This is a genomic window from Streptomyces sp. SAS_281, assembly GCF_052542855.1.
Genome location: NZ_JBMNDO010000009.1, coordinates 1 through 55,977, shown reverse-complemented (window position 1 = coordinate 55,977; position 55,977 = coordinate 1). Strand labels below are relative to the sequence as shown.

The following is a 55,977-nucleotide window of genomic DNA, read 5'->3' as shown; positions in this document are numbered from 1 at the left end:
AAGGTGCGTGGGGCGGGGCATGTGTCGGCCGGGGTCGCCCAGATCGCCGACCGCACCGAGGACGCCGTCGAGACGCTGGTGAAGGCGATGCCGGGCTGGCTGCGCCAGGGGCTGGACGCGCATGTGACGGTGGACGGCCGGCACCGCGTGATGCGGGACCCCGTCGGGTACGCGGAACTGCTGTGCGGCCTTCATCCCGTGGGCACGCCGGAGCTCGCGGCCGAGCGCCTCGCCGTCACCGCCGAGCGCACGGGCATCACCCGCTTCGCGCTCCTGGTGGAGGGTTCCGGAGATCTCGTCGCCACGGAGGAGAACGTAGCGCGGCTGGGCACGGAGGTACGGCCACTCCTCGAATGACCCCCGCGCACGGCCGAAGGGGTGTACGGCGGCGTGCGCACGGAGCCGCCGCCCCGGACCAGTTGCACCTCCCGCGGCCCGGAACGGCGGCTGAAGCGTTCAGCAGTCCCGTAGTTCGGGCGACTGGTTGAGCAACTGGCCCCTCACCGAGGTGAACTTGGCCAGTCGGTCGTCGACCGAGGCGTCCAGCGGGAACACCGCGACGCGGTGGCAGTTCTGGAATGCGAGACGCACCCCGAAGTGCCGCTGCAGCGCTCCGCGTATCGCATCACTCGCGAGCGCGCGCAGCAGCTGACCACGTGCCTGCTCATTGGGCGGCGGCGTCTGGTTGTCGGCGAACTCCCCACCGTCGACCTTCAGCTGAGCCACCAACGAGCTGATCATCTCCCATGCGTAGGGCAGGGAGGTCCGGACGCAGTCGACGAAGTCGGCTTCGTCGACCTCGCCTCGCTCGGCCTGTTCCAACAGAGCCGGTGAGACGTCGAGCGACATGGGTTCTCCTCTCGCGGCCCCAGCGGATTACCGGAGCCTTACGGGCAGGGAAGAAGGCCGACGACGACGCAGCGTGCACGCACGGCGACCTCCCGCTTCCACGGTAAGGGCGCAGTCCAGGCCGCACCAGGAGATTGGGAACACAACCGGCCAATAACGAAGGGGTTCAAAGAGGGGCAAGACAGAAAGCGTCAACTCCGGAAGGGACGGGAGTGACGCATGGGTGAATCGCGCCGGGCCCTCGTTGTCGAGTAGCGTTGCCGACCATGCGTCTCGTCATCGCCCGCTGCTCCGTGGATTACGCGGGCCGGCTCACGGCCCACCTGCCCTCCGCTCCCCGCCTCATCCTGGTGAAGGCGGACGGGAGCGTGTCGATTCACGCCGACGACAGGGCGTACAAACCGCTCAACTGGATGTCGCCGCCCTGCACTCTGAAGGAGGGCAGCGGCGACACCGAGGGCGTCTGGACCGTGGTGAACAAGGCGGGCGAAAAACTGATCATCACTATGGAGGAAATCCTCCACGACTCAAGCCATGAACTGGGCGTCGATCCGGGGCTGATCAAGGACGGCGTCGAGGCGCACCTCCAGGAACTGCTCGCGGACCGCATCGAGACCCTGGGCGAGGGCTACACGCTGATCCGCCGCGAGTACTTCACGGCCATCGGCCCGGTCGACATCCTGTGCCGCGACGCGGACGGGCAGACGGTGGCCGTCGAGCTGAAGCGGCGCGGCGACATCGACGGCGTCGAGCAGCTGACGCGTTACCTGGAACTCCTCAACCGCGACCCGCACCTGGCCCCGGTCAAGGGCATCTTCGCCGCCCAGGAGATCAAGCCGCAGGCCCGCGTCCTGGCCACGGACCGCGGCATCGGCTGCGTGGTCCTGGACTACGACGCGATGCGCGGCATCGAGGACGACAAGCTGCGCTTGTTCTGAGCGGTGGGCGGGCTCCTCAAGCCCGTCCGGCGGTTGAGGACGGAACCCTCGGGCCGGGGAGCGGCGCCGTCGCGGACTACGCCCCCGACGGGCTGTCGCTCGCCTGCTCCGGCGTATCCGGCTTCGTGGGCGGCTCTTCCGGGTCCGGTTCCTCCGGGGTCGGGGAGTCCGTCCCGGTCTCCGTCGGCGTAGGAGTGGTGGCCGTCTTCGTGGGCGTCGGCGAGGCCGACGTGGGCTTCGGCGACGACTCCGTCGCGCGGGGCGACGACGGCGACCCCGGGGACGACGGCGTGTCCGGCGCCGAGGACGTCGCCGAGGGCGATACCCCGTCGGCCGGCGCCGTCCCGCTCCCCGTGGGCCCGGGCGTCACCGACGCCGACGCCGACGCCGACGAGGACGCGGACCCCGAAGGCGCCCCGCTCGTGGACGGCCCGTCCGCCGGCTCCCCGGTCTCCACATCCGCGTCGTAGACGCCGTCGTCGTCCGGCACCTCCTGCTCGGTCGACGTACCGGCCCCGCCCTGCGGGTCGCTGCTCGACGTCAGGCCGAGCGTCACCACGGTGCCGAGGACTCCGGCCAGCAGCACCCCGGCCCCGGCGGCGACCAGGTTGCGCCGGGCCCCGCCGATGAGGGCCAGCGGCCCGCCCCTCGCCGCACCCTTGCCGCCGCCCGCCGCAGGCGCGAGCACCGTCACCGGCTCCTGCCGGGGCACCACGGCGGTGTCGGCGAACGCGCTCGTCATCGAGACCGGGACGACGGTGGGCACCCCCAGCGGCGGCGACGCGGCGAACGCCCCGTCCTCCGCCGCCACCGGCCCGCCCCCGGCCCGGTCCTCGACCAGGGCGAGGGCACGCCGCCCGGACACCGCGCCGCTCTTGTCGGCGAGCGCCCCGCGCATGCTGATGGCGGTCTCCAGCTCGGCCCTGGCCCGGTCGGGGTGACCGGTGCAGAGCGCGAGGACGCCCAACTCGTGGTGGAAGTACGCCTCTTCCGCGACCTCACCGGCGAGCCGGCCGGCCTCCTGGCCGATCCGCAGGGCCCGCTCCCAGGCCCCCCAGTGCAGCCCGGCCGCGAAGGCGGGCGCCGCGCTGCGGGCGAGGAGCACGGCGGTGCTCGTCCCTCCGGCCCCCTCCCCCGGCACCAGCCGGCCCATCGCGGCGATGATCGCGTCGGCCTCGGCGGTCGCCCGCTCGGGGGTGACCGAGGGGTGCCCGGTCCACCAGGCGTAGTGCTGGGCGGCGGTGCGGGCCCGCTCGGCGGCGCCGTCCTCGTAGCCGGCGGCCGTCAGCTGGGCCAGGACCCCGGCGGCCAGCCGGTAACGGGAGCCGGACGGGGAGAGCAGCCCGCAGCCGGCCAGCTCGCCGAGGGCGGCGTCGGCATGGGTGTCCCCGACGAGCGCGGGCAGATGGGCCTGGTGCGGCACCTCACCGCCGAGGGCCACCGCGAACCGCAGCGTGTCACGGGCGGCGTCGCTCAGCCGGGAGGCGAGCAGGGCCGCGGGCGCCGCGCCCTCGCCGAGGCTGGGCAGCGGCACATCGGACTCCCCGGCCGCCTCGGGCGCGGGCGGCGCGTCGGCGGGCCGGTTCTCCAGATAGCCGTACTCGTCGTACACGCCGGCGTCGGTGCGCAGCTGGTCGCGCTGGCGCAGCAGCGCACCGGCCTGGACGAAGCGCAGGGGCAGGCCCTCGGACTCGAACCAGAGGTCTCCGGCCCAGTTGGCCTCCTCCTCGGTGAGCTGCCGTTCGACCACCCGGCCCATCAGGTCCGCGGAGGTGGCGCGGTCGAGGCCGGTGAGGAAGACCTCTTCGAGGGCGGAGTCGGCGTGGGGCGCGGGGGCCTCGGGCGTCGCGGCGAGCAGGAAGGCGCACTCGGGGGTCGCGTCGAGCAGTTCGTCCAGGGCGGCGCCGCCGAGCTCCAGGTCGTCCAGGACGACGACGGCGCCGGTGGAGCGCAGCGTCTCCAGCAGGAGCGCCCGGTCCGGCCGGTGCAGGGGGGCGTCGTGGACGGCGTCGAAGAGCGCGTACAGCAGGTCGGTGGTGGTGCGCTTGTGGCCGCTGAGTCGGACGACCCCGTCGGGCGCGAAGTCCGCGCAGTCGGCGGCGACGGCGTCGAGCAGGGCGGTACGGCCGGAACCCGCCGGTCCGGTGAGCCGGACGGAGCGGCCGCGGGCGAGGAGGCGGGTCAGCCGTTCGCGTTCCTCGTCGCGCCGCAGCAGCGGCAGCCGGGGGACGGGCGGGCCGGGCGGCACGGGGGGCGCCGCGGCGCGGGCGCGGGCGGTGCGCTCCGCGGGGGTGCGGCGCACGGGGGCGGCGGGCCGCTCACCGGGCGGGCACGGCTCGACCTCGCTGCCGTCGACGGGGTTGACGGTGAGCGTCAGGTCGCCGGCGACCAGGGTGACCATCCGGGCCTGCTGCGGTGTTTGCTGACCGAAATCCGGGGTCAGCGGATCGCGCGAAGGGCGGCGCCGGCCGGCCTCCTCGGAGAAGTCCCTGCTGTCATCGCCGAACTCTTCCGGCCCCCGGTGTATCGGGTCCATCGCCAAAGCCCCCAAGACGCGTCGAGCGCGGTTGTCCCTCCCGGCCTCGCACGTCCAGATGCCGCCCACGGTCCGGTGTCCGCCGGGTCGGGTCCGTCAATCGGCAGACGGCCGAACCCTAAACCTTCGCACAGTATCCACGACCATCCGGGGTGGCGCGCCGCCCCGAGATCACGGTCTCGTGAGGATTGTGTGCCTTCTCGCCGTACGGTCACCGAGGGGGCACGGGGTGTCCCCGTACGCCCTTCAGACGCGGGGCAGGGACTCCGCCGCGATCCCGCCCTCGATGGCGAGGATGCGGTGCAGCCGGGTGGCCACCAGCAGGCGTTGCATCTGCGGAGGCACGCCGCGCAGCACGAGGCGCCGTCCGGCGCGCCCGGCCCTGCGGTGTGCGCCCATGATGACGCCCAGCCCGGTGGCGTCCCACGAATCCAGCTCGGTCAGGTCGAGCACCAGATCGCCGACGCCGTCGTCCAGGGCCGAGTGCAGGACCGTACGGGCGTCCGCCGCGCTTCGGACGTCGAGGCGGCCCCCGACGACCAGCTCGGCGTGGTCGCCCCTGATGTGCATATGCGCTCCCCTGGAATGCTCCGTGGCCCGGTCCGTCTGTCCGAAACTGTCTCTGCCCCAACTGACTGTGCCAGCGACAGGGTAGTTGCCGTCTGTAAGCGAACCGATACCGAATTCACTCCGCAGAGTGATGCGGGACGGCCGCGAACGCTGATGGATCCGGTGGGTCCGGACGGCGTTCCCCCGAACGGCACCCGGCCAGGCTGACAGCGAATCAGCCGGACCGGACCGAAAATGATCAGTAGGTGTAGAAGCCCTGCCCGCTCTTGCGCCCGATGTCACCTGCATCGACCATCCGGCGCATCAGCTCCGGGGCGGCGAACTTCTCGTCCTGCGACTCGGTGTAGATGTTGTTCGTGGCGTGCAGCAGGATGTCGACGCCGGTGAGGTCCGCGGTCGCGAGCGGACCCATCGCGTGGCCGAAACCGAGCTTGCACGCGACATCGATGTCCTCGGCCGTGGCGACGCCCGACTCGTACAGCTTGGCGGCCTCGACCACGAGCGCCGAGATCAGCCGGGTGGTGACGAAGCCGGCCACGTCGCGGTTGACGACGATGCAGGTCTTGCCGACGGACTCGGCGAACTCGCGCGCGGCGGCGAGGGTTTCGTCGCTGGTCTTGTAGCCGCGTACGAGTTCGCAGAGCTGCATCATCGGAACCGGCGAGAAGAAGTGGACGCCGACCACGCGCTCCGGGCGCTCCGTCACGGCCGCGATCTTGGTGATCGGGATGGCGGAGGTGTTGGAGGCGAGCACGGTGTCGTCCCGGACGATCTTGTCGAGCGACCGGAAGATCTCGTGCTTCACCTCCAGCTTCTCGAAGACGGCCTCGACCACGATGTCCGCGTCGGCGACGGCGTCGAGGTCGGTGGTCGTGGTGATCCGGCCGAGCGCGGCCTCGGCGTCGGCGGCGTCCAGCCTGCCCTTGGAGACGAACCTGTCGAAGGAGCCCTTGATGCCGTCGCGGCCTCGGGTCAGGGCCTCGTCGGTGACGTCGCGCAGCACCACGTCCCAGCCGGCCTGCGCGGAGACCTGCGCGATGCCGGACCCCATGAGTCCGGCTCCGATGACGGCGAGCTTCCTGGCCACGTTGGCACCCCTCTGTACATGTTGTCGCTGGTTCTGGTCCATGCCCTTCGGCGGAGGTTAGTACCCGGGGCGGGCGCTGGGGCCGCGAAGAGATGCGCGTCACGTCTCAAATGACGGACATCACACCGGGGGGCGTCATTCGGCGGCGCGCCGGGCGTAGTTGAGCACCCTTTCGCCCAGCAGGTCCTCGATGTCGTCCAGCAGGACGAGCGCGTCCCGGGACACCTCGGCGGGCTTGCCGCCCGCCACCATCTCCTGCCCGATGTACGCCATGAGCGTGCTGTGGACCCAGGAGAGCTGACCGGCCACCAGGACCGGCGTGCGGTCCCCCGCCCCGGCGGCGCTCTCCTCCAGGAGGGTGGCCTCCAGGTGCCGCGCGGCCTCCTGCTGGATGTGCCAGAGGCGGGCCTTGAGGCTGTCGGCCTCCTCGATGACCCCCATGAAGCGCGCGTACCCCTCCATCAGACCGACGGTGGGCGACACGCTCTCGACCTGGACGCGCAGCTCCCGCAGCACGGCGTCGGCGGCGGACTCGCCCCTGTCGCGGCCCCTGACGTACCGCGAGAGGCGCTCCACGACCCCCGCGCTCCGGTCCAGGAACAGGTCCTCCTTGGCGGGAAAGTAGTTGTACACGGTGTTGACCGAGACGTCGGCGGCGTGGGCGATCTCGGCGATCGTCACCGCGTCGAAGCCCCGCTCCAGGAACAGGCCGGTGGCCACGTCCGAGAGGTGCTGCCTGGTCTGCCGCTTCTTGCGCTCCCTGAGTCCCTCAGCCATGGGTCCATCGTAGATCGCCTGGGGTTCCTTTAAATTTGGAGTCATTGCATTTTTGCAGTGACTCTGTTTTCGTGGGGCGCATGACCATCATCAGTACGTCCGGGCTCGCCCGGACCTTCACGGGCACGTCCGGCCCCGTCGAGGCCGTCCGCTGCCTCGACCTGACCGTCGCGGCCGGCGAGATCGTCGGCCTGCTCGGCCCCAACGGCGCAGGCAAGACGACCACCCTGCGCATGCTCACCACGCTGCTCGCCCCCACCGGCGGCGCGGCCACCGTCGCCGGCCGCGACCTGGTCGCCGACCCGGCGGGTGTACGCGCGCAGTGCGGTTACGTCGCCCAGTCGGGCGGGGTCGACCCGCACACCACCGTGCGGGAGGAGCTGGTCACCCAGGGCCGGATGTACCGGCTCGGCAAGGCGGCGGCGGTCGCCCGGGCCGTCGAACTCGCCGGGGAACTGGGCCTGTCGGACCTGCTCGACCGGCGGACCACGACCCTCTCCGGCGGCCAGCGCCGCCGCCTGGACATCGCCATGGGGCTCACCCACCGTCCGGCCGTGCTCTTCCTGGACGAGCCGACCACCGGGCTCGACCCGGGCAGCCGCGCCGACCTCTGGGACCTGGTGCGCCGCCTGCGCGACGCGCACGGCACCACCGTGGTGCTCACCACGCACTACCTGGACGAGGCGGACGCGCTGGCCGACCGGCTCGTCGTCGTCGACGGCGGCCTGGTGGCGGCGGAGGGCACCCCGGCCGCCCTCAGGACCCGGTACGCGGGTTCGCCCGACGCCACGCTCCAGGACGCCTTCCTGGCCCTCACCGGACGCACCCCCGCCGCCGACACCGCTCCCCTCGCGGTCTGATCCCCTCAGGAACGCCATGCTGCTGCACGACACCGCGCTGATCTTCGGGCGTTACGCCCGCCAGACCCTGCGCTCCAGGTTCCAGATCCTCTTCGGCATCCTGATGCCCCTGCTCTACCTGCTCTTCTTCGGCCCGCTGCTCACCGGGCTGCCGCTCGGCGGGGACACCGATTCCTGGCAGATCCTGGTGCCCGGCCTGCTGCTCCAGCTCGGCCTGTTCGGCGCCTCGTTCGCCGGATTCGGCCTCATCATCGACAAGTCGACCGGGGTGGTCGAGCGGATGCGGGTGACCCCGGTGAGCCGGGCGGCGCTGCTGCTGGGGCGGGTGCTGCGGGACGCGCTGCTGTTCGTGTTCCAGGCGGTGCTGCTGGTGCTCGTCGCCGTACTGATGGGGCTGCGGGCACCGCTGGCCGGGGTGCTGATCGGCTTCGCCTTCGTCGGCCTGCTGACCGTCTCACTGGCCTCGCTCTCGTACGCGCTCGCGATGCGGGTCTCGACGCCGCAGGAGTTCGGGCCCGTCGTCAACTCGCTCACCATGCCCGCCATGCTGCTGTCCGGCCTGATGCTGCCGATGACACTCGGCCCGAAGTGGCTGGACGTCCTCTCGCACTTCACGCCGTTCCGCTACCTGGTGGACGCGGTACGGGACGCGTACGCGGGCTCGTACGCCACCGCGCACATGCTGTACGGGGTCCTGGTCGCCCTGGGCTTCGCGGCGTCGGCCGTGACGGTGGGCACAGGTGTCTTCCGGAAGGCCGGGGCCTAACTAGGCTGGCCGCATGGTCAATCTGACGCGCATCTACACCCGTACCGGCGACACCGGCACCACCGCCCTCGGCGACATGAGCCGCACCGCCAAGACCGATATGCGGATCTCCGCCTACGCCGACGCCAACGAGGCCAACGCGGTCATCGGCACCGCGATCGCCCTCGGGCAGCTGGACGCGGACGTCGTGAAGGTCCTCGTCCGCGTCCAGAACGACCTGTTCGACGTGGGCGCGGACCTGTCCACGCCGGTGGTCGAGGACCCGAAGTACCCGCCGCTGCGGGTGGAGCAGTCGTACGTCGACAAGCTGGAGGCCGACTGCGACCACTACCTGGAGCAGGTGGAGAAGCTCCGCAGCTTCATCCTTCCGGGCGGCACGCCGGGCGCCGCGCTGCTCCACCAGGCGTGCACCGTGGTCCGCCGCGCCGAGCGCTCCACCTGGGCCGCGATGGAGGTGCACGGCGAGGTGATGAACGCGCTGACGGCGACCTACCTCAACCGCCTCTCGGACCTGCTGTTCATCCTGGCCCGGGTGGCGAACAAGGAGGTCGGCGACGTGCTGTGGGTGCCGGGCGGAGAGCGCTGAGCGACGCGGCTCAGCGTACGGCCGGGTCCTTGCGGGGCTCCTTCTTCGGGAACAGCGTGTAGCTCGCCGCGATCACCAGGTTGATCCCGATCACCAGCAGCATCGTCCGCTGCCAGGACCGCAGCGAGCTCACGTCCCCGTCACCGCCCACGTACCGGACGGCCGCCTGGAGCAGGGCCAGCGCGGTGGCGGCGGCCACGGTCCAGCGGGCGGCGGTCTTCCACTCGTACACCGCCCGCGCCTTCCCGTACTTCGGCGGCTTCACCGGCGGCGGGCCACCGGCGAACCGGTGGGCGACGCGGGCGTCGGCCCACTTGATGGTCGAGTGCCCGAGGCCGACCGTGAAGCCGATGTACACCGCGGCGAGCCCGTGCTTCCAGTCCGGCTCGGCGCCGTTCTTCAGGTCCACGGCGGTCACCGCGAGCAGGACGAGTTCCAGCACCGGCTCGCACAGCAGCACCGCGGCGCCCAGGCGCGGCCTGCGCGCCCCGTAGCGCAGCGCCAGGCCGGCGGCCAGCAGCACCCAGAAGGCGATCTCGCAGGCGACGATCAATGTGACGATCACGGGTCCGCTCCTTTTCGCTCCCTTCCAGCCTGGCCGCCGCGCGGGCCAGGATCGTCGGCCCAGGTGACGAAACCCGACTGCATACTTCGATGTAGTGCCGACTTCCTCCCTGCCCCGCCCGCACCGCGACGACGTGCTCATCGCGGCCCTCGGGCTGCTCGGCGGGCTGGTCCTCTGGCTGCTCGACCTCTACATGCGGACCGGTGACGTCCTTGGGGACACGCGCCTCCCGCTGGTCCCGCTCGTCGTGATGTCGGCGGCGGAGCTGCTGCGCAGGGCCTCGCCGCGCACCGCTCTGGGCGTCGGCACCGTCGCACTCCTCGCGGACCAGTGCACCCACGGCAATCTGGCCACCGTGGCGATGTACACCGACGTCATGTACGCCGCGGTGCTCTACGGAAGCCCGACGGCCGCCCGCCGCATCCCGGTGGCCACCTTCCTGGTCTCCCTCGTCGTCACCATCGGCTCGCTCGCCTGGTTCCGCAGCCCCGAGGCCCTGCTCACCGGCATCGTCACCGCCCTCGTCGTCTTCGTGCCCGCCCTCACCGGGGTCAGCGTCCGCAACCACCGGGACGCCGCCGAGGCAGCCCGGCTGCGCGCCGACCAGACCGCCCTGCTCGCCGAGATGGACCGCACCCAGGCGGTCACCGCCGAGCGGGCCCGGATGGCGCGCGAGCTGCACGACCTGGTCGCCAACCACCTGTCCGCGATCGCGATCCACTCCACCGCCGCGCTCTCCATCGGCGACCCGGAGACCTCCCGCACCGCCCTCGGGGTGATCCGGGAGAACAGCGTCGAGGGTCTGGCCGAAATGCGCCGCCTGATCGGGCTCCTGCGGACCGGGGCGGCCGATCCGGAGCCGAGCAGTTCGCCGACGCTCGGCTCGCTGGACGCGCTGATCGAGCAGCACCGGGCCGCCGCTGCGGACGGCGGGCTGACCTGCGTCCTGGAGGACACCAGGACGGGCTCCGAGCCCCTGCCGGCGCCCGTCGAGCTCGCCGCGTACCGCATCGTGCAGGAGTCCCTCACCAACGCGCTCAAGCACGCGGCGCCGGGCCGGGTCGCGGTGCGGCTCGGGCAGGCGGGGCGGCGGCTGACGGTGGAGGTGGACAGCGTGCTCGGCGGCGGGCCGGGGCCGCGCGCGCCGGGGTCGGGGGCCGGTCTGGTGGGGATGCGGGAACGGGCGGCGCTGCTCGGCGGGGAGTTCGCGGCGGGGCCGGAGGACGGGATCTGGCGGGTACGGGCGGAGCTGCCCGTGGACGAGGGAGAAGTGGGTTCATGACGATCCGAGTACTGGTCGCGGAGGACCAGACGGCGGTACGGGCGGGTCTGGTGCTCATCCTGGGCAGCGCGCCGGACATCGAGGTCGTCGGGGAGGCCGGGGACGGCGAGGAGGCGGTGCGGCTGGCCCGGGAGCTGCGGCCGGACCTGGTGCTGATGGACGTGCAGATGCCGCGTCTGGACGGCGTTTCGGCCACCCGCCAGGTGACCGGCGAGGGGCTGGCGGACGTGCTGGTGCTGACCACGTTCGACCTGGACGCGTACGTGTTCGGGGCGCTGCGGGCGGGGGCCTCCGGGTTCCTGCTGAAGGACACCGAGGCGGCGGGGCTTCTCGACGCGGTGCGCACGGTGGCGCGCGGCGAGGGGCTGATCGCACCGGCCGTGACGCGGCGGCTGATCGCGGAGTTCGCGGGGGCCACCGCCGTACGGGCCGTGGAGGCCCCGGACGCCTCGGTGCTGGAGGCGCTGACCCGGCGGGAGCGCGAGGTGCTCGGGTGCCTCGGCGAGGGGTTGTCGAACGCGGAGATCGCCGACCGGCTCTCCATGGCCGAGGCGACGGCGAAGACGCACGTCAGCCGGTTGCTGGGGAAGCTGGGGCTGCGCAGCCGAGTCCAGGCGGCCGTGCTGGCACAGGAGTTGGGCGTCTGAGGTTTATTCGCGGACGGCCGTGATCTTTGGTCTGGACCTCTTGACGATTGGTCCAGACCTTCTTAATCTCACCGAACACACACTGCGGTGAACCTGCCATGACAAAAGCGGGTTCAGGGCGGCGCAGGGTTGCAGTTCACGGACCACCCCGTATGTCCGGACCTCACCCGAGGAGCACCGTTGAGCACTGAGACCCCCCGCCGGACCCGATTCAGACTCGGGTCCGGTCGAGCCACCAGAACCAGAGCCGTCGCGGGCCTTTCCGCGCTGCTCCTTCCCCTCGCCGCCATGGTCGGCTTGGCCTCCCCCGCCGAGGCGGCGACCTCCGCCACGGCCACGTACCTCAAGAAGTCCGACTGGGGCACCGGATTCGAGGGCCAGTGGACGGTGAAGAACACCGGCACCACCTCCCTCAGCTCCTGGACCATCGAGTGGGACTTCCCCAGCGGCACGGCGGTCGGCTCCGCCTGGGACGCCACCGTCACCCACACGGGCAACCACTGGACCGCCAAGAACGTCGGCTGGAACGGCACCGTCGCACCCGGCGCCAGCGTCTCCTTCGGCTTCAACGGCACCGGCTCCGGGGGCGGCGCCGCCGCCAACTGCACGCTGAACGGCGCCTCCTGCGACGGCGGCCCCACGGTTCCCGGCGACAACGCCCCCTCGGCGCCGGGCACCCCCACGGCGAGCGGCATCACCGACACCTCGGTGAAGCTCAGCTGGACCGCGGCCACCGACGACAAGGGCGTCAAGAACTACGACGTCCTGCGGGACGGCGCGGTCGTCGCCACGGTCACCGGCACCACGTACACGAACACCGGCCTCACCGCGGGCACGGACTACTCGTACAGCGTGCGGGCGCGGGACACGGCCGACCAGACCGGTCCGGTCAGCGGCGCGGTCAAGGTCCACACCACCGGCGGCGGTGACGACGGCGGCAACGAGACCGGCGACAAGGTCAACCTCGGCTACTTCGCCGAGTGGGGTGTCTACGGACGCAACTACCACGTCAAGAACCTGGACACGTCCGGTTCGGCCGCGAAGATCACGCACATCAACTACGCCTTCGGCAACGTCCAGGGCGGCAAGTGCACCATCGGCGACTCCTACGCCGACTACGACAAGGCGTACACCGCCGACCAGTCCGTCGACGGCGTCGCCGACACCTGGGACCAGCCGCTGCGCGGCAGCTTCAACCAGCTGCGCAAGCTGAAGGCGAAGTACCCCCACATCAAGGTGCTGTGGTCCTTCGGCGGCTGGACCTGGTCCGGCGGCTTCGGCCAGGCGGCCCAGAACCCGGCCGCGTTCGCCGACTCCTGCTACAGCCTGATCGAGGACCCGCGCTGGGCCGATGTCTTCGACGGCATCGACATCGACTGGGAGTACCCCAACGCCTGCGGCCTGACCTGTGACACCAGCGGCCCGGACGCGCTGAAGAAGCTCACCTCGGCGCTGCGCACCAAGTTCGGCAAGGACTACCTGGTCACCGCCGCCATCACGGCGGACGGCTCCCAGGGCGGCAAGATCGACCTGGCGGACTACGCCGGCGCCGCGCAGTCCCTCAACTGGTACAACGTGATGACGTACGACTTCTTCGGCGCCTGGGACGCGAAGGGCCCGACCGCCCCGCACTCCCCGCTGAACTCGTACTCCGGCATCCCGATCGCCGGCTTCAACTCCGCCGACGCCATCGCCAAGCTGAAGACCCAGGGCGTACCCGCGTCCAAGCTGCTGCTCGGCATCGGCTTCTACGGCCGCGGCTGGACCGGCGTCACCCAGGACGCGCCCGGCGGCACCGCCACCGGCGCCGCCCCGGGCACGTACGAGGCGGGCATCGAGGACTACAAGGTCCTCAAGAACACCTGCCCGACGACCGGCACGATTGCCGGCACCGCGTACGCCCACTGCGGCACCAACTGGTGGAGCTACGACACCCCGGCCACCATCAAGTCCAAGATGGCCTGGGCGAAGAGCCAGGGCCTGGGAGGCGCGTTCTTCTGGGAGTTCAGCGGGGACACCAGCAACGGTGAACTCGTGAGCGCGATGAACACCGGCCTCAAGTAACCCGAGGCCCGGCCCCCGAAAGACGCCGGGGAGACAGGTCCGCCCCCTGTCTCCCCGGTTTTCGCATGCGGTACGCGGCTCAGGCCACGTTGACCCGCTGGCCGGGCGGGGCCGCCTCCAGCCAGGCGAGGAAGCCGGTCAGCGCGTCCTCGCTCATCGCCAGCTCCAGGCGGATGCCCCGGTGGAGGCAGCCGAGCACGATCGCGTCGGAGAGCAGCGCCAGCTCCTCCTCGCCCTCCGGCATCCGGCGGGCCACGACCTCGATCGCGGAGCGCTCAAGGACCCGGCGCGGACGCGGCGAGTAGCTGAAGACCCGGAACCAGTTCACCTTGTCGCCGCTGTACCGGGCGACGCCGTACACCCAGCCCTTGCCCGACAGGTCCGGTTCCTCGGATACGTTCCACCGGAGGCTGCAGTCGAAGGTCCCGCCGGAGCGCTGAATCAGCCGCCGGCGCAGACCGAAGACGAAGAGCCCCAGCGCGACCAGTGCGACGACCAGTCCGCCCACCCACAGCGCGAGGTACATCTCCACCGACCTCCTCGCGTCGTCGAGTGAACGGATTACCGTCCGTACGTCATCTGCATCCGCATCGCCTCAGCCGCGACACGGTCCGGAGGGGTCTCCGGCACGGGCCGCGGCTGAGGGTAAAGCCATGTCGTGAGGTGGCTAGGGTGCCGCCACCGCACGCAGTCGTACTTCGGCGCGCCGCTCGGAAGCGCCGTCCGTGTCCGACTTCGCCCGCTCGAGCGCACGCTCGGCGCGCTCGACGTCGATCTCGTCGGCAAGCTCCGCGATCTCCGCGAGAAGCGACAGCTTGTCGTCGGCGAACGAGATGAAACCGCCGTGCACGGCGGCGACAACGGTCGCGCCCTCGCTCGTACGGATCGTCACCGGGCCCGATTCCAGCACACCCAGAAGCGGCTGGTGACCGGGCATGACGCCGATGTCGCCGGACGTGGTGCGCGCGACGACCAGGGTGGCCTCGCCGGACCAGACACTGCGGTCCGCGGCGACCAACTCGACGTGCAGCTCAGCAGCCAAGGGTGGCTCCTCGGGTCACCACCCGGCGGTCGTGCCGGGTGTTGGGTCAATTCTACGGGGCGTGGTGAGGGGGACGGGACGCACCCGCCCCCCTCGGTGAGCCGGGGGCTCAGGAGACGCCGAGCTCCTTGGCGTTGGCCTTCAGGTCCTCGATGCCACCGCACATGAAGAACGCCTGCTCGGGGAAGTGGTCGTACTCACCGTCGCAGATCGAGTTGAACGCGGCGATCGACTCGTCGAGCGGAACGTCCGAACCGTCCACGCCGGTGAACTGCTTGGCGACGTGGGTGTTCTGCGACAGGAAGCGCTCGACGCGACGGGCACGGTGGACAACGAGCTTGTCCTCCTCGCCCAGCTCGTCGATACCGAGGATCGCGATGATGTCCTGGAGGTCCTTGTACTTCTGGAGGATCCCCTTGACGCGCATGGCGGCCTCGTAGTGGTCCGCGGCGATGTACCGCGGGTCCAGGATCCGGGACGTGGAGTCCAGCGGGTCCACGGCCGGGTAGATGCCCTTCTCGGAGATCGGACGGGAGAGAACCGTCGTCGCGTCGAGGTGGGCGAAGGTGGTCGCCGGCGCCGGGTCGGTCAGGTCGTCCGCGGGGACGTAGATCGCCTGCATCGAGGTGATCGAGTGACCGCGGGTCGACGTGATGCGCTCCTGGAGCAGACCCATCTCGTCGGCCAGGTTCGGCTGGTAACCCACCGCGGACGGCATACGGCCGAGCAGCGTGGACACCTCGGAGCCGGCCTGGGTGTACCGGAAGATGTTGTCGATGAAGAAGAGCACGTCCTGCTTCTGCACATCGCGGAAGTACTCCGCCATGGTCAGACCGGCCAGGGCGACGCGGAGACGGGTCCCCGGCGGCTCGTCCATCTGGCCGAAGACGAGCGCCGTCTTGTCGATGACGCCGGAGTCGGCCATCTCCTCGATGAGGTCGTTGCCCTCACGGGTGCGCTCACCGACGCCCGCGAACACCGACACACCGTCGTGGTTGTTGGCGACGCGGTAGATCATCTCCTGGATCAGCACGGTCTTGCCGACACCGGCACCACCGAACAGACCGATCTTTCCACCCTTGACGTACGGGGTGAGGAGGTCGATGACCTTGACGCCGGTCTCGAACATCTCGGTCTTGGACTCGAGCTGGTCGAAGTTGGGCGCCTTGCGGTGGATCGGCCAGCGCTCGGTGACCTCGGCCTCGGCCTCGGGCTTGTTCAGGATCTGGCCAAGGGTGTTGAACACCTTGCCCTTGGTGATGTCGCCGACGGGGACCGTGATGCCGGTGCCCGTGTCGGTGACCGGGGCCTGGCGGACCAGACCGTCGGTCGGCTGCATCGAGATCGCGCGGATCACGCCGTCACCGAGGTGCTGGGCGACCTCGAGCGTCAGCGTCTTGAGCTTGCCGTCCTCGGCCGGGTCGGCCACCTCGACGGTCAGCGCGTTGTAGATCTCCGGCATCGCGTCGACGGGGAACTCCACGTCGACGACCGGGCCGATGACCCGGGCGACGCGGCCCGTGGCAACGGCCGTCTCAACTGTGGTCGTCATTACTTGTCACTCCCCGCGGTCGCGTCGGCCAGCGCACTGGCACCACCGACGATCTCGCTGATTTCCTGGGTGATTTCGGCCTGGCGGGCCGCGTTGGCAAGCCGGGAAAGCGTCTTGATGAGCTCACCGGCGTTGTCGGTGGCCGACTTCATCGCGCGGCGGCGGGCGGCGTGCTCGGAAGCAGCGGCCTGCAGCAGCGCGTTGTAGATACGGCTCTCGACGTACCGCGGAAGCAGGGCGTCGAGGACGTCCTCCGCCGACGGCTCGAAGTCGAAGAGCGGCAGGATCTCGCCCTTGCCGGTCTCCTGCTCCGTGGCACCGAGACTGAGCGGCAGCATCCGGTCGTCGACCGGGTTCTGCGTCATCATCGACACGAACTCCGTGAAGACGATGTGCAGCTCGTCGACGCCGCCCTCGGCGGTCTCCTTGGACACCGCCTCGATGAGCGGGGCAGCCGCCCGCTTGGCATCCGCGTACGTGGGGCTGTCGGTGAAGCCGGTCCACGAGTCCGCGATCTTGCGCTCGCGGAACCCGTAGTAGGCGACACCCTTGCGGCCGATCACGTACGTGTCGACCTCCTTGCCCTCACCGCGCAGCCGCTCGGTCAGCTTCTCCGCGGCCTTGATGGCGTTGGAGGAGTAACCGCCGGCCAGACCGCGGTCGCTCGTGATGAGCAGGATCGCGGCCCGGGCCGGGGACTCGGCCTCGGTGGTCAGCGGGTGCTTGGTGGTGGAGCCGGTCGCCACCGCGGTCACCGCGCGGGTGAGCTCGGTCGCGTACGGCGTCGACGCCGCCACCTGGCGCTGCGCCTTGACGATGCGCGAGGCGGCGATCATCTCCATCGCCTTGGTGATCTTCTTCGTGGCGGTGACGGAGCGGATGCGGCGCTTGTAAACGCGAAGCTGAGCGCCCATCGATCAGCCCTCGCCCAGGAGCTTGCCGTCCGAGGTCTCGAACTGCTGCTTGAACGCGGCGACGGCGTCGGCGATCGCCTCAAGCGTGTCGTTGGACATCTTGGCGCCCTCGCGGATGCTGGTCAGGAGGTCCTTGCGCTCGCGGCGCAGGTACTCCAGCAGCTCCGTCTCGAAGCGGCGGATGTCCTCGACCGGGACGTCGTCCATCTTGCCGTTGGTGCCGGCCCAGACGGAGACGACCTGCTCCTCGACCGGGAACGGGGCGTACTGCGGCTGCTTCAGCAGCTCGACCATGCGCTTACCGCGCTCCAGCGACGCCTTGGAGGCCGCGTCCAGGTCGGAACCGAAGGCGGCGAACGCCTCCAGCTCGCGGTACTGGGCGAGGTCCACGCGGAGCCGGCCGGACACCTGGCGCATGGCCTTGTGCTGGGCGGAGCCACCGACGCGGGAGACCGAGATACCGACGTTCAGGGCCGGACGCTGGCCGGCGTTGAACAGGTCGGACTCCAGGAAGCACTGGCCGTCGGTGATGGAGATGACGTTGGTCGGGATGAACGCCGACACGTCGTTCGCCTTCGTCTCGACGATCGGGAGACCCGTCATCGAACCGGCACCCATGTCGTCGGAGAGCTTGGCGCAGCGCTCCAGCAGACGCGAGTGGAGGTAGAAGACGTCGCCGGGGTACGCCTCACGGCCCGGCGGACGGCGCAGCAGCAGGGAGACGGCACGGTAGGCGTCGGCCTGCTTCGAGAGGTCGTCGAAGATGATCAGGACGTGCTTGCCCTGGTACATCCAGTGCTGGCCGATGGCCGAGCCGGTGTACGGCGCGAGGTACTTGAAGCCGGCCGGGTCGGACGCCGGGGCGGCGACGATGGTCGTGTACTCCAGCGCACCGGCCTCTTCGAGGGCGCCGCGCACGGAGGCGATCGTCGAGCCCTTCTGACCGATGGCGACGTAGATGCAGCGCACCTGCTTGTTCACGTCGCCCGAGCGCCAGTTGTCGCGCTGGTTGATGATCGTGTCGACGGCCAGCGCGGTCTTACCCGTCTGACGGTCGCCGATGATCAGCTGACGCTGGCCGCGGCCGATCGGCACCATGGCGTCGACGGCCTTGTAGCCGGTCTGCATCGGCTCGTGCACCGACTTGCGGACCATGACGCCAGGGGCCTGCAGCTCGAGGGCGCGGCGGCCGTCGGTCGCGATCTCGCCGAGACCGTCGATCGGGTTGCCGAGCGGGTCGACGACGCGGCCGAGGTAGCCCTCGCCGACGCCGACGGAGAGCACCTCACCGGTGCGCTGCACCGGCTGGCCCTCCTCGATGCCGCTGAACTCGCCGAGGACGATCGCACCGATCTCGCGCTCCTCGAGGTTGAGGGCGAGACCGAGGGTGCCGTCCTCGAACTTCAGCAGCTCGTTCGCCATGGCGGAGGGCAGGCCCTCCACCTTCGCGATGCCGTCGCCGGCAACGCTGACCGTACCGACCTCCTCGCGCGAGGCCGCGTCCGGCTTGTACGACTGGACAAAGTTCTCCAGCGCGTCCCGGATCTCCTCCGGCCGGATCGTGAGCTCCGCCATCTGGGTTCCCTGCTCTCCTTGTTGGGCCCGAAGTTTCTTAAGGGGGTCTGGGGGCCGACCCCCAGGAATCTTCTGCAGTTTCTGCACGGCCCAACCGGGCCGCTGGTCTTGCTCTGTTCTGTTGCTCCGCGCTTGCGTCAGCCGGCCATGCGGCGGGTCGCCTCGTCGAGGCGGTCCGCGATGGTGCCGTTGATGACCTCGTCGCCGACCCGCACCGCGATCCCGCCGAGGACCGAGGGGTCCACGTCGAGGTTCAGGTGCATCTGGCGGCCGTAGATCTTCGCCAGGGCGGCACCCAGGCGGTGCTTCTGCCGGTCGCTGAGCGGCACCGCGGAGGTGACGATCGCGACCATGCGCTCCCGGCGCTCCGCGGCCAGCTTGGAGAGGGAGTCGAGTCCCGCTTCCAGGCTACGTCCACGCGGCTGGGTGACAAGCCGCACGATGACGCGCTCGGTGGCGGGCCGCGCCTTGCCGCCGAGCAGGCTGCGGAGCAGCTCGCCCTTGGCGGCGGGGGTCGCGGTCCGGCTGGTGAGCGCGGCACGCAGGGCGGTGTCCGAGGCGACGATGCGGCCGAACCGGAAGAGTTCGTCCTCGACGTCGTCCAGGGCACCGTTGCGCTGGGCGGCGGTGAGGTCGGCGGTGTTCGCCAGCTCCTCGACCGCGTCGACCAGGTCACGCGACTGCGACCAGCGCGAGCGGACCATGCCGGAGACCAGGTCGACGGCTTCGCCGCCCACCTGTCCGCCGAGCAGGCGGCCTGCCAGCTCGGCCCTGGCCTCGCCCGGCTGCGCCGGGTCGGTCAGGACCCGGCGCAGCGACACCTCGCGGTGCAGCAGCGCCGTGACGCCGGCCAGGTCCTCGGCGAGCTTCGCCGCGTCGACCGACGTGGAGTCGGTCAGCGCGTCGAGGCGCTCGCGTGCGGCAGCCAGTGCCTCGCGGCTCGCGCTGTTCATCGGACGGCCTCGGCCTTCGCTTCGAGCTCGTCGAGGAAGCGGTCGACGGTGCCACTCTGCCGGGCGTGGTCCTCCAGGGACTCACCGACGAGCTTGCCGGCCAGGTCGGTGGCGAGCTTGCCCACGTCCTGGCGCAGCGCGGCGGCGGCGGCCTTGCGGTCGGCCTCGATCTGGGCGTGGCCGGCGGCGACGATCTCGTCGCGCTGGCGCTGGCCCTCGGCACGCATTTCCTGCAGGATCACGGCGCCCTGCTCCTGCGCCTCCTGGCGCATACGAGCGGCTTCGTGGCGGGCCTCGGCGAGCTGAGCCTTGTACTGCTCAAGAACGCTCTGGGCCTCGGTCTGGGCCGCATCGGCCTTCTCGATACCGCCTTCGATGGCCTCGCGGCGCTCTTCCAGAACCTTGTTGATGTTCGGGAGGAGCTTCTTGGCGAGGAAGCCGAAGACGATGACGAAAGCGATGAGGCCAATGACGAGCTCAGGGATCGGCGGAATGAGCGGGTTTTCCGCTTCCTCCGCCGCGAGCTGAACCAGGGGGTTCACGTCAGTGCCTTCCGTCGAATGGGCTGTTCGCGACCGGTCAGGAGGTCGGGTAGACGAACGGCATGACCAGACCGATCAGGGCGAGCGCCTCACAGAAGGCGAAGCCGAGGATCTGGTTGGCGCGGATGAGACCGGCAGCCTCGGGCTGACGGGCGAGCGCCTGGGTGCCGTTACCGAAGATGATGCCGATGCCGACGCCGGGGCCGATCGCGGCGAGGCCGTAACCGATCGAGCCGAGGTTGCCCTTGATTTCGACGCCGGCGGCGAGGGTCTGGAGAGCGGACATGCCGGTTCTTCCTTCTCTTTCAATGTCCGGTGGGGGTTGGCCACCGGGTGCTTCAGGAGTGGGGTGCTCAGTGGCCCTTGGCGAGAGCGCCCTGGATGTAGCTGCAGGCCAGCAGCACGAAGACGTAAGCCTGGACAGCCTGGATGAAGAGTTCGAAGGCGGTCATCACGATGACCATCACGAACGACACGCCTGCGTAGGCGATCCCGATGCCGTTGAGCATGTACCAGCTGGCGATCGTGAAGAGCAGCAGGAGCGTGTGGCCCGCGAACATGTTGGCGAAGAGCCGGACCGCGTGCGTGAACGGCCGGACCAGCAGGTTCGAGAAGAACTCGATGGTCATCGAGAGCGGCAGGACCCCGCCGAGGCTCTTGTCGTAACCCGAGAAGTTCTTGAGGGCTCCGACGAAGCCGTGCTTCTTGAAGGTCAGGCCGACCCACAGGAGGTAGACGATCGCGGCGAGAATCGCCGGGTACGAGATGATCGCCGTCACGGGGAACTGGGCAACCGGAATGATGGACCAGAGGTTCATCATCCAGATGACGAAGAACAGGGAGACCATCAGCGGGACGTACTTCTCGCCGTCGCGCTTGCCGATCGTCTCGTAGACGATGCCGCGGCGGATGAAGTCGTATCCGGCCTCGGCCGTCATCTGGAGCTTGCCGGGCACCAACTTCGGCTTGCGGAAGGCGGCCCAGAAGAAGCCCACGATGATCACCGAGCCGAGCAGGGCCAGCAGCATCGTCTTGTTGAAGTACAGGTTGCTGTCCGCGTCGCCCCAGAGGGGCTCGAACAGGAACGAGTGCAGGCCGGGTGCCGGAAAGCCACAACCGTCGAAGAGGTGGCAATCGGTCTCGAAGGCGAGCACCTGTGTCGGGTCAGCACTCACCGCGGGCTCCTTCAGCGTGGCGCATAGGTACGGCAACCTCGTTGTGTCGGCGCGGCGCGCAGCCGCGGTTCGGCACTGGACTGGTGTTTCGGATGTGTGAGCGGCAGTCAGGCATGTGAGCCTCGCGATCGAGCAGGCGTCAGCTCACATGCACGCGCCCGCAGTGCCGCAGTTGGAACCGGACGATAGCAGGGTCCTGACCCCGCACTTATTCCGCCCCTACCCTTCACGCGTCGGACCCCGGTTTCCCGGCCTTGTCGGCCTTGTCGGATTCGGGTTCCACGTAAAGGATCTTCGCCTTCATGTGCGCACGCGCCTGTGCGCCGATCCACACGAGGGTCGTCGCGACCAGGGTGATCGCGAACGCCTTCGGGTTGAACAGCGAGGTGTTCTTGAATACGGCGACGAAGATGAAAAGCAGCAGGAGCTGCGCCGTGTAGAGCGCGAGCCCCATCGCCTGGAAGAGGTGGGGCATGGACCTGGCGGTCCGTTGCAGGACCAGGAGTCCGATCCCCATGAAGAGGATGACCACGATCGTCCCCACGATCGCGCCCAGGGCTCCCTTGCCACCGGCGACGCCAGCGCTGATCGCGGCGGCTACGGCGCCGGCGACAGCGGTGGGTACGGCGGTCTGGAGGAGAGTCCGGACGTCGTTGGACGGCATGGCGGCAGCTCCGCTTGCAGGGGGTGGGCAGTGTGTCGTCATGGACGAGCGTAGGCCCGGTCCGAGTCGATGCCTCGGGCCGATGGACCGTGCTACATCAGGTCCTTCGGCTCTGTCACCGGGCTTCGTGAACGGTATCACAAACTATTTGATGAGGTCTTTACCAAGAAAGTGTGCTTGCTGTCACACGTGAGGGCTAACGAGCACGTGTGAGCGAGGCGCAGCTTCGCTTTGTCTGCTAATGGGTACCGGTGACCGGTTCACCGGCGGGGGGAACCGGCCGCCCCGCGGTCCGCTGTACGCGAACGGTGGCCGATCGCGGTCGCCCCGTTGACGCCCGAGACACCCGCGGCGACGGGCGCCCCGGCAGCTGCCTCACGCTCCTCGGAGGCACCACCGGTCCCACCCGTCGCACCCGTCTCCATCTGGCCGCCCACGGGCCCCTGTTGGCCCTCCGCGGCCTCCTGGGACGCCGCCCCCGGCCCCTCCCGGCGACGCCTTCTGCGGCGGTAGCGCGGCGGCACGAAGCGTTCCGCCCAGCGCGGTGCGCGCGGGGTGAACGCGGGCAGCAGGAGCAGGATCAGCCCGAGCGCGCTCAGCCCGACGATCACGATCACGATCCACAGGGACGTCGAGTGCACCGAGTACCCCACCGCGCCGAAGGCGATCAGCGCCGACCAGAAGTACATGATCAGCACCGACCGGCTGTGCGAGTGGCCGATGTTGAGCAGCCGGTGGTGCAGGTGGCCCCGGTCCGCCGCGAACGGCGACTGGCCGTTCCAGGTGCGCCGCACGATCGCCAGCACCAGGTCGGCCGCCGGGATCGCGATGATGGTCAGCGGCAGCAGGAGCGGGATGAAGACCGGGAGCATCGCGTGGGTCGCCTGGCGCTCACTGCCCTCGAAGAGCCTCATGTTGTCCGGGTCGACCTGCCCCGTCACCGAGATCGCGCCGGCCGCCAGGACGAGGCCGATCAGCATCGACCCCGAGTCGCCCATGAAGATCCGCGCGGGATGCATGTTGTGCGGCAGGAAGCCGAGGCACATGCCCATCAGGATCGCCGCGAACAGTGTCGCCGGGGCGGCGGCCTCGATCGTGTGCCCGTACCAGAGCCGGTAGGTGTACAGGAAGAACGCGGCGGCGGCGATGAGCACCATGCCCGCCGCGAGCCCGTCCAGGCCGTCCACGAAGTTGACCGCGTTGATGGTGATGACGACCAGCGCCACGGTGAGCAGCGTGCCCTGCCACGGAGTGAGGGCCACGGTGCCGACGCCCGGGATGGGCAGCCACAGGATCGTGAGGCCCTGGAGGACCATGACGGCGGCGGCGAGCATCTGCCCGCCCAGCTTGATCAGGGCGTCGATCTCGAACTTGTCGTCCAGGACCCCGATCAGCCAGATCAGCGCCGCCCCGGAGAGCAGCGCCCTGGGTTCGCTGGAGAGCTCGAAGACCCCGTCGAGGTTGGCGAGGTGGTTGGCGACGATGAGCCCCGCGCACAGGCCGCCGAACATGGCGATGCCGCCGAGCCTCGGGGTCGGTTCGCGGTGGACGTCGCGCGCGCGGATCGCGGGCATCGCCCCGACCGCGATGGCGAACTTGCGCACCGGACCGGTGAGCAAGTAGGTCACAGCGGCCGTGACACAGAGTGTCAGCAGGTAATCACGCACGGGCTGCCCCACAGATATCGCCGGCCATCTCAGCCCACACCTTAACTAGACAGGTCCCATGGTTGAGGACACGGAGTCGTCCGCGATGGTTGCACGGCACCGCTCGGGAAGATCGTCGAGGGCCCCCGCAGGACGCCCGCCGCGGGGTCAGCGGGACGCGGAGACGCCGGTCAGCGCGGTGACGACCGGGTCCAGCGCCTGGCTGATCTCGTCGCCGATGGAACGGAAGAACGTGATCGGGGCACCGTACGGGTCGTGGACCTCGTCGGCGTCCGCGGTCGGGGCCAGCAGCCAGCCCCGCAGCGCCGCGGCGGCCCGCACCAGGGCGCGGGCGCGCTCGACCACGCCCTCCTCGCCGGCGTCGGGCAGGGTGGCCGGGTCTATGGCCCGGACCAGCCTGGTGAACTCCTTGAGCGTGAAGGTGCGCAGCCCGGCCGAGTGGCCCATGGAGATGACCTGGGCGCGGTGGTCGCGGGTGGCGGTGAGCACGAGATCGGCACGGATCACGTGCTCGTCCAGCAGCTCACGGCCGGTGAAGCCGGTGGCGTCGGCGCCGAAGTCGGCGAGGACCACCTCGGCGTTGGCCTCCATCGGGGCGCCCTCGTGGCCCCAGGTGCCGGCGCTCTCCACGATCAGCCCGCCCTGGAGCGGGTCCCCGAGCCGGTGCACCAGGGCATGCCGAGTCAGCCGCTCGGTGATCGGCGAGCGGCAGACGTTGCCGGTGCTGACGTGGAGGATGCGGAAAGTGTCGGGCCGCCCCGCTATGCCACGCCCCTCGGGGGCGGTCAATTGGCCACCTCGAGGTCGGGTACCACCTTGCGCAGCTCCTCCGCCGAGAGCGCTCCGGCGCGCAGCAGGACTGGCACCTTGCCGGTGACGTCGACGATGGAGGAGGGCACGATGCCGGGGGTCGGGCCGCCGTCGAGGTAGACGGAGACGGAGTCGCCGAGCATCTCCTGGGCGGCGTCGCAGTCCTCCGGCGAGGGGTGGCCGGTCAGGTTGGCGCTGGACACGGCCATCGGGCCGACCTCGGTGAGGAGCTCGATGGCGACCGGGTGCAGCGGCATCCGGACGGCGACCGTCCCCCGGGTGTCGCCGAGGTCCCACTGGAGCGACGGCTGGTGCTTGGCGACCAGGGTCAGGGCGCCCGGCCAGAACGCGTCGACCAGCTCCCACGCCTGTTCGGAGAAGTCCGTGACCAGGCCGTGCAGGGTGTTCGGGGAGCCGATGAGGACCGGCGAGGGCATGTTGCGGCCCCGGCCCTTGGCCTCCAGGAGGTCGCCGACCGCCTCGGCGGCGAAGGCGTCCGCGCCGATCCCGTACACGGTGTCGGTGGGCAGCACGACGAGCTCGCCGCGGCGGACGGCCGACGCGGCTTCGCGCAGCCCCGTCGTGCGGTCGGTCGCGTCGTTGCAGTCGTATCGCCGTGCCATCAGCCGGCCTCCTCAAGCATGTACGGGTAGGGCTGGTACGGGTGACGGCCCCCGGTCACGGCATCGCCTTGCGGGCGGTGGCGAACCGGGGGCGCCTGTTGAGGTCGGGGTGGTCGGCGGCATCGGCCCAGCCCCGCTCCTCGGTGAAGATCCAGGGCACCTGGCCGCCCTGGGTGTCGGCGTGCTCGATGACGACGAGGCCGCCGGGGCGGAGCAGGCGGTGCGCGGTGCGCTCGATGCCCCGGATGGTGTCGAGGCCGTCCTCGCCGGAGAACAGCGCCATCTCGGGGTCGTGGTCGCGCGCCTCGGGCGCCACGTACTCCCACTCGGTGAGCGGGATGTACGGCGGGTTGGAGATGACCAGGTCGACCTGGCCGTCCAGCTCGGGCAGGGCCGTGAGCGCGTCGCCGCGGTGGACGGTGACGCGCGAGTTCTCGGCGTTCTTCCTGGTCCACTTCAGGGCGTCCTCGGACAGCTCCACGGCGTGCACGCGGGAGCGCGGGACCTCCTGGGCCATGGCGAGGGCGATGGCGCCGGAGCCGGTGCACAGGTCCACGATCAGCGGCTCCACGACGTCCATCGCGCGGACGGCGTCTATGGCCCAGCCGACGACCGACTCGGTCTCGGGGCGGGGCACGAAGACGCCGGGGCCGACCTGGAGCTCCAGGTAGCGGAAGAAGGCGCGGCCGGTGATGTGCTGGAGCGGTTCGCGGGCCTCGCGGCGGGCGATGGTCTCCCAGTAGCGGGCGTCGAAGTCGGCGTCCGGCACGTTGTGCAACTCGCCCCGCTTGACGCCGTGCACGAACGCGGCGAGTTCCTCGGCATCGAATCTCGGTGAGGGAACACCGGCGTCGGCCAGCCGCTGGGTGGCCTGGGCCACCTCGGCGAGCAGCAGGTTCATCGCGGTTCTCCGTACGGGTTCACGAGCGGGTCGGGGCGGGCGGTGGGCTCAGGCGGCTGCCAGCTTGGCGGCGGAGTCGGCGTCGACGCACGCCTGGATGACCGCGTCGAGGTCGCCGTCGAGCACCTGGTCCAAGTTGTACGCCTTGAAGCCGACACGGTGGTCCGAGATCCGGTTTTCCGGGAAGTTGTACGTCCGGATCTTCTCGGACCGGTCGACCGTGCGCACCTGGCTGCGACGTACGTCCGAAGCCTCCTGCTCGGCGGCCTCCTGGGCGGCGGCGAGGAGCCGGGAGCGCAGGATGCGCATCGCCTGCTCCTTGTTCTGGAGCTGGCTCTTCTCGTTCTGGCAGGACGCGACGACGCCGGTCGGGAGGTGCGTGATGCGGACGGCGGAGTCGGTCGTGTTGACGGACTGGCCGCCGGGGCCGGACGAGCGGTACACGTCGATGCGCAGGTCGTTGGCGTGGATCTCGACATCGACCTCCTCGGCCTCGGGCGTCACGAGGACGCCGGCGGCGGAGGTGTGGATGCGGCCCTGGGACTCGGTGGAGGGCACGCGCTGCACGCGGTGCACCCCGCCCTCGTACTTCATCCGGGCCCAGACGCCCTGGCCGGGTTCGGTGGCCCCGTTGCCGCCCTTGGTCTTCACGGCGACCTGGACGTCCTTGTAGCCGCCGAGCTCGGACTCGGTGGAGTCGATGATCTCGGTCTTCCAGCCGACGCGCTCGGCGTAGCGCAGGTACATGCGCAGCAGATCGCCGGCGAACAGCGCGGACTCGTCGCCGCCCGCCCCGGCCTTGATCTCCAGGAGCACGTCCTTGTCGTCGCTGGGGTCCCGGGGGACGAGCAGGAGGCGGAGCTTCTCGGTGAGCTCCTCGCGCTGCTGCTCCAGCTCCTTGACCTCGGCGGCGAAGTCGGGGTCGTCGGCGGCGAACTCGCGGGCGGTCTCGATGTCGTCACCGGACTGCTTCCAGGAGCGGTACGTCGCGACGATCGGGCTCAGCTCTGCGTAGCGCTTGTTGAGCTTGCGCGCGTTGCCCTGGTCGGCGTGGACCGCGGGGTCGGCGAGCTGCTTCTCGAGATCGGCGTGCTCGCCGATCAGTTCCTCGACCGCCTCGAACATCTCGGGCTCCTGGTTCCTTCGCGTCGTGCCTGCCGGCCGGTGGGTGCCTGCCGGGGCCGGGGTACGGAGACCCCGTGCCCGGACCGGAAAAAAACGCCGGCCACGGCGCCCCCGGGAAGAGGGCACCGCGGACCGGCGCGGACGGCTCGCTACTTGCCGGCGGCCTTGGCGCCCTTGCCGAAGCGGGCCTCGAAGCGGGCCACACGGCCACCGGTGTCGAGGATCTTCTGCTTGCCCGTGTAGAACGGGTGGCACTCGGAGCAGACCTCGGCACGGATGGTGCCGCTGTCCAGCGTGGAGCGGGTGGTGAACGACGCGCCACAGGTGCAGCTGACCTGCGTCTCGACGTACTGGGGGTGGATGTCGCGCTTCAAGGGTGTCTCCTAGGTTCGGGAGGGCTCCGGGTCGTACGCGCGGATTGCGCGTCCGTGAACCGGGGCCGACGTACCAGTCTGCCAGGACCGGCCGTATCTCCCAAAACCAGGGTGGACGGCCGGGTATTCCCCCGGGCACGACCGGGGGCCCGGGGTCAGCGGACGATCTTGCCCGCGTCGCCCTTGTCGCCGGCCGACTGCTTCGTCGCGGAGGCGGGGATCGGCTTGTCGGCGCCCAGGGCGTCCCAGACCTGCTGGTCGGCCTTCTCCAGCGGGATGACGCGGTTGGGGTCGGAGGGGTCGTACTCGACGGGCAGGGTCACCATGTTCACGTTGTCGGAACCGAGCCCCTTGAGGCCCTTGGCGAAACCCGCGAGCTTGGTGACCGAGCCGAGCTCGGAGTCGGTGGTGACCGCCTTGGTGGCAGTGTCCGCGATGCCGTACAGCTTGGTGCCGTCGAACACGCCCACGCTCTTGACCTGCTGCATCAGCGCCTTGATGAACGCCTGCTGGAGCTGGATGCGGCCGAGGTCGCTGCCGTCGCCGACGCTGTGCCGGGTGCGGACCAGGCCGAGGGACTGCTCGCCGTTCAGGGTGTGGGTGCCCGGCTGGAGGTCCAGATGGCTGTCGGGGTCGTCGATCGCCTCGGTGGTGGTGATCCCGACGCCGCCGAGCTTGTCGATCAGCTTCTTGAAGCCGGTGAAGTCGACCTCGACGTAGTGGTCCATGCGGATACCGGACATGGATTCGACGGTCTTGACCGCGCAGGCCGGGCCGCCGACCTCGTACGCGGTGTTGAACATGGCGCGCTGCTGCCCGGCCACCGGATCGCCGCTGACGTCGCCGGTGCAGTCGGGCCGGGTGATGAGGGTGTCGCGCGGGATGGAGACCACACTCGCGGTCCTGTGGCCCTTGTTGACGTGGACGACCATCGCGGTGTCCGAGCGGGCCGCTCCCTCGTCCGCGCCGTACTCGCCGTTCGCGCCGGAGCGGGAGTCGGAGCCCAGGACGAGGATGTCCTCGGAGCCGTTGTCGACGTTCTCGGGGCGGTCCTTGCCGAGCGCGCTGTTGATGTCGACGGCCTGGAGATTGCCGTTGAGATGGACGTACGCGTAGCCGAGGCCCGCACCGCCCACGACGACCGCGCCGGCCAGGCTCCAGACGGCTATCCGTGTCGCCCGGCGGCCGCGGGACGGCTTCTTCCGGCGTTTGCCGGTGGCCCGTATTCGGCCGCTGCTCCCGCTTCGCTCGCTCATGCGTCTCCCTCGTTCCGTCGGCTGCTCTCGGCTACCCCCTTGCAGTGGTGGCGACGAAAAGATTGGCACAGGCGGCTGTGGTCCCCGTATGTGTCCGGAACGGTCGCACGGGCGCGCCGTCGGCCGCTCTCCCCGCGTTCACCTGCGGTTTCACGGCGCTCACGACGACCGTACGGCGCCACCGGCCGCGGCTCCCGTGTGGCGAAGGTCTCGGAACGGCAACGGTGTACGGCACAGGGCCGCCCCCGCACCGGAAGTGCGGGGGCGGCCCTGTGTGCTGCCGGCGGGGCGACGACTAGTCGTTGTTGCCCGGGGACGGCGTCGTCTTCTGGATCTGGAGCAGGAACTCCGCGTTCGACTGGGTCTTCTTCATCCGGTCGAGCAGGAGCTCGATGGCCTGCTGCTGGTCGAGCGCGTGCAGCACCCGGCGCAGCTTCCAGACGATCCCCAACTCCTCGCTGCCGAGCAGGATTTCCTCCTTGCGGGTGGAGGACGCGTCGACGTCCACCGCCGGGAAGATCCGCTTGTCGGAGAGCTTGCGGTCGAGCTTGAGCTCCATGTTGCCGGTGCCCTTGAACTCCTCGAAGATCACCTCGTCCATGCGCGAGCCGGTCTCGACGAGCGCGGTGGCCAGGATGGTCAGCGAGCCGCCGTCCTCGATGTTGCGCGCGGCACCGAAGAAGCGCTTCGGCGGGTAGAGCGCGGTCGAGTCGACACCACCGGACAGGATGCGGCCGGAGGCCGGGGCGGCGAGGTTGTACGCGCGTCCCAGGCGGGTGATCGAGTCGAGCAGGACGACCACGTCGTGACCCAGCTCCACGAGGCGCTTGGCGCGCTCGATGGCCAGCTCGGCGACGGTGGTGTGGTCCTCGGCGGGGCGGTCGAAGGTCGAGGAGATGACCTCGCCCTTCACCGACCGCTGCATGTCGGTGACCTCTTCCGGACGCTCGTCCACGAGGACGACCATCAGGTGGCACTCGGGGCTGTTGACCGTGATCGCGTTGGCGATGGCCTGGAGGATCATGGTCTTACCGGTCTTCGGCGGGGCCACGATCAGCCCGCGCTGGCCCTTGCCGATGGGGGCGACCAGGTCGATGATCCGCGTCGTCAGGACGTTGGAGTCGGTCTCCAGGCGGAGCCGGTCCTGCGGGTAGAGCGGGGTCAGCTTCTGGAACTCGGGGCGGCCCCGGCCCGACTCGGGCGCCATGCCGTTGACCGAGTCCAGGCGGACCAGCGCGTTGAACTTCTCGCGGCGCTCGCCGTCCTTGGGCTGGCGCACCGCACCGGTGACGTGGTCACCCTTGCGCAGGCCGTTCTTGCGGACCTGGGCGAGCGAGACGTACACGTCGTTCGGGCCGGGCAGGTAGCCGGAGGTCCGGATGAACGCGTAGTTGTCGAGGATGTCCAGGATGCCCGCGACGGGGATCAGGACGTCGTCGTCGGTGACGGGCGGGGCGTCGCTCGCGAAGTCGTCGCGCCCACGGCGGCCCCGGCGGTCGCGGTAGCGCCCACGACGGCCGCGCCGGCCGCCCTCGTCGTCGAAGCCGTCGTCCTGCGGGCCGTTGTTGCCGCCCTGGTTCGGGCCGCCGCCCTGACGGCGGTTGCCGCCCTGGTCGTCGCCCTTGCCGCGCTGGCGGTCGCGCTGGCGGTCGCGGCGCTGCTCGCCCCGGTCCCCGCGCTGGCGGTCGCCGCGGTCGCCGCGACGGCCATCGCCGTTGTCCGCACCGGACTCGGCCTTGGACTCGCCGGAGCGGTCCTCGGCGGGCGCCTCGTGCTTCTGCTCCTGCTTCGGCTCGTCCTGGGCGCGGTCCTTGCTCTGCGCCTTGGCGTCCGGCTTGCTCTCCGGGCTGCCCGCCTGCGCGGTGGCACGGCGGCGGCGGCGCTCGCCCGCGGGCTGGTCGTCGCTGGCCGGCTGGCCCGGGATGTCGATCTGCTGCTGGGCCGTGGCCTTGTCGGCGGGCGCGGCGGCCGGGGCCTCGTCGGCGCCGGTGCGGGCCTTGGAGGTGGCGCGGCGCTTCGGCTTGCTCTCCGCGTCGGCGGGGGCCGCGGCGGCCTTGGCCTTGGGGGCGGAGGAGCCGCCGCCGGCCTGGGCCTCCTTGATGACCTCGATCAGCTGGCTCTTGCGCATCCGCGCGGTGCCCTTGATGCCGAGGCCGGACGCGACCTGCTGCAGCTCGGCCAGGACCATGCCCTCAAGGCCGGTGCCGGAGCGGCGGCGCCGTGCGGTGGTGCCAGTGGCAGCACCTTCGGCGGGCGCGGCGCTGTCGACGTTCTTGTCGGCAGTCACGCCCATCAGATCGGTGGTGTCGCTCACGAAGGGTCCTTCCCTGGAGCGGACGTCGGCCTTCTGGCTCGGCGACCGGTTGTGCTGTCCGGCTGCGGTCCTCGGTGAGTGCGGCCCGTGCCGGGGCGGTGGTCCGCCGGATGGAACGGCGGAGAGATGAGGTGTGCGTGTGCCCGGCGCGAGCATCCCCCTGCTCGGCCCACTCCTGGATGAGCGGAGGGGTGTCGTGCCGGTTCCGGAGCGTGCTCGCAACTGCTCAGGCAGGCTGCTCAGGCAGTTGGGGGGGCTCCCGGAAGAAATGGTGGTCCCGAACGGGACACGGAGCAACGCGCCTCATGGACGTCGGTTGCAGACTTGAGGTTAACACTACCGGCTCCAACAAACATTCCCCCTCTCACTCACCGGCAATCACTTCTCGGCCGGCGGCCTCGCGGCTACGGCGTCAGCGGCAGGACGCTGGCGCCCTGCGCGTCGAGAGCGAGCCGGTTGGCCGCCCATCCCTCGCCCGCCAGTCGGGCGACCTTGTCGGCCGCGCCGTCCCCGGCCAGGGCCAGCACCGTCGGTCCCGCGCCGGAGATGACCGCGGGGACGCCCTCGGCGCGCAGCCGCGCCACGAGTTCGACGCTCTCGGCCATGGCGGGTGCGCGGTAGTCCTGGTGCAGCCGGTCCTCGGTGGCCGTGAGCAGCAGCTCGGGGCGCCTGGTCAGGGCCTCGACGAGGAGCGCGGCACGGCCGGCGTTGAACGCGGCGTCGACGTGCGGGACGGTGCGCGGCAGCAGGCCGCGGGCGGTCTCGGTGAGCACCGGCTTGCCGGGGACGAAAACCACCGGAACGATGGAATCAGCGGGGTCCATCCTGATCGCGCGGGCGGATGCGCCGTCCATCCAGGCGAGCGTGAATCCGCCGAGCAGGCAGGCCGCGACGTTGTCGGGGTGGCCCTCGATCTCCGTGGCGAGTTCCAGCAGGGCGGCGTCGTCCAGCCGGGCGTCGCCCCCGGTCGTCACGGCGCGGGCGGCGACGATTCCGGCGCAGATGGCGGCGGAGGAGGAGCCGAGGCCGCGTCCGTGCGGGATGCGGTTGGCGCAGACGATCTCCAGGCCGCGGGGCTGTCCGCCGAGCAGGTCGAAGGCGGTGCGCAGGGACCGTACGAGCAGGTGCTTCTCGTCGCGGGGCAGGGTGTCCGCGCCCTCACCGGCGATGTCGATGTGCAGTCCGGAGTCGGCGACGCGGACGACGACGTCGTCGTACAGGCCGAGCGACAGGCCCAGGGCGTCGAACCCGGGGCCCAGGTTCGCGCTGGTCGCGGGGACGCGCACCCGGACGGCGGCGGCTCGGAAGGCGGGACCGGCCATCGCTGTGACGACTCTCCTTGTGAGGCGGCGGGGATTCCGGGGCTGCGGGCGGGGGTTCTTCGGGGGAGCCGCAACGGCCCGGGGCACCCCGGCAGATGCGGCGGGGCGGATGGGGGACAGCTTATCGAAGGAAGGTTCTGTGGCGACATAGGGCGCACAGGAGGCGCACGATGCGTGTCGCACGCCCGCAGTGCGCTCTTGTCGCCGGAAAGGGCCGGTAGGAGCCTTTCCTGACGACTCGTCGCGAGCGCGGGCGCCTCCCCGGGCCGTCGTCCGGACCGGTCCGGGGAGGGGTGCCGCGTGACGTGGTTACGCCAGGCCCAGCTTCTCGGCGGCGGCGGCCGCGTCGACCGGTACGGTGACGGGCTGCGGGGCGCCCGCGACGGCCCAGTCGGGGTCCTTGAGGCCGTTCCCGGTCACCGTGCACACGATCTTCTGGCCGGGGTCGACCTTGCCCTCCTCGGCGGCCTTGAGCAGACCGGCGACGGACGCGGCCGACGCGGGCTCCACGAAGACGCCCTCCTGGGAGGCCAACAGGCGGTACGCGGAGAGGATCTGACGGTCCGTGACCTCGTCGATGAAGCCGCCCGACTCGTCCCGCGCGGCCAGCGCGTAGTTCCAGGAGGCCGGGTTGCCGATCCGGATCGCGGTCGCGATGGTCGACGGGTCCTTGACGATCTCACCGCGCACGATGGGCGCCGAGCCGGACGCCTGGAAGCCCCACATGCGCGGCTTGTGCGTCGACATGCCGTCCCCGGCGTACTCGGTGTACCCCTTCCAGTACGCGGTGATGTTGCCCGCGTTGCCGACCGGGAGGACGTGGATGTCCGGGGCGTCCCCGAGCGCGTCGACGATCTCGAACGCGGCGGTCTTCTGGCCCTCGATACGGACCGGGTTGACCGAATTGACCAGCGCGACCGGGTAGTTGTCCGAGAGCGAGCGGGCCAGCGTCAGGCAGTCGTCGAAGTTTCCGTCGACCTGGAGGATCTTGGCGCCGTGCACCAGCGCCTGGCCCATCTTGCCGAGCGCGATCTTGCCCTGCGGCACGAGGACCGCGCAGACCATGCCGGCCCGGACCGCGTAGGCGGCGGCCGAGGCGGAGGTGTTGCCGGTGGAGGCGCAGATGACGGCCTGCGCGCCCTCCTCCTTGGCCCGGGTGATGGCCATGGTCATGCCGCGGTCCTTGAAGGACCCGGTGGGGTTGGCGCCCTCGACCTTGAGGTGCACCTCGCAGCCCGTGCGCTCGGAGAGGACCTGAGCGGGGACGAGCGGCGTACCGCCCTCACGGAGCGTGACGACCGGCGTCGTGCTCGTGACCGGGAGGCGGTCCCGGTACTCCTCGATGATGCCGCGCCACTGGTGGGTGCCCTTGGTGGTCATGGGTCCTTACTCCCCTTCAACACGCATGATGCTGGCGACACCGCGCACGGTGTCGAGCTTGCGCAGCGCCTCGACGGTCCCGGAGAGGGCGGCGTCGGGCGCGCGGTGGGTGACGACGACGAGCGATGCCTCGCCGTCGGTTTCCTGACTGTCCGGCCGGCTCTGCTGGCGGACCGTATCGATGGATACGCCCTGGTCGGCGAAGACCGTCGCGACCTGGGCGAGCACGCCCGGCTTGTCGGCCACGTCGAGGCTGATGTGGTACCGCGTGACGACGTCGCCCATGGGGCTCACCGGCAGGCGCGTGTACGCGGACTCGCCGGGCCCGGGGGCCTCGTTGAGCTTGTTGCGGCAGACGGCCACGAGGTCGCCGAGGACCGCGGACGCGGTGGGCGCCCCGCCCGCGCCGGGACCGTAGAACATCAGCTGTCCGGCCGCCTCGGCCTCCACGAACACCGCGTTGTACGCCTCGCGCACCGAGGCGAGCGGGTGGCTCAGCGGGATCATCGCGGGGTGCACGCGGGCCGTCACGGACGCGCCGTCGGCGGCGCGCTCGCAGATCGCGAGGAGCTTGACGGTGCAGCCCATGCGGCGGGCGGACGCGATGTCGGCGGCGGTGACCTCGGTGATGCCCTCGCGGTGCACGTCGCCGATGCGGACCCGGGTGTGGAAGGCGATCCCGGCGAGGATCGCGGCCTTCGCGGCGGCGTCGAAGCCCTCCACGTCGGCGGTGGGGTCGGCCTCCGCGTAACCGAGGGCGGTGGCCTCGTCCAGCGCCTCCGAGTATCCGGCGCCGCTGGTGTCCATCTTGTCGAGGATGAAGTTGGTGGTGCCGTTGACGATGCCGAGCACCCGGTTGACCTTGTCGCCGGCCAGGGACTCGCGCAGCGGCCGGACGAGCGGGATGGCACCGGCCACGGCGGCCTCGTAGTAGAGGTCCCGGCCGTGCTGCTCGGCGGCGGCGTGCAGGGCGGCGCCGTCCTCGGCGAGCAGGGCCTTGTTGGCGGAGACGACGCTCGCGCCGTGCTCGAAGGCGGTCGTGATCAGCGTACGGGCGGGCTCGATGCCGCCGATGACCTCGATGACGACGTCGAGGTCGCCGCGTTTGACCAGGGCGGTCGCGTCCGTGGTGATCAGGGCGGGGTCGATGCCCTCGCGCACCTTGGAGGGCCGGCGGACGGCGACACCGGCGAGCTCCACCGGTGCGCCGATGCGCGCGGCGAGGTCTTCGGCGTGCGTCGTCATGATGCGCGCCACCTCTGAGCCGACCACACCACAGCCCAGCAGCGCCACCTTCAGCGGACGCGTACGCATCATCCGACCTCGTTTCCTTTACACCTGTAGTACGGACCAGTCTCACTCACCGGACGGGTGTTCCCGCCACCCGTCCGGATCCTGAGATGTTTACGGGGATACCGTGGTACGCCCCCGGAAATACGGCATCAGCCGACATCGAGGCGCAGGAGATCTTCCTCCGTCTCGCGCCGGACGATGACCCGCGCCTCCCCGTCCCGCACGGCGACGACCGGCGGGCGCAGGGCGTGGTTGTAGTTGCTCGCCATGGAGCGGCAGTACGCGCCGGTGGCGGGCACGGCGATCAGGTCGCCGGGGGCCAGGTCGGACGGCAGGAAGGCGTCCTTGACCACGATGTCGCCGCTCTCGCAGTGCTTGCCGACGACCCGGACGAGCATCGGTTCGGCGTCCGAGGTCCGCGAGGCGAGCGCGACGCTGTACTCGGCGTCGTACAGCGCGGTGCGGATGTTGTCCGACATGCCGCCGTCGACGCTCACGTAGGTGCGCAGGCCCTCCAGCGGCTTGACCGTGCCGACCTCGTACAGCGTGAAGGCGGTCGGGCCGACGATGGCGCGGCCGGGCTCGACGGAGATGCGGGGGGTGGCGAGCCCGGCGGCCTCGCACTCGCGGGTCACGATGTCGCCGAGCGACTTGGCGATCTCGTGCGGTTCGCGCGGGTCGTCCTCGGAGGTGTACGCGATGCCGAGGCCGCCGCCGAGGTCGATCTCGGGCAGCTCGACGCCGTGCTCGTCGCGCACCTCGGCGAGCAGCTGCACGACGCGGCGGGCGGAGACCTCGAAGCCGGCCATGTCGAAGATCTGGGAGCCGATGTGGGAGTGGATGCCGACGAGTTCGAGCCCGTCCAGGGTGAGCGCGCGGCGCACGGCCTCGGCGGCCTGTCCGCCGGCCAGCGCGATGCCGAACTTCTGGTCCTCGTGGGCGGTGGCGATGAACTCGTGGGTGTGCGCCTCGACGCCGACGGTCACCCGGATCTGGACGCGCTGGCGCTTGCCGAGGCCCTGCGCGACGTGCGCGACGCGGACGATCTCCTGGAAGGAGTCGAGGACGATGCGCCCGACGCCCGCCGCGACGGCGCGCTCGATCTCCTCGACGGTCTTGTTGTTGCCGTGGAAGGCGATGCGCTCGGCGGGCATCCCGGCGTCGAGCGCGGTGGCCAGCTCGCCGCCCGAGCACACGTCGAGGTTGAGCCCCTCCTCCTTGAGCCAGCGCACGACGGCCCGGGAGAGGAACGCCTTGCCGGCGTAGAAGACGTCGGCCCCGGGCCCGAATGCCTCGGACCAGGCGCGGCAGCGGGCCCGGAAGTCGGTCTCGTCCAGGAAGTAGGCGGGGGTGCCGAACTCCTCGGCGAGGCGGGAGACCGTGAGCCCGCCGACGGTCAGGGCACCGTGCTCGTCGCGGGTGACGGTGTGGGACCACACCTTCTCGTCGAGGACGTTGAGGTCGTCGGCGGGGGCGAGGTAGTGGCCGTCGGACATGACGTCGGCGTGACGGGGTCCGGCGGGGTGGGCGGATCGGCTCATGGTGTGGCTCTGCTCTCTCGGGTGCTCAGAGGTGTTCGGGCGCGCTGACGCCGAGCAGGGACAGGCCGCCGGCCAGCACCGTCCCGGCGGCTTCGGCGACGGCCGTCCGGGAGCGGTGGGCGGCCGAGGGTTTCTCGTCCCCGGCGGGGAGCGGGTGGGCGGCGTCGTGGAAGTCGAAGAAGGCGGCGGCGACCGCTTCGAGGTGCCGGGCGAGCCGGTCGGGGGCGCGGTGCCGGGCCGCTGCCGCGAGTACGGCGGGGTGCGCGTCGAGCAGCGTGAGCAGGTCGGCGGCCCCGGTCGCGTCGACGTCCTCGCCGGGCCCCGCGACGGCGACCCCGAGCCGGGCCGCCTCCCGGACCACGGCACGGGCGCGGGCGTGGGCGTAGCGGACCCGGAAGAGGGCGTTGGCCTCGGTCTGCGCGATGAGCTCCGGCCCGAGGGCGGCACGGTCGTGCCCGGCGGCCCGGAGCAGGCCCCAGCGGGCGGCGTCGGCGCCGAGCCGGGTGAGGAGGGCGGCGGCGGTGTCCCCTGCGGGGACGGGGCGGATGGGGGCGGACGGCTCGCCGTGGGCACCGGGCGCCTGCCGGTGAGCGCCTTCGGCAACGCCACCGACGGACGGCTCGCCGTGGGCACCGGGCGCCTGCCGGTGAGCGCCTTCGCCGTCGGGCGTGCGCGCCTGCGGCATCCCGTACGCCTCCATGCTCACCCCGGCCCGCGCCCAGTCCGGGTCCGGCTCCCCCGCGCAGCCGACGCGTACGTCGGCGCCCTGCGCGCTCAGGAGGCGGCGGACGGCGTCGGCGGTGACGGCGGCCCGGACCTCGCGGGCGTGGACGAGGTGCGTCCGCTGTCCGGCGAGGGCGTCCCCGTGCCCGTACCGCTCCCCCTGCTCCCGCACCCGGTGGACGAGGTCGCGGTGGGCGGCGGCGCCGGTGGCGGCGTCGAGCGTGAAGTTGAGGAAGCCGGGTCCGGTGATCTCGACTCCGGCGACCCCGGGGGCTCCGGCGAGCCGGTCGCGCAGGATCTCGGCGACCTCGCGGGCGCCGAGGCCGGCGGGTCCGGCGAGCTGGAGCGCGACGGCGCTGGCGTAGTCGCCGCGCCCACCGGGCCGGGTCCTCTCCACCCGTACGCGCGCGGGCACGGGCGCGCGAAGGGCGTCCTCGCGGACCGCGCGGCGCACGGCGTGCAGCACGGTCGTGGAGAGATCGACGGGGGTCACGGGACAAGCGTATGGGAGGGAGGGGGGCCCTCCGCGAACCGGTTTCGCCATGCGGTCAGCCGGCGGGGCGATCCGCCCGCCCGGCGCCCGGCCCGCCGGCCGGCACGGACGGCCGGCCGCGCTCGACGAGCCGCCGCACGAGCATCACCAGCTCGCCCGGCTCGAACGGCTTGGCCAGGAACGCGTCCACCCCGGCGGCGACCCCGTGGTCCACCTCGTACGGCGTGCAGGCGCTGACGATCGCGAGCGGCAGATGCCCGGTGCGCGGATCGGACCGCAGCCGGGCGGCGGTCTGGAGGCCGTCGAGCCGGGGCATGACCACATCGAGCGTGATCACGTCGGGGCGGACCCGGTGCACGAGATCCAGACACTCGACACCATCGCCCGCGGTCACGACCTCGAAGCCCTCCAGCTCGAGATTGACCCTGATCAACTGCCGGATGACCTTGTTGTCGTCGACAACAAGCACGCGGCCGCATGCCCCAGACACCCTTCGAGAGTAGGCACGGCGGAAGGGCTGCGTCCGGGTTTTGCCCACTTCCGCCCCGGAGGAGCGGCGCCGGGGTTGGCTGGATGTGTGTACGAGGGGGCGCGTGCTCTGCCGCGATGACGCGGAATACCTGTTCACGGGCACCCCGTCGGAGCTGGTAGTGTTTCACCCGTCGCAGAGCAGCACAGCGATACGCCCCCGTAGCTCAGGGGATAGAGCATCGGCCTCCGGAGCCGGGTGCGCAGGTTCGAATCCTGCCGGGGGCACTTCGCAGGAAGTGCCGAAAAGACCCCGCCGTCAGTGGAAACACTGAGGTCGGGGTCTTCGCGTATGTACGATGCGGCCCGAGCCGCGCCGGCCGAGGCGCGTGCTGCCCAGGGGGGGACATGTTCGTCATCGTCGCGGGGTTGCTCATCGCGCTCTACTTCGCGTTCTCCGGGTTGCGGATGGCCCTGAACGCCACCGAGATGGCGCGACGCCGCAAAGAGGCCATCGAGCTGTGGGCGCTCACCGCGGGAAGGCCCGCCACGTCGCGTGTCACCTGGCCCGCAGCGCTCTTCCGCTGCATCGGCGTTCTCAGCGCGCTGGCCGGCACGGCGGCGGCGCTGTTCGCGGTCGCGGCTTTGATCGCCACCGTCTGAGGCGGCGCGGGCCGGCGGCAGGGCCCCCTTGCCGCCCGTCCCCCTGTCACCTCACCGGCGACCCGGCGCCGGTGAGGTGAGGTGCGCGAACATCTCGTCCACGCCCTCGTGCCGGGTGGTGCGCCCGGCGGCGACGTCCTCGTCGCGCACGGCGGCACGGAACGTGGTCGCAGCCATGAGCAGCCTCCCTCTCCCTCTCCCCCACGTGGTACACCCGGGCCCGCAGTCCACTGTCAGCGCGGTAGTTCCAGCTCGACCGCGACCGTCTTGCCGATGGGGGCACGGTCCAACACCTCCCACCGGTCGGCGAGGGCTGCCACCAGGAGCAGTCCTCGACCCTCCTCGGCGAGCGGCGGGGGCTCGGCCACGGCCCCGGACAGCGGGCGGCGTTCGCCCCTGGTGTCGGAGACCTCGATGCGGAGGGTCCGACCGGTGAGACGGACGACCAGCTCGAAGTCACGGCCGGGGACGCGGCCGTGGGTGACGGCGTTGGCGGCGAGTTCGGCGACGAGCACGGCGGCCGTGTCGGAGGCCGTGGTGCCGTGCGGCACGCCCCAGGCGTCGAGCTGATGCAGGGCGAGCCGCCGGGCGAGCCGGGCGCCGCGCGGGGTGGAGCTGAAGCGCTGGGTGAACGCGGTCGCGGTGGCCGGGGCGACCGCGAGGGGCAGTGGTGTCATGCCCCCAATCTGGCGGTACGTCCATGGCGCGCACCAGCAGCAACCTGCGTACTCCGGCGCAGCGTACGAGGTCAGGGGGTGCGCAGCAGGCCCCGGAGCCCGGCGACCCGGGCCGGGACGTCACCGCCGCCGTCCGGAGGTGTGGCCTGTACGTGCGGAGTACGGCAGGGGCCGCAGAGGCCGTCCGGGAGTGGGGCCGCCGGGCCGGGGCGGCCGCACTCGACGCATTCGACCCGGAGGTCGGGCGCCCGGAGGCTCACGTCCGGCAGTTCGGGCGGCATCTTGTCGGCCAGGCGGCGGCGCACCAGGCCGAGCGGGAACACGACATCCTCGGGGAGCCCGGCGGTCAGCGCCACCGTCAGGTGGTCGGCGCCGATCCCGCGTGCGAGCCAGGCGGCGGCCAGCGGTTCCAGGGCGGCGCAGTCGGCGGCGGACAGCGCCAGCCGGGGTTCACGGCGACCGAGGCCGGCGAGGGCGACGTACGCGGCGGAGGGTGCGGCGGGGGCCTCCGGCCCCGGCGGCGCGGGCGGGTCGGGGGCGGCGGCGCGCTGCGGGGGCACGGCCACCGGCTCGACGGTCGGCTCGGACACCGGGGCGGCGGCCGCGCCGCAGAGCATGGCGGTCCACCACTCGTTGTCGCGGGCGGTCCGGGACCAGTAGGTGTACGTCACCCAACGGCACGTGCCGTCGCCTTCGACCCTGCGTCGTACGCGGCGCAGGTGCCCGGCCACGGCGAGGGCGCGCAGGGCGGTGCCGATGGCCATCTGGCCGTAGAGGGGCAGGTCCTTGGCGAGCGACTTGATGTCCATCGCAGCCCCGTCGGGCAGGCGGTCGACGTACGCGGCGACGTACCGCTCGCGCTCGGGGAGGCCGGTGAAGTCTGCGGGGCGGGACGGGCCCTGTCCGGGCGGCGCGGAGCGCTTGCCGTAGCCGGGGCGGGCCGCGCGGGGGCCTTCGGCGGAGGCGGGCAGGGCAGGACTAAAGTGCTGGGCAGCCACGAGATCGGTGTTCTTTCTACTGTGGTCGATCTTGGGTCAGACCCCGGCCGGTGCGACAACACCGCGTCGGGGTCGTTTCGTTGGGGGCACCGTAAGCAGTCGCGACTTTCCGCTGCAACTCGCTCACTATTAGTCATACTTGCTGGCCGTGACAGGGGTGGGAGGGCGGGAAGGTTTTCCCATTCCTTTCCCACCCGCCCGGTGAAGAACGCCGCTCGGACCTCGAATCCCGAAGCTCAAGCGCTACGCCGGGCCCCGGGCGCGGCTCCCCCACGGCACCCGAAACCCGAGCTTCGGGATGCGGGTGCCGAGTGCCGACGCGCCCATGACAGGGTCGCCAGCGCCCAGGCGACCCTGTCGCGCGCCTCTGCCCCACGGGCGGCGGAGCGGGCCGGCTCCCCGAACGCCTTCGGGCGGGTGCGGATTTCGCCGGGAACGGTGATGCCGGCCTCGCCCCCACCGACTGCGTCGCTGCGGCTGAGCCGTAGTGTGCCGGGCTTCGCCCAGCTCACACCACGCGCCACGCAAGTCCTGGTGACCACTGCCCCCATGGCCGGCCGCAGCAGCAAGGAGAACGTTTAAATATTCGATAATTTAATGGTCAGATTGATTGCGATGGATGCTAACTGCGGTTGCGTGCATTGTAAAGCCGTGGTCTCCTGAAATAAGAGCAGTGATGACGAAATTCGGGAGGCGAGTTTCGTGAAGGCCGTCAAGGCGATCAGTATCTACTGCCACCAGACCGACGATGATGACGTCGATGAACTCTTCATGTTCTACAACGGTCAGAGGTTCTGGCCGAACTCCAGCGACGGCACCGTCGGGGCGACCCAGACTGGCACATACGGGGTCAACAGCCCCATCTACGAGCTCCCTGGACGGTTCAGCCTGCGGGATGACGAAAGTCCTCTGGGTTCCGACTCGCTCGGCTGGGTCGACCTGTCCGCCGACGAGCCGGAGGGGCAGAACCAAGCTGACTTCATCGGCACCGACGACGACGGGCACTACACTCTGACCTACAAGGTCAAGGAAATAGGATTCTGACCTCCCTCGATTTTAGCCGAGCGGAGTAGTCGGCGACCAATGGGTGACGCCCTTCAAGGCGTCGCCCATTCGCTTGCCAGCTGTTCACGAGGGCGTCCAGAGGCGCTCAGAGAAATGCGCACGAGGCCCCGTCCCCGCCCTTGAAAGCAATCCCGCTAATAAAGGACTGCCATGCCGAGGCCGTCCACGCGGCCGAGTGAGCCACCCTTCGCACGTCGGGGCGAAATTCCGCTCCCCCCAACCCTGCGGCGCGTACGCAGTGTCAGCGTACGAGCACGAACGGTAGACAGTACGAGGTCCCCGGACCCACCATGACACCGACTCAGAAGCGGTACGACGGGGTGCGGCGCGAAAGGTGGCCACAGTGGCCTACGGCAACACGGGCGGCGGTACGGGAGCGGCGGGCGGTACGGAGCCGGAGGTGTCGGACAGCATGCGCACCTTCGGCGCGGTTGTCCATGCCTTACGCGAACACGCGGGCCTGAGCCGCGAGGAGTTCGGCGCGCTCGTCGGCTACTCCAGGCACACGATCGCCTCCATCGAGCAGGGCCGCCGGATGCCGGAGCCCGGCTTCGTGCAGAGCGCGGAACCCGTGCTCGGGAACACGGGGGCCCTGCGGAAGGCGGCGCCGTTTCTGTCCCGGCAGGCCGGGCTGGCGAACTGGTTCGTTCAGTGGGCGCGCCTGGAGGCGACCGCGATCAGCCTCTACACGTACGAATGCCGCGTGATTCCTGGCCTGTTGCAGACCGAGGCGTACGCGCGTGCGATCTCGCTGGACGTGCCGCCGCTGCCCGACCCGGAGGAGCTAGAACAGCGGATCGCGGCGCGGATGGCCCGCCAGGAGCTGCTGTCCGTTAACCGGAAGCCGCCGACGGCGTTCAGCTTCATCGTGGAGCAGTTGGTGCTGGAGCGGCACACGGGCGGCGACAAGGTGACGCGTGAACTCCTCGACCACCTGATCGAGTTGATCGAGAGCAACTGGAACGTGGAGTTTCAGATCATGCCGACGCGGCGGGTCTCGCATGCGGGGACCGATGGGCCCATGCAACTGGTCGAGACACCGGAGCATCGCTGGTTCGCGTACTCGGAAGGACAGCAGAACGGGCGGCTGATCTCCGATCCGAAAGAGATCAGCATCCTCCAGCAGCGCTATGCCAAACTTCGCTCACAGGCCCTAACTCCCGAGGACTCCCTGGGCCTGCTGAAGCGAATGCGAGGAGCGCTATGAGCACGTCCGGCCTGAACTGGTTCAAGAGCAGTTACAGCGGCTCTCAGGGGGACAGTTGCGTCGAGGTGGCGATGGCGTGGCACAAGTCGACCTACAGCGGCTCCGAGGGGGACAGCTGCGTCGAGGTGGCGGCCTGCCCCACGGCTGTGCACGTCCGGGACTCCAAGGACCAGCACAGCCCCGAGCTCGCCCTCTCCCCCACCGCCTGGGGCGAGTTCGTCGCGTACACCGTCCAGAGCTGAGCTCCGCACAGTGCCCCGCACCGATGGTGCGGGGCACTGTCATGCGACTCAGGCGACCGGCAGGCCCGGTGCCGGATACGCGTCCATCAGCTCCTTCACCTCGGCGCGCACCTTCCCGATCGTGTCCTCGTCGCCCGCGCGGGCAGCCGTGACGACGCGGTCGATCCACTCCGCGATCCTCGCCATCTCCGAGGCGGGGACGCCCCGGGACGTCAGCGCGGGCGTGCCGAGGCGGATGCCCGAGGGGTCGAAGGGCTTGCGCGGGTCGTAGGGGACGGCGTTGTAGTTGGCGACGATGCCTGCCCGGTCCAGGGCCTTCGCCGCCGGCTTGCCGGGGATGTCCTTGCCGGTGAGGTCCACCAGCAGCAGGTGGTTGTCAGTGCCGCCGGAGACCAGGTCGAAGCCCCGGGACGCCAGTTCCTCGCCCAGTGCGCGGGCGTTGGCCACCACCGCGTGGGCGTAGGCGCGGAAGTCCGGGGTGGCCGCCTCCTTCAGGGCTACGCCGATGGCCGCCGTGGTCTGGTTGTGCGGGCCGCCCTGGAGGCCGGGGAAGACGGCGCGGTCCAGGGCGCGGGCGTGCTCGGCGCGGCTGAGGAGCATCGCGCCGCGCGGGCCGCGCAGGGTCTTGTGGGTGGTCGTGGAGACGACGTCCACGTGCGGCGCGGGCGAGGGGTGGGCGCCGCCCGCGACCAGGCCCGCGATGTGGGCGATGTCGGCGACCAGGACCGCGCCCACCTCGCGGGCGATCTCCGCGAAGCCGGCGAAGTCGATCTCGCGGGGCACGGCGGTGCCGCCGCAGAAGATCAGCTTGGGCCGCTCGGCCAGGGCCAGGTCGCGGACCTCGTCCAGGTCGACGCGGCCGGTGTCGCGGCGCACGCCGTACTGGACGCCGTTGAACCAGGTGCCGGTGGCGGAGACGCCCCAGCCGTGCGTGAGGTGGCCGCCCATGGGCAGGGCCATGCCGAGCACGGTGTCACCGGGCTTGAGGAAGGCCAGGTAGACGGCGAGGTTGGCCGGGGAGCCGGAGTACGGCTGGACGTTGGCGTGGTCCATGCCGAAGAGCGCCTTGGCGCGGTCGGCGGTCAGGGTCTCGACCTGGTCGATGATCTGCTGGCCCTCGTAGTAGCGCTTCCCCGGGTAGCCCTCGGAGTACTTGTTCTGGAGGACGGTGCCGGACGCTTCGAGCACGGCGGCGGAGACGTAGTTCTCGCTGGGGATCAGGCGCAGGGTGTCGGCCTGGAGCTGCTCCTCGGCGGCCACGAGGGCGGCGAGTTCGGGGTCGGTCGTCGCCAGGGCGGGGTGGCGGGGCTGTGCGGGTACGGACGCGGTCACGGGTTCCTCCCGGGTCGGTCGCATGGCTGCGGCGTGGACCCGGATGCCCAGGCGGACGGCTCTCCGGCATGACGCCCCCGGGCGTGCCCGGGGTGTGCCGCTCCCTCGTGGTCGATTCCACTGAGCACCCCGCGAGGAGCGCGCGCCAGTCGCGGCCCTCCGCACCTTACCGGGCTCCCGGGCGGGGTGCGCGGCGTCAGGTGAACCGAGCCGGAAGCGGTGGCACTTGGCCGAGTCTTGGTCAATGCATGCCCCCTGCATGAATCGTTCCTCGCCAGAGTGGCGCATTACATGTGCACTTCATTCGGCACATGCTCCGTACGCGAGACCCATATCGCAGGGGGTTGTTGTTTTGATATTCAACCGCGCCGGACGACGCGCCGGGCTGGGCATGGCAGTGACACTGCCGCTGCTCGCCGGGGCGCTCGCCCTCGGGATGCCCGACGCCAGTGCCGATGCCGGGCACGGGGGCCGGGACGCGTTGCAGGGCACCAAGCCGTCCTGGGCCACCGCCTCGGCCGACCGGGGGGCCGCGTCCGACAGCACCGGGGTGGCCGTCCGGGTGCACCTCGCGGGCCGGGACGCCAAGGGCCTCGCCGCCTACGCAGCCGCCGTGTCGGATCCGAACTCGTCCTCGTACGGGAAGTTCCTGAGCCCCGCGCAGGCGCGGGCCCGGTTCGGGGCCACCCGGGAGCAGATCGACCGGGTCAGTGAGTGGCTGGAGGCCAATGGGCTGACGGTCACCGGGGCGAACGAGCACTATGTCTCGGCCACCGGCGAGGTCGCCGCCGCCGAGAAGGCGTTCTCCACCCAGCTGCGCAACTACCGCAAGGGCGGACGCACTTACCGGGCTCCGTCCGCCAACGTGTCGGTGCCTGCCGCGCTGGGCGACGCCGTGCTCGCCGTGTCCGGCCTGGACAACGCCCCGCACACCTCGCGCCACGACGACGTGCTGCCGCCGCCGGACGCGGTGTTCCGCAACTCCGGCCCGCTCTCCACGTACTTCGGGTCGAAGACGGCCTCCTCGCTGCCGGAGGCGTACGGCTCCAAGGCGCCGTACGCGGTCAAGGGCTACACCGGCACGCAGCTGCGCGCGGCGTACGGGGCCGGGAGCTACACCGGCAAGGGGGTGACCGTCGCCATCACCGACGCGTACGCCTCGCCCACCATCGCGAAGGACGCCGCCGAGTACGCGAAGCGCAACGGTGACGCGCCCTACAAGCGCGGCCAGTTGAGCCAGGTGCTGCCGGACGACTACACGAAGACCGAGGAGTGCGGGGCGTCCGGCTGGTACGGCGAGGAGACCCTCGACGTCGAGGCCGTGCACGCGGTCGCGCCCGCCGCCGGCATCGTGTACGTGGGCGGCGCGTCCTGCTACGACAACGATCTGCTGGACTCGCTGAACAAGGTCGTCGACCACCACCTCGCCGACATCGTCTCCAACTCCTGGGGCGACGTGGAGGCCAACCAGACCCCGGACCTGGCGCTCGCCTACGACCAGGTGTTCAAGATGGGCGCGGTCGAGGGCATCGGCTTCTACTTCTCCTCCGGCGACGCGGGGGACAACGTCGACTCGACCGGCACCAAGCAGATCGACGTCCCGTCCGACTCGGCCTGGGTGACCTCGGTCGGCGGCACCGCGCTCGCGGTCGGCAAGCACGACACGTACCTCTGGGAGACCGGCTGGGGCACGCTCAACGCCCCGCTGGCGGCGGACGGCCGCAGCTGGGAAGGGTTCCCCGGCGCGTACACCTCGGGCGCGGGCGGCGGCACCAGCTCCACCGTGGAGCAGCCGTTCTACCAGCGCGGGATCGTGCCCGACTCGCTGGCGCGGGCGAACGGGAGGACGCGGATGCGCACCGCCCCGGACATCGCGGCCGTCGCCGACCCGAACACCGGCTTCCTGGTCGGCCAGACCCAGACCCTGCCCGACGGTTCACTGGGCTACGACGAGTACCGCATCGGCGGCACCTCGCTGGCGGCCCCGGTCATCGCGGGCATCCAGGCCCTGGCGCAGCAGGCCCAGCACGGCCGGCCGATCGGTTTCGCCAACCCGGCGATCTACGCCCGGTACCAGTCGAAGGCGTACCACGACGTGACCGACCACCCGCTGGGCGCACACCGTGACCTGGCGGTGGTCCGGGTGGACTACGTCAACGGCTACGACGCGGCGGACGGCCTGCGGACCACCGTGCGCAGCCTGGGCAAGGACGCCTCGCTGGCGGCCGTGCGCGGCTACGACGACGTGACGGGCGTCGGCACCCCGGCCGCCGGTTATGTGAGCTCCTACCGCCGGCGCTGATCGCCCGGCGCTGGGACGAGGGGCAAACCCCCTGGGGCATGGGGCCGGCCACTGATCCCGGTGGACCGGCCCCACGTCCATGCGTGCGGGCAGGCGTCAGGCCGAGGCGCGTTTGCGGGACGCCGTGCTCTTGGACCCGCTCTGCTTCTTGGCCGTCGTCTTCTTCGCGGCCGTCTTCTTCGCGGTGCTCTTGGCGGCGGTCTTCTTGGCCGCCGGCTTGCCCGTACCGCTCGACGTGGACTTCTTGCCGCCGGTGGACTTCGGGGAGGCGGCGGACTTCTTGGCGGTGCCCCCGGAGCCGGATGCCTTCCTGTCGGCACCGGACGCCTTGCGGTCGGCGAGGTGCGTGACGTCCGCCACGGAGTCCTCCTCCCCCTCGCCCCGGGCCTCCTTCGCGGCCTTGACGCTGCTCTCCAGGGCGGCGAGCAGGTCGATGACCTTGCCGCCCCCCTTCGCGCCCTTCTCGGCCGGTTCCGGGGCCTCGCCCGACGCCTTGGCGGCGACCAGTTCCTCGACCGCCTCCCGGTAGTCGTCGTGCAGCGAGTCCATGTCGACCTCGCCGAGCGTGTCCATCAGGGCGTCCGCGAGGTCCAGCTCGGCGTCGCGCACGGTCACGTCGGACTCCGGGGCGACGCCCTCGGGGGCCCGGATCTCGTCCGGCCAGAGCAGCCCGTGCATGGCGATCACGTCGTCCACGACCCGGAGCATGCCGAGGCGCTCGCGCCCGCGCAGCGCGTACTTGGCGAGGGCCACCTTGCGGCTGCGCTTCAGGGCCTCGCGCAGCAGGGTGTACGGCTTCGCCGCCGGGACACCGTTGGCCGAGAGGTAGTAGGCCGCGTCCATCTGGAGCGGGTCGATCGCATCGGCCGGAACGAAGGCCACGATCTCGATGGTCTTCGCCGTGGGCAGCGGCAGATGGCTCAGGTCCTCGTCGGTGATCGGGATCATGGAGCCGTCGGCGTCCTCGTACGCCTTGCCGATCTCGGCGGAGGTCACCTCCTCCCCGTCCAGCTCGCACACCTTGCGGTAGCGGATGCGCCCGCCGTCCTCGACGTGGATCTGCCGGAACGAGATCGAGTGGTTCTCGGTGGCGTTGACCAGCTTGATCGGGATGCTGACCAGCCCGAAGGAGATGGCGCCGTTCCAGATGGATCTCACCGGTTCACCCCTTGGGTACGTATATGCGAAGAAAAGTCATTTTTGCGTGTGATTCTTATCGTATGACGCCGATCACCGAGGTGGAGGGGCGACGGCTGTCCCTGAGCAATCTGGACAAGGTGCTGTATCCGGCCACCGGCACCACGAAGGGCGAGGTGCTGCACTACTACGCGGCCACGGCGGCCGAGGTGCTGCTCGCGCACCTGCGGGACCGGCCGGTGTCCTTCCTGCGCTATCCGGACGGGCCGGACGGCCAGCTCTTCTTCACCAAGAACCCGCCGCCCGGTACTCCGTCCTGGGTACGCCGGGCCCCGGTGCCGCACCGCGAGAGCGAACCGTCCGAACAGGTGGTCGTCCAGGACCTGGCCTCGCTGATGTGGGCGGCCAACCTGGTGGTGGAGTTCCACACCCCGCAGTGGCGGGCCGAGACCCCCGCGGTGGCCGACCGGCTGGTTCTCGACCTCGACCCGGGGGCGCCCGCCACGGTGGTCGAGTGCTGCCGGGTCGCGCTGTGGCTGCGGGAGCGGCTGGCCGAGGACGGCCTCACGGCGTACGGGAAGACCTCGGGCTCCAAGGGCCTGCATCTGCTGGTCCCGATCGTCCCCACGGACTCGGCGGCGGTGTCGGCGTACGCGAAGGGCCTCGCCGTCCGGGCGGAGCGGGAGCTCGCCGACCTGGTGGTGCACCGGATGCAAAAGGCCCTGCGGCCGGGCAGGGTCTTCGTCGACTTCAGCCAGAACGCCGCCGCGAAGACCACCGCCACGCCCTACACCCTGCGCGCCCGCGCCGAGCCGGCCGTCTCGGCGCCGGTCACCTGGGCCGAGATCGAGGGCTGCCGCTCCCCCGGCGACCTGGTGTTCCTGGCGGACGCCATGGCGGCGCGGCTGGACCGGCACGGCGATCTGCTCGCCCCGCTGCGCGATCCGCAAGAGGCGCGGCCGCTTCCGGACTGACCGCGGGGACGCGCGCCCCGTCCCTACCGCACGCACGCGACTCTTGTCATGCTCCAATGCAAAAGCGCGTCACACACGGTCTGATCGTCCGAGCCGTGGTGCACACTCTGCGCAGACACTGCGTGTGTGACGTCGGCGGGGAGGCGATGGCGTGTTCGCGGGGATCGAAGAGGTGGACTGGGCCTCGATGAGGCATGCCCACGGACCGGCGGACGACGTGCCGGCGCTGTTACGGGGGCTGGCCTCCGCCGATCCGGCGGAGCGCGAACGGGCGCTGGACGGGATGTACGGGGCGGTGCACCACCAGGGCGACGTCTATCCGTGCACGCTCGCCTGCATCCCCTTCCTCCTCGAACTGGTCGCCGATCCCTGGGTGCCGGACCGGGGCGACATAGTCGAGTTGCTGACCAGCATCGGCGGCATCGACCTCGGCTCGGACGACGAGGAGGAGATCGGCGAGGACGAGGCGGAGGCCGCCGCCAACTACGCGATGGCCGCGGCGGCCGTCTCCGCCGGTGCCGGGGTCTTCTTCCCGCTGCTGGCCGACGACGACCCGGGCGTACGGCTGAGCGCCCCGCTCGCCCTGGCCGCCCTGCACGACGACCCGGCCAGGGTGCTGGGCCTGCTGCGGGCGCGGCTGGCGGCGGAGCGGGACGAGGAGGTGCGGCTCGCCCTGGTCGAGGCGGCGGGGCGGCTCGCCCTGCGCCACCGGCCGCTGGCCGGTCCGGTCGCCGACTGGCTCGGCCGGCTGATCGCGGAGACGGGCCCGCCGGGGCTGCGGCTCGCGGCCCTGGCCCAGCTGGCGCGCTGCGCGCCGCGCTCGCTGCCGGGCGATGTGGTGCCCGTCGTGACGGGCCTGCTGGGCGAGCTGCGCACCTCGTCCTCCGGTCCCGGCGGCACCCGGGCACGCCCCGTCGAACCGCCGGGGCCGGGCGCCGAGGCGGCCCCGATGACCCTGCGGGGGCAGGTGCGGGCGCTGTCCACCGAGGAGACGGCGGGGCGGGCCGCGCCCTGGACCGCCGATCTGCTGCGCACGCTGCACGCCGGGCTGGACGACCGGGTCGCCGAGCGGACCGCGCTCCTGGCCGACCAGCTGCGCAGCCCCGACCCCTGGCAGCGCCTCGACGCCGTCCGCATGAGCGACCGGCTGATCGGCGGCTGGCGGGGCTCGTACGCGGAGCTGGTGCGGCTGGTGGGCGAGCAGCTGGCCGCGCCCGAGCCGAGGCTCGCCGAGGCCGCTTCGCGCCTGCTGGAAGGGCTGTTCGGGCTGGCCGCCCCCGCGGCGGAGGCGCTGGCGGAGCGGGCGGCGGCGGACCCCGGGGCCTGGGTGCGGACCTGGCCGGACGGGCGGACCCAGCTGGGCGGCGCGGTGACGGCCCTGGCCCGGCTGGGCGACCCGCGCGCCCTGCCGGCGCTGACGGCGGCGCTCGCCGCTCCCGTGGTGCCGTACGAGGTGGGGCCCGCGGTCGCCCGCCTGGGCGAGGCGGCCCGGCCGCTGGCCGGTGCGCTGCGGCTGCGGCTGGGCGAGGCGGTGCTCGACGAGCGGGCGTACGACCGGGTGGGCCCGCTGCTGCGCGCGCTCACCGCGCTCCGGGCGGGCGCGGCGGCCCCGGAGGTGCTGCGGGTGCTGCGCGAGGCCCCGGACTCCGGGGGCGAGTGGCTGCGTACGGCGGCCCTGCGGGCCCTCGCCTCCTTCGGGCCCGCCGCAGGCTGCGCCGTGCCGGAGCTGCGGGCCCTGCTGCGGCGGACCGGGACGGCGGAGGCGGCCGAGGCGGCCGGGGCGCTGTGGGCGGTGGAGGGGGACGCCGACGCGGTGCTGCCCGCGCTGCTCGCGGGTCTCGCCGCCCGGGACGTGGACGCGCGGCGGACGGCGGCGGGCGTGGCGGGGAAGCTCGGCTGGCGGGCGGCGACGGGCGCGCCCCGGCTGCGGGAACTGCTGAGCGACGGGAACCTGTGGGTGCGGGTGGACGCGGGGATCGCTCTGTGGGAGGTTTCCGGTCGTGCCGAGGAGTCCCTGCCGGTGCTGCTGGCCGCCTGGGAGCAGAACCACCGGGCCCGGGTCCGGGTGGCGGAATGCCTGGCGCGGATGAGGCCCGCTGCGGCAGGGTCGGAGGCGGCACGTGTGCTGCTCGCCGAGCTCGCCTCCGTACGCCGTCACAACGCGCCGGAAGGCGCCTGCGGCAGCCACGACACGTACACCGACGAAAAGCTGCTGGCGCTCTGCCGCCGGGCGCTCCCGGGGAGAACGGGGAAGGAACCGACATGATCATTTTCGGCACGCGAGGCTACCTGTACCAGCTGGCCATCCTGACGCTGGTCTGCGGCTGGTGCGGGAATCCGGCGGCGCACACGCTGCGCAAGCGGGTCACGAAGTTCACGCTGTTCTTCGTGCCGCTGTTCCCGTTCTCGACCTCGTACGCCACGCAGTGCACGTTCTGCGGCGGCGAGCAGCGGATACCGAAGGAGCAGGCCGAGCAGCTGCTGGCGCAGCACGCGGCCTCGCAGGGCGGGAACCCGTTCGGCCAGGCGCCGCAGCAGGGCTACGCGCCGGGCGCCTCGGGGCCCTCGGGCCCGGGGCAGAACCCCTACCAGGGGTGACCGGACGCCCGGACACGGAGAGGGTGCCGTGAGCCTCGGTCCACGGCACCTCCACATCGCGACATAACCGACATAGCACCCGCGTCTTGCTACGTTGCGGGGCATGACCGCATCGACGGCGGACGCACCCCCGCCCGAGCTGCGCCTGCCCCGGCGGCGCGGCGTGGAACTCTCGCTCCTCATCGGGGCCGTCCTGATCTCCGTCTACGGCTACGCCGCGGTCGGCCTCGCGCACGACGACGCGGTCCCGCCCGACGTCGCGGGGTACGGCGGCGGTCTCGGCCTGCTCGCGCTGCTCGCGCATCTCGCGGTACGGCTCCGCGCCCCGTACGCGGACCCGCTGCTGCTGCCCATCGCCGTCCTGCTCAACGGCATCGGCCTGGTGCTGATCTACCGGCTGGACCTGGAGACCCCGGGCGACCGGGCGGCCACGACCCAGCTGATCTGGTCCACGATCGGCGTCGCGTTCTTCATCGCGGTCGTGGTGTTCCTGCGCGACCACCGCGTCCTCCAGCGCTACGCGTACGTGTCGGTGGCCGCCGCGCTGGTCCTGATGATCGTGCCGATCTTCTTCCCGGCGGTGAACGGGGCGAAGATCTGGATCAGGGTCGGCGGCTTCTCCTTCCAGCCGGGCGAGTTCGCCAAGATCCTGCTCGCGGTGTTCTTCGCCGCCTATCTCGCGGCGAACAGCAACGCCCTCGCGTACACCGGCCGCAAGGTCTGGAGGTTCCAGCTGCCCACCGGGCGGGTGCTGGGCCCGATCGTGGCGATCTGGCTGCTCAGCGTCGGCGTCCTGGTCCTGGAACGCGATCTGGGGACCTCGCTGCTGTTCTTCGGCCTGTTCGTGATCCTTCTGTACGTGGCGACCGGGCGCCGGGGCTGGATCGCGGTGGGGCTGCTGCTCGCGGCGGTCGGCGCGTTCGTCGTCGGCTCGTTCGAACCGCATGTGCACAGCCGGGTGCAGGACTGGCTCGATCCGTTCGCCTCGATCGACGCCGGCCGCGGTCCCGGCCAGCTGGCCCAGTCGCTGTTCGCCTTCGCGGCCGGCGGGATGCTCGGTACGGGGCTGGGGCTCGGCCACTCCGTGCTCATCGGGTTCGCCGCGAAGTCCGACTTCATCCTGGCGACGGCGGGCGAGGAGCTGGGGTACGCCGGGCTGACCGCGCTCTTCCTGCTGTACGCGCTGCTGGTGGCGCGCGGCTTCCGGGCGGGGCTCTCGCTGCGCGACGCGTTCGGGCGGCTGCTCTCGATCGGCCTCGCCTCGATCCTGGCGCTCCAGGTCTTCGTGATCGCGGGCGGGGTGATGGGGCTGATCCCGCTGACCGGTATGGCGATGCCGTTCCTGGCGCAGGGCGGTTCGTCCGTGGTCACCAACTGGATCATCGTGGCGCTGCTGATCCGGGTCAGCGATCTCGCCCGCAGACCGGCGCCGGACGAGGCGGCGGCGGGCGTCGTGGCGTCGGTGCCCGCGCCGCTTCCCGGGGCGGAGGACGAGCGGTGATCCGCTACATCCGGCACGCCGCCGCGTTCTGCCTGCTGCTGCTCGTCGCGCTGCTGGCCAACGCCGCCCGGGTCCAGGTCTTCGAGGCCGACGCGCTGGACGACAACCCGGCCAACCGGCGCAACACCATCGCCCGTTACGACCAGGCGCGCGGCAACATCCTGGTCGACGGGCGGCCCGTCACCGGCTCCCAGGACACCGGCGAGCAACTGGCGTACGAACGGACCTACCGCTACGGGCCGCTGTACGCGCCGGTGACCGGGTACGCCTCGCAGACGTACGGCACGACGCTCATCGAGAACGCCGAGGACGGCATCCTCGCCGGCACCGACCCGCTGCTCGCCCCGCTCCCCCTGTGGGGCGAGGTCACCCGGACCCAGCAGCCGGGCGGGGACGTCGCGACCACGGTCCGGGACGCGATGCAGCGCGCCGCGTACGAGGGCCTCGGCAACCGGCGGGGCGCGGTCGCCGCCGTCGAACCGGCGACGGGGCGGATCCTCGCGCTGGTCTCCACCCCCTCGTACGACCCCGAGCGGCTGTCCGGCACCGGCGCGTCCGTCACCGGTGCCTGGCGGGAGCTGAACGACGCGGAGAGCCGGCCCATGCTCAACCGGGCGATCCGGCAGACCTATCCGCCGGGCTCCACGTTCAAGATCGTGACGGCGGCGGCCGCGCTGGACGCCGAGGTCGTCACCGATCCGGACGCGGAGACCGACACCCCGTCCCCGTACGTGCTGCCCGGCACCTCGACCGTGCTGCCCAACGAGTCGCGCGGCTGCGAGAAGGCGTCGCTGGCGGACGCCATCCGGGTCTCCTGCAACACCGTGATGGCGCACCTCGGGGTGGAGGTCGGGCTCGACGGGATGGTGGCGGCGGCCGAGCGGTTCGGCTTCAACGACACCGGCCTGAAGATCCCGTCCGGGGTGGCGAAGAGCAACTTCGACACGGACATGAGCGACGACCAGCTGGCGCAGTCCTCGATCGGCCAGTTCGACACCAGCGCGACCCCGCTCCAGATGGCGATGGTCGCGGCGGCCGTCGCCAACAGCGGGGAGCTGATGTACCCGCACCTGGTGGAGCGGACGACCAAGCACGACGGGGCCACGGTCCGCACCACGGGGTCGGAGTCGTACCACCGGGCGATGGACCCGATGACGGCGACGCGGCTGCGGCAGATGATGGTCGACGTCGTCCAGGACGGTACGGGGACGAACGCGGCGATCGACGGGGCGACGGTCGGCGGCAAGACCGGCACCGCCCAGCACGGCGTCGACAACTCCGACCTGCCCTACGCCTGGTTCATCTCCTGGGCGCAGGCCGACGGCGCGGCCCGCCCGGCCGTGGCGGTCGCCGTGGTCGTGGAGGACGCCGAGGCCGACCGCGCCGACATCAGCGGCGGCGGCAGCGCGGCCCCGATCGCCCGTGCCGTGATGGAGGCGGCCCTGGAAGACTGAACGGGTGACGGATTCCGGGGTACTGCGCGAGGTGCTGGCCGCGATCGACCGCGAGGACCCGCGGCTGTGCGCCTTCCTCGACGTCTGGCACGACGACGCGCCCGCACGGCTCCCCGCCGCGTCCCGGCTCCCGCTGGCCGGGCTCCCCTTCGCGGTGAAGGGCCCCACCGGCCTCCGCTCGTACGCGGCGCGTCGGCTGATCGCGGCGGGCGGGGTCCCGGTCGGCTCGACGTCCGTGCCCGGACCGGGGACGTACTGGCAGACCTGGGGGCTCGGCCGGCACGGGCGTACGGTCAACCCCTGGCGCGCGGACCGGACTCCGGGCGGTTCGTCGGCGGGCTCGGCGGTGGCGGTCGCGGCGGGCCTGGTGCCGCTGGCGACGGGCAGCGACGGGGCGGGGTCGGTGCGCATCCCGGCCGCCTGGTGCGGGGTGTTCGGCCTGAAGACGACGAACGGCCTGCTGCCCTCGCCGGACCGGTCGGGCCTCGCCTCGGCCGGGGTGCTGGCGGCGTCGGCGGCGGAGGCGGAGACGTATCTGCGCTGCGTGCTGGACGACTACGCGCCGGCCCAGCCCGCGCTGCCGCTGTCCGCCGCCTACAGCCCGGACCTGGGCTTCGCGGAGACCGAGCCGGAGGTGGCCGCGGCGGTGCGGGGTGCGGTGCGGCGGCTGGAGGCGGCCGGGGTCGTGCGGCTCACCGGCGGCGGCTGCGATCTGCTGGACCCGGGGGCGGCCTGGTGCGCGGTGCGCGGCGGGGACGTACGGCCGCCGGAGGCGGAGGTGCGCGCGGAGAACGACCGCCGCCTGGACGCCTTCTTCGCCCGGACGCCGTTGCTCCTGACCCCGGTCACGCCGAACCGCCCGCACGGCCACGAGGGTCCGGGCGACACCTTCTCGACGGCACTGACCTGGGCGTTCAACCTGAGCGGCCATCCGGCGGCCAGTGTCCCGGCCGGCTTCACCGCTGACGGCTGCCCGGTGGGGCTGCACCTGGTCGCCGCCCGGGGCCGGGACGCGGAACTGCTGGGCGCGGCAGGGGCGGTGGAGCGTGCCTTGTCGGGGCCGGGTGAGCCGTTCGCACGAGTACGCGAACATCGTCGGTGAGTACGTGTACTCAGGGCGGGCGGCCCCCGGCACGGCAGCCTGGACTCCGACAGCCACCCCCTGAAGGAGTGCCACGATGCGTGAGAACCGTCGCCCCCGACCGCTGCGCACCACCGCCGCCCTCGCCGCCGGCGGCGCGGTGTTCGCGCTGCTCACGTCCGCCTGCTCGACGGCGGACGCGGTCTGCTCCGGCGGCGAGTACCCGGTGCTGTACGTCGGCAGCACGGGCAGCGCGTGCGTGAAGGACGGCGAGGAGCCGCCCAAGGGCTACGCCCGCTACCCCCAGGGCAAGGTCCCGGAGCACGTGGACGACCAGTGGTGGACGTACTGGAACGAGCACACCCTCGACAAGGACGGGAAGATCATCGAGGTCTCGGAGTAACGCCCGCCCGATCGGTCAGCCGGCCGACCCGGCCGCGATCGGCTTGCGCATCTCCTTGCGGACCTGGGCCGCCTGGCGCGCCGCCTCGGCGAGGTCGACCTCGCCGGGG

The 55,977-nt window shown here is 71.5% G+C and carries 55 protein-coding genes and 1 tRNA gene (1 of these 56 only partly in view); 21 read left to right on the top strand and 35 right to left on the bottom strand.

The genetic code is table 11. The annotated features are described in order from the left end of the window. Positions 1-357, top strand: partial view of an LLM class flavin-dependent oxidoreductase gene (locus ACN6LM_RS05800; protein ID WP_445064170.1) — the 3' portion only. Its footprint begins 684 nt before the window's first position; only the last 357 of its 1,041 coding nucleotides appear in the window; the start codon falls outside the window, past its left edge; it ends in the stop codon at positions 355-357. A 99-nt stretch (positions 358-456) separates the two neighbouring features. On the opposite strand, the gene ACN6LM_RS05795 is transcribed toward ACN6LM_RS05800, so the two are convergent. Further along, positions 457-849, bottom strand: a complete 393-nt coding sequence (locus ACN6LM_RS05795; RefSeq protein WP_018102614.1) for an SCO5389 family protein — start codon at positions 847-849, stop codon at positions 457-459. A gap of 266 nt (positions 850-1,115) precedes the next feature. On the opposite strand from ACN6LM_RS05795, the gene nucS reads away from it, so the two are divergent. After that, positions 1,116-1,787: an endonuclease NucS gene (gene nucS, locus ACN6LM_RS05790; protein ID WP_018550058.1), complete on the top strand. Its 672-nt coding sequence runs from the start codon at positions 1,116-1,118 to the stop codon at positions 1,785-1,787. A 76-nt stretch (positions 1,788-1,863) separates the two neighbouring features. Here the strand turns inward: nucS and ACN6LM_RS05785 are convergent, their stop codons facing one another. The 4 genes from ACN6LM_RS05785 to ACN6LM_RS05770 form a co-directional block, all read right to left on the bottom strand. Next, positions 1,864-4,323 (bottom strand): ATP-binding protein, encoded by a 2,460-nt coding sequence (locus ACN6LM_RS05785; RefSeq protein WP_445064169.1) that lies wholly within the window; start codon positions 4,321-4,323, stop codon positions 1,864-1,866. A gap of 246 nt (positions 4,324-4,569) precedes the next feature. Continuing rightward, the gene (locus ACN6LM_RS05780; protein ID WP_018102617.1) at positions 4,570-4,893 is read right to left on the bottom strand and encodes an STAS domain-containing protein; all 324 of its coding nucleotides are present in this window, start codon (positions 4,891-4,893) and stop codon (positions 4,570-4,572) included. 238 nt (positions 4,894-5,131) lie between these two features. Continuing rightward, on the bottom strand, positions 5,132-5,980 hold the full coding sequence (locus ACN6LM_RS05775; protein WP_445064168.1) for a 3-hydroxyacyl-CoA dehydrogenase family protein: 849 nt from the start codon (positions 5,978-5,980) through the stop codon (positions 5,132-5,134). A 135-nt stretch (positions 5,981-6,115) separates the two neighbouring features. Continuing rightward, positions 6,116-6,757: a TetR/AcrR family transcriptional regulator gene (locus tag ACN6LM_RS05770; RefSeq protein ID WP_445064167.1), complete on the bottom strand. Its 642-nt coding sequence runs from the start codon at positions 6,755-6,757 to the stop codon at positions 6,116-6,118. Positions 6,758-6,837: 80 nt separating this feature from the next. On the opposite strand from ACN6LM_RS05770, the gene ACN6LM_RS05765 reads away from it, so the two are divergent. Genes ACN6LM_RS05765 through ACN6LM_RS05755 form a run of 3 tightly spaced genes read left to right on the top strand, consistent with a single transcriptional unit; the run spans position 6,838 to position 8,969 of the window. Beyond that, on the top strand, positions 6,838-7,617 hold the full coding sequence (locus ACN6LM_RS05765; RefSeq protein ID WP_445064166.1) for an ABC transporter ATP-binding protein: 780 nt from the start codon (positions 6,838-6,840) through the stop codon (positions 7,615-7,617). 16 nt (positions 7,618-7,633) lie between these two features. Then, positions 7,634-8,383, top strand: a complete 750-nt coding sequence (locus ACN6LM_RS05760; RefSeq protein WP_445064165.1) for an ABC transporter permease — start codon at positions 7,634-7,636, stop codon at positions 8,381-8,383. A gap of 13 nt (positions 8,384-8,396) precedes the next feature. Continuing rightward, positions 8,397-8,969 (top strand): cob(I)yrinic acid a,c-diamide adenosyltransferase, encoded by a 573-nt coding sequence (locus ACN6LM_RS05755; protein ID WP_445064164.1) that lies wholly within the window; start codon positions 8,397-8,399, stop codon positions 8,967-8,969. 10 nt (positions 8,970-8,979) lie between these two features. Here the strand turns inward: ACN6LM_RS05755 and ACN6LM_RS05750 are convergent, their stop codons facing one another. Next, positions 8,980-9,534, bottom strand: a complete 555-nt coding sequence (locus ACN6LM_RS05750) for a hypothetical protein (protein ID WP_445064163.1) — start codon at positions 9,532-9,534, stop codon at positions 8,980-8,982. Between the two features lie 94 nt (positions 9,535-9,628). Here ACN6LM_RS05750 and ACN6LM_RS05745 point away from each other — a divergent pair, with 94 nt between their 5' ends. From ACN6LM_RS05745 to ACN6LM_RS05735, 3 genes are all read left to right on the top strand, one after another. Then, the gene (locus ACN6LM_RS05745) at positions 9,629-10,816 is read left to right on the top strand and encodes a sensor histidine kinase (protein WP_445064162.1); all 1,188 of its coding nucleotides are present in this window, start codon (positions 9,629-9,631) and stop codon (positions 10,814-10,816) included. Continuing rightward, a complete protein-coding gene (locus ACN6LM_RS05740) occupies positions 10,813-11,463 on the top strand; it encodes a response regulator (RefSeq protein WP_445064161.1) in 651 nt (216 codons plus the stop codon). The genes ACN6LM_RS05745 and ACN6LM_RS05740 overlap by 4 nt, the downstream gene beginning before the upstream one ends. Positions 11,464-11,643: 180 nt before the next feature. Further along, positions 11,644-13,527, top strand: a complete 1,884-nt coding sequence (locus ACN6LM_RS05735) for a glycosyl hydrolase family 18 protein (protein ID WP_445064160.1) — start codon at positions 11,644-11,646, stop codon at positions 13,525-13,527. A 79-nt stretch (positions 13,528-13,606) separates the two neighbouring features. Here ACN6LM_RS05735 and ACN6LM_RS05730 read toward each other — a convergent pair whose 3' ends face one another. From ACN6LM_RS05730 to ACN6LM_RS05615, 24 genes are all read right to left on the bottom strand, one after another. Beyond that, positions 13,607-14,053 (bottom strand): DUF2550 domain-containing protein, encoded by a 447-nt coding sequence (locus tag ACN6LM_RS05730; RefSeq protein WP_445064203.1) that lies wholly within the window; start codon positions 14,051-14,053, stop codon positions 13,607-13,609. Between the two features lie 141 nt (positions 14,054-14,194). Then, positions 14,195-14,569: a F0F1 ATP synthase subunit epsilon gene (locus ACN6LM_RS05725; RefSeq protein WP_445064159.1), complete on the bottom strand. Its 375-nt coding sequence runs from the start codon at positions 14,567-14,569 to the stop codon at positions 14,195-14,197. Between the two features lie 109 nt (positions 14,570-14,678). Then, positions 14,679-16,121 carry a F0F1 ATP synthase subunit beta gene (atpD, locus tag ACN6LM_RS05720; protein ID WP_330313744.1) on the bottom strand — a complete coding sequence of 481 codons (1,443 nt, stop codon included), beginning with the start codon at positions 16,119-16,121 and terminating at the stop codon, positions 14,679-14,681. After that, complete coding sequence (locus ACN6LM_RS05715; protein WP_164399147.1) at positions 16,121-17,035, bottom strand: F0F1 ATP synthase subunit gamma; 915 nt, start codon at positions 17,033-17,035, stop codon at positions 16,121-16,123. The genes atpD and ACN6LM_RS05715 overlap by 1 nt, the downstream gene beginning before the upstream one ends. A 3-nt stretch (positions 17,036-17,038) precedes the next feature. Further along, entirely contained in the window at positions 17,039-18,610 is a 1,572-nt protein-coding gene (atpA, locus tag ACN6LM_RS05710) for a F0F1 ATP synthase subunit alpha (RefSeq protein ID WP_018102633.1), read from the bottom strand. A gap of 137 nt (positions 18,611-18,747) precedes the next feature. Further along, positions 18,748-19,563: a F0F1 ATP synthase subunit delta gene (locus ACN6LM_RS05705; RefSeq protein ID WP_445064158.1), complete on the bottom strand. Its 816-nt coding sequence runs from the start codon at positions 19,561-19,563 to the stop codon at positions 18,748-18,750. Further along, complete coding sequence (locus tag ACN6LM_RS05700) at positions 19,560-20,105, bottom strand: F0F1 ATP synthase subunit B (protein WP_018102635.1); 546 nt, start codon at positions 20,103-20,105, stop codon at positions 19,560-19,562. Before ACN6LM_RS05700 ends, ACN6LM_RS05705 begins: the two co-directional genes overlap by 4 nt. 37 nt (positions 20,106-20,142) lie before the next feature. Next, on the bottom strand, positions 20,143-20,391 hold the full coding sequence (gene atpE, locus ACN6LM_RS05695) for an ATP synthase F0 subunit C (protein ID WP_018102636.1): 249 nt from the start codon (positions 20,389-20,391) through the stop codon (positions 20,143-20,145). A 67-nt stretch (positions 20,392-20,458) separates the two neighbouring features. After that, a complete protein-coding gene (gene atpB, locus ACN6LM_RS05690) occupies positions 20,459-21,280 on the bottom strand; it encodes a F0F1 ATP synthase subunit A (RefSeq protein ID WP_445064157.1) in 822 nt (273 codons plus the stop codon). Positions 21,281-21,506: 226 nt separating this feature from the next. After that, the gene (locus ACN6LM_RS05685) at positions 21,507-21,944 is read right to left on the bottom strand and encodes a hypothetical protein (protein WP_360860027.1); all 438 of its coding nucleotides are present in this window, start codon (positions 21,942-21,944) and stop codon (positions 21,507-21,509) included. A gap of 260 nt (positions 21,945-22,204) precedes the next feature. Beyond that, the gene (locus ACN6LM_RS05680) at positions 22,205-23,623 is read right to left on the bottom strand and encodes an MraY family glycosyltransferase (RefSeq protein WP_445064156.1); all 1,419 of its coding nucleotides are present in this window, start codon (positions 23,621-23,623) and stop codon (positions 22,205-22,207) included. A gap of 135 nt (positions 23,624-23,758) precedes the next feature. Beyond that, positions 23,759-24,400, bottom strand: coding sequence for an arsenate reductase/protein-tyrosine-phosphatase family protein (locus tag ACN6LM_RS05675; RefSeq protein ID WP_164399142.1), 642 nt, complete (start codon positions 24,398-24,400; stop codon positions 23,759-23,761). Further along, positions 24,397-25,044, bottom strand: coding sequence for an L-threonylcarbamoyladenylate synthase (locus ACN6LM_RS05670; RefSeq protein WP_361019631.1), 648 nt, complete (start codon positions 25,042-25,044; stop codon positions 24,397-24,399). The genes ACN6LM_RS05675 and ACN6LM_RS05670 overlap by 4 nt, the downstream gene beginning before the upstream one ends. Before the next feature lie 55 nt (positions 25,045-25,099). Further along, the gene (gene prmC, locus ACN6LM_RS05665) at positions 25,100-25,945 is read right to left on the bottom strand and encodes a peptide chain release factor N(5)-glutamine methyltransferase (protein WP_018102642.1); all 846 of its coding nucleotides are present in this window, start codon (positions 25,943-25,945) and stop codon (positions 25,100-25,102) included. Positions 25,946-25,993: 48 nt separating this feature from the next. After that, positions 25,994-27,070, bottom strand: coding sequence for a peptide chain release factor 1 (gene prfA, locus ACN6LM_RS05660; RefSeq protein ID WP_018102643.1), 1,077 nt, complete (start codon positions 27,068-27,070; stop codon positions 25,994-25,996). 149 nt (positions 27,071-27,219) lie between these two features. After that, a complete protein-coding gene (gene rpmE / locus ACN6LM_RS05655; RefSeq protein ID WP_018102644.1) occupies positions 27,220-27,444 on the bottom strand; it encodes a 50S ribosomal protein L31 in 225 nt (74 codons plus the stop codon). 155 nt (positions 27,445-27,599) lie between these two features. Next, positions 27,600-28,700 carry an LCP family protein gene (locus ACN6LM_RS05650; RefSeq protein WP_445064155.1) on the bottom strand — a complete coding sequence of 367 codons (1,101 nt, stop codon included), beginning with the start codon at positions 28,698-28,700 and terminating at the stop codon, positions 27,600-27,602. Between the two features lie 295 nt (positions 28,701-28,995). After that, complete coding sequence (rho, locus tag ACN6LM_RS05645) at positions 28,996-31,014, bottom strand: transcription termination factor Rho (protein WP_445064154.1); 2,019 nt, start codon at positions 31,012-31,014, stop codon at positions 28,996-28,998. Between the two features lie 404 nt (positions 31,015-31,418). After that, a complete protein-coding gene (gene thrB, locus ACN6LM_RS05640; RefSeq protein ID WP_445064153.1) occupies positions 31,419-32,336 on the bottom strand; it encodes a homoserine kinase in 918 nt (305 codons plus the stop codon). A 309-nt stretch (positions 32,337-32,645) separates the two neighbouring features. Next, on the bottom strand, positions 32,646-33,716 hold the full coding sequence (thrC, locus tag ACN6LM_RS05635) for a threonine synthase (protein WP_445064152.1): 1,071 nt from the start codon (positions 33,714-33,716) through the stop codon (positions 32,646-32,648). Between the two features lie 6 nt (positions 33,717-33,722). Next, a complete protein-coding gene (locus ACN6LM_RS05630; RefSeq protein WP_445064151.1) occupies positions 33,723-35,033 on the bottom strand; it encodes a homoserine dehydrogenase in 1,311 nt (436 codons plus the stop codon). Between the two features lie 125 nt (positions 35,034-35,158). After that, positions 35,159-36,550 carry a diaminopimelate decarboxylase gene (gene lysA, locus ACN6LM_RS05625; protein WP_164402833.1) on the bottom strand — a complete coding sequence of 464 codons (1,392 nt, stop codon included), beginning with the start codon at positions 36,548-36,550 and terminating at the stop codon, positions 35,159-35,161. A gap of 25 nt (positions 36,551-36,575) precedes the next feature. Then, positions 36,576-37,766, bottom strand: a complete 1,191-nt coding sequence (gene nrtL, locus ACN6LM_RS05620) for an ArgS-related anticodon-binding protein NrtL (RefSeq protein WP_445064150.1) — start codon at positions 37,764-37,766, stop codon at positions 36,576-36,578. Positions 37,767-37,821: 55 nt separating this feature from the next. Beyond that, on the bottom strand, positions 37,822-38,256 hold the full coding sequence (locus ACN6LM_RS05615) for a response regulator (RefSeq protein ID WP_445064149.1): 435 nt from the start codon (positions 38,254-38,256) through the stop codon (positions 37,822-37,824). Positions 38,257-38,450: 194 nt separating this feature from the next. Here ACN6LM_RS05615 and ACN6LM_RS05610 point away from each other — a divergent pair. Together ACN6LM_RS05610 and ACN6LM_RS05605 are read left to right on the top strand one after the other, a co-directional pair. Continuing rightward, positions 38,451-38,522: transfer RNA gene (locus tag ACN6LM_RS05610), tRNA-Arg, on the top strand. A 120-nt stretch (positions 38,523-38,642) separates the two neighbouring features. After that, positions 38,643-38,897, top strand: a complete 255-nt coding sequence (locus ACN6LM_RS05605) for a hypothetical protein (RefSeq protein WP_445064148.1) — start codon at positions 38,643-38,645, stop codon at positions 38,895-38,897. A gap of 51 nt (positions 38,898-38,948) precedes the next feature. Here ACN6LM_RS05605 and ACN6LM_RS05600 read toward each other — a convergent pair whose 3' ends face one another. The 3 genes from ACN6LM_RS05600 to ACN6LM_RS05590 form a co-directional block, all read right to left on the bottom strand. Beyond that, on the bottom strand, positions 38,949-39,074 hold the full coding sequence (locus tag ACN6LM_RS05600) for a hypothetical protein (protein WP_445064147.1): 126 nt from the start codon (positions 39,072-39,074) through the stop codon (positions 38,949-38,951). Between the two features lie 56 nt (positions 39,075-39,130). Continuing rightward, the gene (locus tag ACN6LM_RS05595) at positions 39,131-39,574 is read right to left on the bottom strand and encodes an ATP-binding protein (RefSeq protein WP_445064146.1); all 444 of its coding nucleotides are present in this window, start codon (positions 39,572-39,574) and stop codon (positions 39,131-39,133) included. A gap of 71 nt (positions 39,575-39,645) precedes the next feature. Beyond that, positions 39,646-40,572, bottom strand: a complete 927-nt coding sequence (locus tag ACN6LM_RS05590) for a MarR family transcriptional regulator (protein WP_445064145.1) — start codon at positions 40,570-40,572, stop codon at positions 39,646-39,648. Positions 40,573-41,274: 702 nt separating this feature from the next. On the opposite strand from ACN6LM_RS05590, the gene ACN6LM_RS05585 reads away from it, so the two are divergent. The 3 genes from ACN6LM_RS05585 (at position 41,275) to ACN6LM_RS05575 (ending at position 43,086) form a co-directional block, all read left to right on the top strand. Further along, positions 41,275-41,616, top strand: a complete 342-nt coding sequence (locus ACN6LM_RS05585; RefSeq protein WP_445064144.1) for a hypothetical protein — start codon at positions 41,275-41,277, stop codon at positions 41,614-41,616. Positions 41,617-41,980: 364 nt separating this feature from the next. Beyond that, the gene (locus ACN6LM_RS05580; protein WP_445064143.1) at positions 41,981-42,844 is read left to right on the top strand and encodes a helix-turn-helix domain-containing protein; all 864 of its coding nucleotides are present in this window, start codon (positions 41,981-41,983) and stop codon (positions 42,842-42,844) included. After that, a complete protein-coding gene (locus tag ACN6LM_RS05575) occupies positions 42,841-43,086 on the top strand; it encodes a DUF397 domain-containing protein (protein ID WP_445064142.1) in 246 nt (81 codons plus the stop codon). Before ACN6LM_RS05580 ends, ACN6LM_RS05575 begins: the two co-directional genes overlap by 4 nt. Before the next feature lie 48 nt (positions 43,087-43,134). On the opposite strand, the gene ACN6LM_RS05570 is transcribed toward ACN6LM_RS05575, so the two are convergent. Continuing rightward, the gene (locus ACN6LM_RS05570) at positions 43,135-44,418 is read right to left on the bottom strand and encodes a serine hydroxymethyltransferase (RefSeq protein WP_445064141.1); all 1,284 of its coding nucleotides are present in this window, start codon (positions 44,416-44,418) and stop codon (positions 43,135-43,137) included. 391 nt (positions 44,419-44,809) lie between these two features. On the opposite strand from ACN6LM_RS05570, the gene ACN6LM_RS05565 reads away from it, so the two are divergent. After that, positions 44,810-46,720, top strand: coding sequence for a S53 family peptidase (locus ACN6LM_RS05565; RefSeq protein ID WP_445064140.1), 1,911 nt, complete (start codon positions 44,810-44,812; stop codon positions 46,718-46,720). Between the two features lie 96 nt (positions 46,721-46,816). On the opposite strand, the gene ku is transcribed toward ACN6LM_RS05565, so the two are convergent. Continuing rightward, entirely contained in the window at positions 46,817-47,878 is a 1,062-nt protein-coding gene (gene ku, locus ACN6LM_RS05560) for a non-homologous end joining protein Ku (protein WP_445064139.1), read from the bottom strand. Positions 47,879-47,940: 62 nt separating this feature from the next. Between ku and ligD the strand changes: the two genes are divergently transcribed. From ligD to ACN6LM_RS05525, 7 genes are all read left to right on the top strand, one after another. Continuing rightward, positions 47,941-48,831, top strand: coding sequence for a non-homologous end-joining DNA ligase (ligD, locus tag ACN6LM_RS05555; protein WP_445064138.1), 891 nt, complete (start codon positions 47,941-47,943; stop codon positions 48,829-48,831). Between the two features lie 151 nt (positions 48,832-48,982). Then, a complete protein-coding gene (locus tag ACN6LM_RS05550; protein WP_445064137.1) occupies positions 48,983-51,097 on the top strand; it encodes a PBS lyase in 2,115 nt (704 codons plus the stop codon). Further along, complete coding sequence (locus ACN6LM_RS05545) at positions 51,094-51,429, top strand: zinc-ribbon domain-containing protein (RefSeq protein ID WP_445064136.1); 336 nt, start codon at positions 51,094-51,096, stop codon at positions 51,427-51,429. The genes ACN6LM_RS05550 and ACN6LM_RS05545 overlap by 4 nt, the downstream gene beginning before the upstream one ends. A 103-nt stretch (positions 51,430-51,532) precedes the next feature. Next, a complete protein-coding gene (locus ACN6LM_RS05540) occupies positions 51,533-52,930 on the top strand; it encodes an FtsW/RodA/SpoVE family cell cycle protein (RefSeq protein WP_445064135.1) in 1,398 nt (465 codons plus the stop codon). Beyond that, on the top strand, positions 52,927-54,384 hold the full coding sequence (locus tag ACN6LM_RS05535) for a penicillin-binding transpeptidase domain-containing protein (protein WP_445064134.1): 1,458 nt from the start codon (positions 52,927-52,929) through the stop codon (positions 54,382-54,384). Before ACN6LM_RS05540 ends, ACN6LM_RS05535 begins: the two co-directional genes overlap by 4 nt. A 4-nt stretch (positions 54,385-54,388) precedes the next feature. Next, complete coding sequence (locus ACN6LM_RS05530; protein ID WP_445064133.1) at positions 54,389-55,486, top strand: amidase family protein; 1,098 nt, start codon at positions 54,389-54,391, stop codon at positions 55,484-55,486. 76 nt (positions 55,487-55,562) lie between these two features. Beyond that, positions 55,563-55,868 carry an SCO0607 family lipoprotein gene (locus tag ACN6LM_RS05525; RefSeq protein ID WP_445064132.1) on the top strand — a complete coding sequence of 102 codons (306 nt, stop codon included), beginning with the start codon at positions 55,563-55,565 and terminating at the stop codon, positions 55,866-55,868. The last annotated feature ends 109 nt before the right edge of the window (positions 55,869-55,977 follow it).

What these genes read in the sequence shown, in the direction of transcription:
- ligD (WP_445064138.1), top strand. Translation starts at nt 47,941, where the DNA reads ATGACGCCGATCACCGAGGTGGAGGGGCGACGGCTGTCCCTGAGCAAT.
- ACN6LM_RS05650 (WP_445064155.1), bottom strand. Translation starts at nt 28,700, where the DNA reads ATGAGCGAGCGAAGCGGGAGCAGCGGCCGAATACGGGCCACCGGCAAA.
- ACN6LM_RS05630 (WP_445064151.1), bottom strand. Translation starts at nt 35,033, where the DNA reads ATGATGCGTACGCGTCCGCTGAAGGTGGCGCTGCTGGGCTGTGGTGTG.
- ACN6LM_RS05565 (WP_445064140.1), top strand. Translation starts at nt 44,810, where the DNA reads ATGGCAGTGACACTGCCGCTGCTCGCCGGGGCGCTCGCCCTCGGGATG.
- ACN6LM_RS05785 (WP_445064169.1), bottom strand. Translation starts at nt 4,323, where the DNA reads ATGGACCCGATACACCGGGGGCCGGAAGAGTTCGGCGATGACAGCAGG.
- atpE (WP_018102636.1), bottom strand. Translation starts at nt 20,391, where the DNA reads ATGTCCGCTCTCCAGACCCTCGCCGCCGGCGTCGAAATCAAGGGCAAC.
- ACN6LM_RS05715 (WP_164399147.1), bottom strand. Translation starts at nt 17,035, where the DNA reads ATGGGCGCTCAGCTTCGCGTTTACAAGCGCCGCATCCGCTCCGTCACC.
- ACN6LM_RS05525 (WP_445064132.1), top strand. Translation starts at nt 55,563, where the DNA reads ATGCGTGAGAACCGTCGCCCCCGACCGCTGCGCACCACCGCCGCCCTC.
- thrB (WP_445064153.1), bottom strand. Translation starts at nt 32,336, where the DNA reads ATGGCCGGTCCCGCCTTCCGAGCCGCCGCCGTCCGGGTGCGCGTCCCC.
- ACN6LM_RS05595 (WP_445064146.1), bottom strand. Translation starts at nt 39,574, where the DNA reads ATGACACCACTGCCCCTCGCGGTCGCCCCGGCCACCGCGACCGCGTTC.
- ACN6LM_RS05705 (WP_445064158.1), bottom strand. Translation starts at nt 19,563, where the DNA reads ATGAACAGCGCGAGCCGCGAGGCACTGGCTGCCGCACGCGAGCGCCTC.
- ACN6LM_RS05770 (WP_445064167.1), bottom strand. Translation starts at nt 6,757, where the DNA reads ATGGCTGAGGGACTCAGGGAGCGCAAGAAGCGGCAGACCAGGCAGCAC.
- ACN6LM_RS05755 (WP_445064164.1), top strand. Translation starts at nt 8,397, where the DNA reads ATGGTCAATCTGACGCGCATCTACACCCGTACCGGCGACACCGGCACC.
- ACN6LM_RS05605 (WP_445064148.1), top strand. Translation starts at nt 38,643, where the DNA reads ATGTTCGTCATCGTCGCGGGGTTGCTCATCGCGCTCTACTTCGCGTTC.
- prmC (WP_018102642.1), bottom strand. Translation starts at nt 25,945, where the DNA reads ATGAACCTGCTGCTCGCCGAGGTGGCCCAGGCCACCCAGCGGCTGGCC.
- ACN6LM_RS05575 (WP_445064142.1), top strand. Translation starts at nt 42,841, where the DNA reads ATGAGCACGTCCGGCCTGAACTGGTTCAAGAGCAGTTACAGCGGCTCT.
- lysA (WP_164402833.1), bottom strand. Translation starts at nt 36,550, where the DNA reads ATGAGCCGATCCGCCCACCCCGCCGGACCCCGTCACGCCGACGTCATG.
- ACN6LM_RS05795 (WP_018102614.1), bottom strand. Translation starts at nt 849, where the DNA reads ATGTCGCTCGACGTCTCACCGGCTCTGTTGGAACAGGCCGAGCGAGGC.
- prfA (WP_018102643.1), bottom strand. Translation starts at nt 27,070, where the DNA reads ATGTTCGAGGCGGTCGAGGAACTGATCGGCGAGCACGCCGATCTCGAG.
- atpA (WP_018102633.1), bottom strand. Translation starts at nt 18,610, where the DNA reads ATGGCGGAGCTCACGATCCGGCCGGAGGAGATCCGGGACGCGCTGGAG.
- ACN6LM_RS05600 (WP_445064147.1), bottom strand. Translation starts at nt 39,074, where the DNA reads ATGGCTGCGACCACGTTCCGTGCCGCCGTGCGCGACGAGGACGTCGCC.
- thrC (WP_445064152.1), bottom strand. Translation starts at nt 33,716, where the DNA reads ATGACCACCAAGGGCACCCACCAGTGGCGCGGCATCATCGAGGAGTAC.
- ACN6LM_RS05765 (WP_445064166.1), top strand. Translation starts at nt 6,838, where the DNA reads ATGACCATCATCAGTACGTCCGGGCTCGCCCGGACCTTCACGGGCACG.
- ACN6LM_RS05685 (WP_360860027.1), bottom strand. Translation starts at nt 21,944, where the DNA reads ATGCCGTCCAACGACGTCCGGACTCTCCTCCAGACCGCCGTACCCACC.
- ACN6LM_RS05540 (WP_445064135.1), top strand. Translation starts at nt 51,533, where the DNA reads ATGACCGCATCGACGGCGGACGCACCCCCGCCCGAGCTGCGCCTGCCC.
- ACN6LM_RS05545 (WP_445064136.1), top strand. Translation starts at nt 51,094, where the DNA reads ATGATCATTTTCGGCACGCGAGGCTACCTGTACCAGCTGGCCATCCTG.
- ACN6LM_RS05740 (WP_445064161.1), top strand. Translation starts at nt 10,813, where the DNA reads ATGACGATCCGAGTACTGGTCGCGGAGGACCAGACGGCGGTACGGGCG.
- nucS (WP_018550058.1), top strand. Translation starts at nt 1,116, where the DNA reads ATGCGTCTCGTCATCGCCCGCTGCTCCGTGGATTACGCGGGCCGGCTC.
- atpD (WP_330313744.1), bottom strand. Translation starts at nt 16,121, where the DNA reads ATGACGACCACAGTTGAGACGGCCGTTGCCACGGGCCGCGTCGCCCGG.
- ACN6LM_RS05730 (WP_445064203.1), bottom strand. Translation starts at nt 14,053, where the DNA reads ATGTACCTCGCGCTGTGGGTGGGCGGACTGGTCGTCGCACTGGTCGCG.
- ACN6LM_RS05670 (WP_361019631.1), bottom strand. Translation starts at nt 25,044, where the DNA reads ATGGCACGGCGATACGACTGCAACGACGCGACCGACCGCACGACGGGG.
- ACN6LM_RS05760 (WP_445064165.1), top strand. Translation starts at nt 7,634, where the DNA reads ATGCTGCTGCACGACACCGCGCTGATCTTCGGGCGTTACGCCCGCCAG.
- ACN6LM_RS05780 (WP_018102617.1), bottom strand. Translation starts at nt 4,893, where the DNA reads ATGCACATCAGGGGCGACCACGCCGAGCTGGTCGTCGGGGGCCGCCTC.